Origin of the sequence: Rhizobium tibeticum (assembly GCF_900110205.1) — a bacterium.
GTDB lineage: Bacteria > Pseudomonadota > Alphaproteobacteria > Rhizobiales > Rhizobiaceae > Rhizobium > Rhizobium tibeticum.
On the sequence record NZ_FOCV01000014.1, the window covers coordinates 112,470 to 169,219 of the forward strand.

Genomic DNA, 56,750 nt, shown 5'->3' on the forward strand with positions numbered 1-56,750 from the left:
GTATTCCACACCGTCTCGAACTGGTCCGTCGTCAACTCCTGGGGAACGAGGCCGATCAAGGAGCGCGTCGCCCGGAAATCCTTGACCACATCATGACCGTCAACGGTCACTGTGCCGCCACTCGGATTGGCGATACCACAGACAATCGAGATCATCGTCGTCTTGCCCGCGCCGTTCGGTCCGAGCAAGGCCAGAATCTCGCCCCGCTCGACATCAAGGTCGATACCCTTGAGCGCTTGAAATCCGTTGGCATAAGTCTTGGTGAGATTTCGGATGGAAATGATCGGGGCCATAAAGGGCTCTTCTGACATCTGCGGCGGGAGTTGCTGGGGCGCTATATATCCGCTTTGAGTAGTTTTGACATCCCGGCACAGACGAACAGAGTATTCACTCGCGTGAAAACGCGTCTGGAAGAAAAGACCATTCGCGCCTGTGGAAAACGCCAAAGCGGCAAGATGTCATCAACCGGTGATATTTCTCAGCCATAAAGACGGCGAGGCAAGCAAGCGCTCTCCGTCCCGCCGCACCCCTTGCGGAGAACCGCCTGAGCGATCTCGTTACGCTCCCTTGGCTTCCTCGACATGCAGTGAAGTGTATCCAGTCATCACATGCCTTGACCCAGCCGGGCGGCGCCGTCCGCGCTGCGTTCGCCTTGGGCCGGCTTTCGAGCCGGCCTTTCCTTTTCAATGGCAGTAGACTCTGCCGCTCTGGCGTGCCCGGAGATCGAAGTGGAAATGGTTCCAGTGCTCCGGATTGCTGCCGGGTCCGAGCACCGTATTGAAATACTTGCAACTGTCGCTGCGCACGGCCTGCAACAGCCGGCCCTCCCGGAACGAGAACAGCCCTTTCTTGCGCACGTCGATCGCGTGACCGCTCTTCAGGACGAATTTGCCGACATCGATTGCGTTGCCGCGGGCATGCTCGGACATCGGGTTGTAGCGCTGTCGGCTGTTGTTCATGCGGCGGCAGCTATATCCGCCGAGAGGCTGAATGGTCTTGATGCCGGACCAGTAGCGAAAGCGGGCGGAAGGCGCGAGTTCGTTCTTGACCCATTTGGCGAAGGCGAGCGTCACCTGGCAATTCAGTGTCACCGCTGGCCGGACGCCGATATTGCCGGAAAGGCCCTGCAGGGAAATCGGATACGGCACCTGGCAGGCGGGCCCGTTCGAGATCGGCGGCTTCTCGGAATAGACGACGCCCATCCGCTTCAAGTCGCGACGGCAAGCAAGCTCCGAGGCCGGCATCACGCTCGGATCTGCGGGGGCGGCCGGTTCACTCATCATCGGCGCGGTCGGGTCGTTGGGTCGCAGCATGGCGACCTGCTGTTCCTCGTTCTCTTCCGGCACGCGCGCCGGCGCGACCACCGGCCTTCCATCAGTCCATACAGGCGCGTTGCCCATCTGCGCCTGCGCAGCCGGCGCGGGGATCCGCGCGCCGTTGAGCTGGGTGGGATTGTCGGTACCGATGCCATCGACAACGGGCTGATCGGACTGGCCCTCGGCGATCTGTTGCTGTTGCTCCTCGGCAAGACCGACGACGGGTTCGGCTCCAAGTTCAGCGTCCATATTGACGCCGCCGGCAGGCACGGCGAGCTGCTGCGTGCCGCCCCAGGTCGAAGGCTGGTTGCGAAGAGAGCCGGCCGCGCCCTGTGCGCCCGCCATTGCCTCGTCGCTATCGATCATCGGCAGTCGCCCGGCCTGCGCAGGCGCTTGAAGCGTTTGCGATTGGCTCTGGCCGCGGCGTTTTCCCGTTCCGGCAAGATTGGGCGTGTTGAGGTAGTCGACGGATCCGGCAGCATCACTGACCGGCGCATTTGCTGCCGGATAGGCCTGTTCACTCGGTGCCATCTGCATCCGCGCAGCAGGCGCGCGACGCTCAGGCGGAGAGATCGACCCCACCCGTGTGCCATTGTCTACGTCGCCGGGTGGAATAAGGCCATCGGTCGAACATGTTACCAGTGCCGTCGAGAGCAGCACTGGCAGCACGTATTGCCGAAGAATGGAAACAAACGCCATGCTCTCATCGCTTCCGAGGAACGGCAGGGATCTAAAACTTACGCCGAAATTTAGTGAAGAACGGTGAACGAAAGCTTACCTGGATTGCTGCCGCCCGCGTCTGAGCCCGATATCGAGCCGGAACAGCACACGCAGGCCCGAGGCAGAAACGCTTGCCCGGACGCGCAGATGTTCCGGTTTGGGCATCGTTTCGTTCGACAACGCAACTTGCTGCACAATGGACAGAACGAAATCTTAAGTCATTCCAACGATTGTAGGATTTGGATCGTCAACCGTTGGGCCGGGCATGAAGCTCCTCGCTACTCTCGCCAAGATCGCTGCTCGCCTGGCACCATCCCGGCGTGGCAGCCAGACTGTCATCGAGGCGCTTCAAAGTGCCGTCGCCGAAAAAGAACAGCAGCTCGAACAGCAGGCGATTGCCCTCGCCCACAGCCGAAAGATATTCGATCGCTCATCCGAAGCCGCACGGATCGGCGTGTGGGAATGCAGCCTGCCGGACAACCGGCTTGTTTGGACCAAGATGGTCTATGATCTCTTCGACGTGCCATACGAGGCCGATCTCGATCGCGCGGAAATCTTGAAATGCTATTCCAACGAGTCACTTGCCGAGCTCGTACGGCTGCGCAGCCGCGCGATCCAGGAGCAGAGCGGCTTTACGCTCGACGCGGAGATCGTGACACCCAAGGGCAATACGCGTTGGATCCGCATCACGGCGACCGTCGAATGTGAGGGCGATGTCCCTGTCCGCATCTTCGGCATGAAGCTCGACATCACGGCCGAAAAGATGATGTTTGACCAGATCCGCTATCTCGCCGAATTCGACATCCTGACGGGCCTGCCGAACCGGGCGCAGTTTCAGACTGCCGTGCAGCGCCTGCCACTGCGCTACATCAGTGGCAGCACCGCAGCCCTGCTGCTCATTGATCTCGACGGCTTCAAGGGCATCAACGACACCTTCGGCCACCAAGCTGGCGACGAGTGCCTCAAGGAAACGGCAGAGCGGCTGCTGGCAGCGTGCAAGGGAGCAGACCTCGTGGCCCGCATTGGCGGCGATGAATTTGCGGTCCTTGTCAGCGGCTACGACAGCGCCGCAAGCGTTGCCACGCTCGCTGAGACCGTCGTCCATTGCCTCAACCGCTCGGTCGAGCGGGACGGCGCCAGAATGCATGTCGGCGCGTCCGTGGGCGTCGCCTTCTTCGATGCATCAATGAACTCCAACATCTTTGTTTGTGCCGACTCTGCACTCTACAAGGCCAAGGCTGACGGCAAGAACCGCTTCCAGGTCCACGAGATTCCCGCGTGTATCGACAATCCAAAGATGGACGCTGCCTAGCCTCCTGCTCGCGCTTGGGGCTCAGGAGGTAAGGCTGGCGAATCCTCGTCTCTGGTCTATGATGCGAGCGCGCTGCCTGAGGTCGTTGGCAGCGCGGCATGGAGGTTCATATGGAAGACGGCAAATTCTCGGTCGGCACAGGAGCGATCGACATCGCGCTATTGATCGGCCGGCTGCTTCTCGCCTGGATCTTTCTGCACGAGGGCGTATCGCTGGCGCTCAATTTTTCGGGGGCCGTCGAGATGGCTGCCCAATTCGGTTTGAGCGTTCCACTGCTTGTAGCAACGATTGCTCTCCAGATCGGCGCCGGCCTATCCATCGCCACCGGGCTTTTGACCCGCATCGGCGCCTCCGCCTTGGGCCTATTTTGCGTCGCAACTGCCACGCTTTTCCATACCAACTTCAGCGATCAGAACGAACTGCTTCATTTCGAAAAAGATCTGGCCATCGCGGGCGGCATGTTCGTGCTCGCCGCCGCCGGAGCCGGCACTCTCTCAATCGATCACTGGCTAAGGGGTCGCGGGCAGTAGTGCCGGGCTGTACTGGACGGCGACTGGCATGCGTCCCGTCGCAACCGCGACACGACAGGTCACTATGCGGTTACACGGGCGTCGCGCCGCTCTGCCCGATAGGCTCTCAAGATCGCATCGACCGCCTTCGCCGCTTCGGCAGCGTTCGTCTGGTAATTGGTAACTGATAGGCGCATGACCTGCCTGCCGCGCCATGTCGCGGCGCCGGCAAACAGAGCGCCCTCGCGCTGCAAGGCGCCGATCGTTCGCTTGGTGAGCTCGTCGGCCTGCTCAGGCGGCAGGTCCGCTCCGAAGCGCACAATCACCTGATTGAGGAGGACATCGTTGCCAATCGCAATTCCCGGTTCCCCGGCAAGCGCCAGTGCCATGCCTGTCGCAGCGTCGCATGCGCCGTCGACCACGGCCTCGACGCCGCTGCGCCCGAGATGCCTGATCATCGCCCATGTGGCAAAGCCGCGCGCGCGCCGCGACAGCTCCGGCACATAGTGCGAGGGATCGCGCTCGCCCTCGCTGGCAAACGGCAGATAGCTCGCCGAAATGGTCATGGCCCGCCGGTGCGCGAGTTCGTCGCGCACGATCGCATAGCCGCAATCATAGGGCGTCTGCAGCCATTTGTGCCCATCGGTGGCCCAGCTGTCCGCCTGCTCCACGCCGGCGGTTAAATGACGCCGCCGCGCCGAGGCCTGCGCCCAGAGGCCGAACGCCCCATCGACATGCACCCATGCGCCCTTCGACTTGGCAATCGGGATCAAGTTGCCGAAATCGTCACAGGCGCCTGTATTGATCTGCCCTGCCTGGAGGATCGCTATGCAAGGGCCAGAGACATCGGCAACCGCCTGCTCGAACGCCACCGGCACGATGCACCCCAGATCATCCGTCGGGATCCGCACCACGCGATCGTGGCCGAGGCCGAGAAACTGCAATGCGGAGAACACCGTCGTATGCGCATCATCGCCGATCAGCACCGTGATCTGCGGCGCTCCGAACAGTCCGTTGGCATCGACATCCCAGCCTGACCGTAACAGCACCTCGCCTCGAGCGGCCGCAAGGCAGGTGAAATTCGCGACGGTCGCGCCAGTGACAAAGCCGACAGAACAGCCAGCGGGAAGTCCAAGCAGCTGAAGCAGCCAGCGCGCGCCTACTGTTTCAGCGGCGGCCGCCGAAGGCGACGCCGTATGGTTGCCGGCATTCTGTCCCCACGCGCTCGTTAGAAAATCGGCGGCAACTCCCATCGGGTGAGAGCCTCCGATGACCCAGCCGAAAAAGCGCGCGCCGGTCATCAGATGCAATCCCGGCTCCGCCGTCGTCACCAGTTCGTCGAGCACGTCGACCATCGGTGATGACTGTTCAGGCAGGGGGGCGGCAAAGGCCTCCACGGCGGTGGCATAGTCACGCAATGGACGATGGGGGCGACTGTCGGCCGTGTCACGAAAGCGCACGGCATGATCGGCGGCGATTGAGAACAATTCCTTCGTGCCCATTGCATCCGCCTCCCCACATCGCGCTGCCAAAGCATGCGATGGCGGAGAATAGCCTGAACTCTGTGGCGGTACCAGCCCGACGGCTAAACGCACCGGTGACGTGGCCTCAGAGCGTCAGCCCCCGAGGCTGCGAAATGCCGTGGGCGCATCTCGTTTCTCGCTGCCGTAGAGTTCATTCATGATTTTGGCGACCTCGACGGCGTGGCCTTCAGTCAAGCCATGCAATATCTGCCCGCCGAAGGACGCCGGCTCTTCAGTCTGGTTGTCCCACACCATCCAGAGATCGAGCGGGTCGCAAATGACGTCGTAACGTTGATCGGAACTATACATGGGTAAATTGCCTTACGAACCCAACCCGCTTAAGCCCCTACTATTAACGCGCCCTTGCTTCGGACTCCCAATTAGCGCGAGCGATTTCTTGTCCTGATGATCGGGAAGCCCAAAAAATACCAGGACAAGGCAGTTCCCAAACCCACCGGCGCGATCGCACCGATGTTGCCGCCGCGCAGCAGGCAGGCCAGAAGCCCCGCGGCCACCCCCACGATCACCAGATCGATTAGGCACGGCCGCGATTCGGATGTTGATTTCTCTCCCATGATCTCGGCTTAGGTCATCCGCCGGGGTTGAAAAAGGCCTTGCCCCCGAGATACCTAACAGAGTCTGAATATCAGTCGCAACGTCTCCCTGAGAGACGTCCGAAGTACCAATTTGATGCACCTGCCGCCGCTGGCGCAGAACAAAACTGACGCGCCCTCATTTATCGCGCCGGAACGCTGCCCGTGACGATCCGATCCGTCTTCATCACGTCCATCTGCGGCCAGTTGGACGCGGCCTCGCTCGCCGGGCGACTGCCGACCGCCAGAATTGTGATCAGACCAGCCACGATGGCGGTAAGAAGCAAGCCGCTGTAGGTCATTGTTTCGAGCCTCAATGCTGTGGTTTCCCAGCCACTGCGGCGCAAACTGATACGAGACGCTGAATGAAGGCCTAATGAACATGGTTAACGCACAGCGTTTCCCTGTTTGAAACACGATCTGTGGATAACTAGTCGCCTTCGCCCGTCTGCACGGACTGCTCCTCGAACAGCTGCTTCAAAGCGTTGACCCGCTCGCGGTCGATCTTCGCGTCCGTCACGGCGATCCAGCCATCGATATAGTGTTGCGGGGCATAGACGTGGCCGTACCCCATCGGAGAGCTCGTTGCGATCGCCATATCGACCAGCAATTGCAGCATCGTCAGCGCCGGAAACCAACGCAGGCTCGGCGAAACATCTGGCCCGCGCGGACGCCTCATCCATGCCGGCTCCCGATAGAAAGAATAGGGATCGAAGAACGTCACGGCGTCGCTGGCATACTGCAGATAGACGATGCGAATGGGTCCCCAGTCTGCGCCGGGAATATCCAACTGGTTCGTCTGGTTGGTGAATCGGATGAGGGATCCGTCGCGAAACTGCGGCAACCACGCAGGTGATTGGGGATTGCGCGCGGCCGTCACGTCTCGCCACATCTTGCTTTCAAAAGGCGGCCCGCTCCACAACGCCCCCTGGAACGGATCCGCCACGATGTCGAAGATATCCGCAGAGACTTGGGAATTCAGTGCCCCAAGGCTGAGGCCGTGCAGGTAAAGCTTCGGTCTCTCGTCCCGCGGCAACGTTGTCCAGTAGCCGTAGACCTCGCGAAACAACGCCCGGGCGGACGCCGAACCGTATTCCGGTTCGACAAGCAGCGACAACCAACTTGTCAGATAGGAATATTGAAGCCCGACGCTCGCCACATCCCCGTGACACAGATACTCGAGCGTGTCCATTGCCTCCGGGTCGATCCAGCCGGTTCCCGTCGGAACGATGATGACGAGGAACGAGCGTTCGAATGCGCCTTGGCGCTTCATCTCTTCGAGTGCGAGCTTTGCGCGCTCCTCGATCGTTTCTGCGTTGTTGAGGCCCACATAGGTTCGCAGCGGCTCGCGCGCCGGCGTCTTCCAGAAATCGCCGATTTGCGCGGCTGTCGGCCCTGACACGATGAAATTGCGGCCCTGACGCCCAAGGCCTTCCCAGGCGACAAGCGAGGCGGCGCTTCCGGTCTTTGCCGGATCGCCCGGGATAGGAACGCCGTCTTCCAGAAGCGCATCGACCCTTTGGAATGAACTGTCGGCAAGATGCAACGCCGCACGCAGGAGCACGCCGTCTACGACAGACCAGAAGAGGGCGATCGCAAGGACACCCCCGGTCAACTGCGAGACGCGGCGCGGCACGAAGCGCGACAGCCACTCCGACAGGAACAGACAGGTGAGCCGGAACAGCCGACCGATCAGAAGAGCAACGAAGAAGGCGACGGTTGCGACAAGCGCGACGCTGAAAGGCTCAGCCGTATCGACGCGCTCCATGTGCCACAAGTCACGGATCGAATTCTGCCAGCCGGCAGCGCGCCAAAGGACGACCACCGACAGCACAACACCAAGTCCGCAAACGATCAGGTTGCCGGGCAGTCTGCGTCCGCTGGCGACCGGCAGCTCCAGGTATTTCCACAGCCAGGTAAAGGTTACCCCGAAAAGATACCCTACGGCGGCGGCGATGCCGGACAGCGCGCCTTGAATGAAGAAGGAGCGCGGCATGAGGCTCGGCGTCAGCGACGCGGCAAAGAAAATGAAGCCAAGTGCCAACCCCGGGGTCGAAAGCGACACGAATAGGCGCAGCAGCAAATGTCTCATGCGTTCCCTCTCATTTGCTTCTCGCGCCTGTAACGACCGCCCATTTGCAGTTCGTGACTTTGACATCCCCCATCAGCGCGAAATCGAGATGGTTGAGATATTGGAGAACGACACGTCCCCATCGGTATCGAAGCCGGTAAGGGATCCGTTGCCCTTCAGGAAAGCCGCCCCGGCCGCGATCGACAACAAGCAGAAAACGATGCCGAACAAGCCCGTGCACGGGAAGCAAGGCGAGAATCGAAGCATTCGTGGGCGCCCCAATTGCGGATGCCATGCACGTTACTATCTGAAAGCGCAAATTCAAAGGACGCAACGGGCAGGTAGGCATCACGAAAAAGGTCCCCCGTGGCGTCGCCCGGGAGACCCTCGATCTATTCTGTTAGTCAACTAATCAGGCAGCGCGGGACATCCGTCCTGCACCATTGCCACGGGCAGCGCGCAGTCTGAAATTGGCCAGCAAGGTGCTCAACTGCCGGCTTTCTTCGGCCAGTGTGTGGCTTGCAGCCGTCGTCTCCTCCACCATCGCGGCATTCTGCTGCGTCATCTGATCCATGTGGTTGACCGAGGTGTTGATCTCGTTGAGCCCCGTGGCCTGCTCGCGCGCTGCCGTCGCGATCGAGGCGACATGGTTGTTGACACGATTGACCAGCTCCTCGATTTCGAGCAGCGCATCACCAGTAGAACGCACCAGCGTTACTCCGTTTCCGACTTCGCTTGCCGAGGTGCTGATGAGTACCTTGATCTCCTTTGCTGCGTTTGCGGAGCGTTGAGCAAGTTCACGTACTTCCTGTGCGACCACCGCAAAACCGCGACCCGCCTCGCCTGCCCGTGCCGCCTCGACGCCGGCATTCAGCGCCAGCAGGTTCGTCTGGAAGGCAATCTCATCGATGACGCCGATGATCTGGCTGATGCGGTTTGATGAGTCCTCGATCCGGTTCATCGCGGTGACCGCATTGCGGACGATCTCGCCCGACTTGCCGGCGCTGGTCTTGGTTTCGGCCACCATCTCGCGGGCTTCCGCCGCACGTTCCGAAGCAGTCCGCACGGTCGCGGTGATCTCGTCGAGTGCCGCCGCCGTCTCTTCAAGGGCGGCCGCCTGCTGCTCGGTACGCTTCGACAGATTGTTCGTGGCTGCACTGATATTGCCGGCGCTGTCGTTGACGACACTGGTCGATTCCGCGATCGCCTGGATCACGCCGTTCAGCGCGTCGACGGCTGAGTTGAAGTCGGAACGCAGCTTGGCGTAATCGTCGCCGAGATCGCCAATCGACACGGTCAGGTCACCGGCGGCAAGCTTTTCCAGGCCTGCCCCGAGCGACTGGATCGCAAAGGACTGGCGATCGGCTGCCGAGCGCCAGTTGGCATCGTTGCCGCGACGCTCCTCCTCGATCTGCAGCTGGTGCTGGCTCTCGCGATCGCGCATCAGGGCACGCTCGCGGACGGAATCACGCAGCACAAGCAGGGACTTCGCCATTGCGCCGATCTCGTCACGCCGCTCGTGATCGACGATCTCGCCGGCGTCGCGTTCATCGGCAATGGCGTTCATCGCACCCTTCAGCCGAGCGATCGGCGAGGTCACGCTGCGTACGATCCCGAAGGCGACGCCGATGATCACGATCGCGCCGATAAGGCAAGCCCCCGCGGCCCAGATCGCGTTCTGGCGATAGAGCGCCGCAAGGTCGTCGGCATAGACACCGGTGCCGACCACCCAGCCCCAGGGCTCGAAGCCGACCACATGAGAATATTTGAGCACCGGATCGGCCGCGCCCGGCTTGGGCTAGTAGTAATCGACGAAGCCTTCGCCACTCTTCTTCACGGTGTTGGCGAACTGGACGAAGATGAACTTGCCGGTCGGATCCTTGTTCTGGGACAGGTCCGTTCCGTTCAGCTCCGGCTTGATCGGATGCATGATCATCGTCGGGTGCATGTCGTTGATCCAGAAATAGCCATTGCCGCCGTAGCGCATGGCTGAAATCACCTCCTTCGACGCGGTCTGCGCCTGCTCCCGCGTCATGGCGCCGGACTGTTCCAGCTTGTAGTATTTCTGGAAGATGGCGATCGCCGTCGCATCCATCTGCGCAAGACCATGCTTGCGCTCGCTCTCCAGCTTCGCGTGCGAATAGTTGAGGAAGAAGGTGATGGCGAGCACCAGAATGGTCAGCGCCAGCCCCACGAGAGAATAGAGGCGAGTGGAAATCTTGACGTTACGCATTGAGCCCCGGCAGTTCAGAATTTGAGAATAGTCAAATACTGCAATGCGAGCGTTACCGGATCGTGAACTTTAATTAGAATTTACTGAACTGCCGCAGCGTGAGCACGTTCGCCACCACCGCATCTCTCCAACGCAAAACATTGATTTTTATTGGCAAGTCACGATCCGTGCAAACCGCGCTAGGTAAGATCTCATAGAACTATGGTAGCAGGTGCGGCGACCAACGCACCGTCTCTAGACAGCGCCGCGTTTCGCTTCAACGGCATCTGCGCTACGGTCCTTCGGAATCGCCATCTATATGCTGAAGAGGAACCTTGCATGACCGACAACGCCAAGCCGAGTGGCGCGCTGACCCTTCGCACCGTGGCGATGCCCGCCGACGCCAATCCGGCGGGTGACATTTTCGGTGGCTGGGTCATGGCACAGATGGACCTTGCCTCGGGCATCACCGCCTCCGAGCGCGCCAAGGGCCGTGTCGTCACTGCGGCCGTCAAGGAGATGGCCTTCGCCCTGCCGGTGAAGATCGGCGATACGCTGTCGGTCTATACGACGATCGAAGCCGTCGGCCGCACCTCGATCACGCTCTCGGTCGAGGCTTGGGCCACGCGCGCCCGCTACAACAACATGGAAAAGGTGACAGCGGCGACGTTCATCATGGTTGCGCTCGACGAGAGCGGAAAGCCCAAGCCAGTTCCCGCGGAGTAGGCCATGGAAACGGTCGCCTCGCCGGAGGTCTTTCTCCACATCAAGGTGGTGATGGGGATGGTGATCTCGCTGAGCCTTGCGCGGCTGCTGACCGGCATCGCCGGTATCATCCAGCATCCGGGAAAGGCCAAGCCCTATGTCGTGCATCTCGGTTGGGCGGCCTCCATGTTCCTCTTCATCATCCACATCTGGTGGTGGGAGTACCGGCTGCAGGCCGTGCCCGTGCTGCATTTCGGCATCTACCTGTTTCTCGTCTCTTTCTGCTGCCTGTTCTTCATGCTCTGCGCCTTGCTCTTTCCCGTCTCGCTCGACGAGTACGGCGGCTACGAAGAGTATTTCTACTCCCGCCGGCGCTGGTTCTTCGGCACGCTCGCCCTCACCTACGCCGTCGACATCGTCGACACTGCGATCAAGGGCGCCGACCACATGCACTCCATCGGCTGGGAGTATCCGGCGCGCAACATCGTCTATGTCATCGTCTGTGTCATCGCCGCATGGACGGCAAACCGCCGCTTCCACACGGCCTTTGTCTGGCTCAATCTGGTCTATCAGGTCAGCTTCATCTTCCGCATCTACGACATCCTCGGGTAACAATTCGCAACTTTTTGGTTGCTAATTCATCGCGAATATGCGATTTGAAAGGCAACCAGGAGGTTGCTGATATGTCTGACCGCATTGAGAAGATCATCGAACTGAATGCGCCGGTCGAGCGCGTCTGGAAAGCAATCACCGATCACCGCGAATTCGGCGAATGGTTCCGCGTCCAGCTGGACGGCCCCTTCGTGCCGGGCGAGAATTCGACCGGTCACATCACCTACCCCGGCTACGAGCACATTCGCTGGCAGGCGACCGTCAAGCGCATGGAAGAGCCCGAACTGTTTTCCTTCACCTGGCATCCCTACGCCATCGATCCGGATGTCGACTACTCCGGCGAGCCGCCGACCCTGGTCGAGTTTCGCCTGGAGCCGACGCCATCGGGCTCGCGCCTGACAGTCACGGAATCGGGTTTCGACAAGGTCCCGCGGCATCGACGCGAGGAAGCCTTCCGCATGAACGACGGCGGCTGGGCCGAACAGATGAAAAACATCAAGGAATACGTCGATCGCTAACGTCGAATTCCACCGCGGGAACGCGGCAATCCTGTTCGCCGCGCTGGGGGACCCGACGCGCCTGTCGCTGCTGACGACCCTCAGCGACGGGCGCGAACGCTCGATATCAGGGCTTTCAGTCGGTACCGCACTCACCCGGCAGGCGGTGACGAAGCATCTGCACGTGCTGGAACAGGCCGGCCTGGTCCGCTCCGCCAAAGTCGGGCGGGAAAGCCACTACGCCTTCCAACCCGATCGGATCGGCGAGATGCGCGCCTATCTCGACAGCGTCTCGCGACAATGGGACGACGCCCTCGCACGCCTTCGCGCCTTCGTGGAGCGGTAGATCTGCCTCGGCGTGCAGGAACAGCATTTGCTTGTCGAGCTGAGACCGGGACCATTCCGCCCGTTAAGTCGCCCGTAATTCCAGACCGTTAGCCGCGGAAGGATGCGCCTATCGCGATCAGGGGAAAGCCGATCACGTTGGTTCCAGGTCAGGGTTTCGCTAAGCCAGACCATCGAGAAACCGGAGAAGACGAGCAGCGTGAATCACTTCCTGGATCGTCTTCAGCTGCGCCGTCGCGCTCGGCGGCAAGCTTCTCGCGGATATGATCCGGCCCGCCTGCCATGCGTCGAGCGAACGGCCGTTCGGGGTCGACAAGGCGCCAAAAGGGGAGCGCTGTCGTCATGGCTGATGCGTACCAGATGCCGGTGCACGGTCACCGGGCAGCACGCATCCGCTCCGTACGTCGCCGCGAGTGCGCGCCTTACATCCGCGATATCCGACAGATGGCCCGGCCGGGCGGCGCGCAATTCGTCGGCGACCATCGTCTCGCTCGGGATCAGCATGCTCTGAATGGAATTTTTACCCTTGCGCCGCGTTTTGATCAGCGGAAGCTCCTCCACGACTCACCTCTTCAAACCGTTTCCAAGGAAAACGAAGAGCAGCGCCGGGATCCGCTGCTCCTCATCTGGTTCAAGACGGCATCCCACCGCCTCAGCTCAGCTTCCTGCGCCGCTCCAGCTCTGCCGCGGTGGGTTGCTCGAATTCGAACGAGCCGGTGACGATGTCGCCGCTTCGGACATATTTGTTCACCGTGACGCCGGAGCCGGAGACCTTCGAGCTGACGAGTTTCAGCGCGCCCGGAAAGGCGCCGTCGCCGAACAGTCTCTTGCCTTTGCCGAGCACAACGGGAAAGAATGAAATATGCAGTTCGTCGACCAGGTCGTTTTGGAACAAGGTCTGCAGGAAGTCGGTCGATCCCTGCGTCAGGAGATCCGGGCCATCGCTGCTCTTCAGCGCCTTGAGCACGCCGACGACGTCGTGACAGAGCACTTGGCTGTTCTGCCAGCTGAGCTTCAGGTTCGGGTTACGGGTCGCGACGTACTTGGTGATCCGGTCGAACAGCGGACCGATCGGGTCGTCGGCAGCGACATAGGGCCAATGCGCGGCGAAGATGTCATAGGTCTTGCGGCCGAGCAGCAGATCGAACGGATTGGCGAACATCTCGCTCACGGCCTCTCCCATCGCCTCGTCAAAATAAGGGGCGGCCCAGCCGCCATACTTGAAGCCGCCGATCGGGTCCTCATGCGGGCCGCCCGGCGCCTGCATGACGCCGTCGAGACTGGCGAATGCACCTGTGATGATCTTTCTCATGTCTACTCCCCTTCGTGGGCCTCTTCGCAGCCCGCCTCAGATGTCAAGGACGTCCAGCCGCGGCCTCAGCCGACAGCGGGTTAGGAGAAAATCGAACGCCACTGTTTACCAAATCCGAACGATTCATTTGTTTCCCTTTTGTACTCTTTGCCTCTTCACTTTCGCAATGACTCTCGCCATATTCCGCTCATGGCCAAAACTCCGAAGAAATCTCCCGCCCCGAATGGCTTCGAGGAAGCCCCACAGCCGTCTTTTGAAGGCGCCCCTCTTGAGGGTTCCGTCGCCGACTGGGTGAAGCAGCTGGAAGCCGATGCGGAGGCCTCCGGCGTCGAGACCCAGCGGCAGATCGCCTCAAAGGCGGGCAAGCATCGCAAGAAAGTGGAGATCGCCGCGTCGAAATCCGCACGCGGCACCTCGATGGGCGGCTCGACTGACCCGAAGACCCGCGCGGCGGCCGGCCTCAACCCGGTTGCGGGCATGGATACGACGCTGGAGGAGGCCGCCTCGCTGCAGGCCGGCACCGCCGTGACCGCCACTGTCGAGGCACTGTCGGCGCTGATTGAAAGCGGCAACCCGCTGCACAAGAACGGCAAGATCTGGACGCCGCACCGCCCTGCCCGGCCGGAGAAATCCGAGGGCGGCATCTCGATCCGAATGGACAGCGAATACCAGCCCGCCGGCGACCAGCCGACCGCCATCAGGGACCTCGTCGAGGGCCTGGAGAACGGCGACCGTTCCCAGGTGTTGCTCGGCGTCACCGGCTCCGGCAAGACCTTCACCATGGCCAAGGTGATCGAGCAAACGCAGCGCCCGGCGCTCATCCTGGCGCCGAACAAGACGCTTGCGGCCCAGCTCTATTCAGAGTTCAAGAACTTCTTCCCTGATAACGCCGTCGAGTACTTCGTCTCCTATTACGACTACTACCAGCCGGAAGCCTACGTCCCGCGCTCCGACACCTATATCGAGAAGGAATCCTCGATCAACGAGCAGATCGACCGGATGCGCCACTCGGCGACGCGCTCGCTGCTCGAACGCGACGACTGCATCATCGTCGCCTCCGTGTCCTGCATCTACGGTATTGGCTCGGTCGAGACCTATACCGCCATGACCTTCCAGATGAATGTCGGGGACCAGCTCGACCAGCGCCAGCTCCTGGCCGACCTCGTCGCCCAGCAGTACAAGCGCCGCGACATGGATTTCCAGCGCGGCTCCTTCCGTGTCCGCGGCGATACGATCGAGATCTTCCCGGCCCACCTGGAAGATGCGGCTTGGCGCATCTCCATGTTCGGCGACGAGATCGACGCCATCACCGAGTTCGACCCGTTGACCGGTCAGAAGACCGGCGACCTGAAATCGGTGAAAATCTATGCCAATTCGCACTATGTCACGCCGCGCCCGACGCTGAACGCTGCCATCAAGTCGATCAAGGAGGAGCTGAAGGGCCGCCTCGTCGAGCTTGAGAAGGCCGGTCGCCTGCTGGAGGCCCAGCGTCTCGAGCAGCGCACCCGCTACGATATTGAAATGCTCGAAGCCACCGGCTCCTGTCAGGGCATCGAGAACTATTCGCGCTACCTCACCGGCCGCGACCCAGGCGACCCGCCACCGACCTTGTTCGAATACGTCCCCGACAACGCCATCGTCTTCATCGACGAAAGCCACGTCACCGTGCCGCAGATCGGCGGCATGTACCGCGGCGACTTCCGCCGCAAGGCGACGCTGGCCGAATACGGCTTCCGCCTGCCCTCCTGCATGGACAACCGGCCGCTGCGCTTCGAGGAATGGGACGCGATGCGCCCAGACACCATCGCGGTCTCGGCCACGCCAGGCGGCTGGGAGTTGGATCAGTCCGGCGGCGTCTTCGCCGAACAGGTGATCCGCCCGACCGGCCTCATCGACCCGCCCGTCGAGGTCCGCTCCGCCCGCAGCCAGGTCGACGACGTGCTCGGCGAGATCCGCGAGACCGCGGCCAAGGGCTACCGTACCCTCTGCACCGTGCTCACCAAACGTATGGCCGAAGACCTCACCGAATACCTGCACGAGCAGGGCGTGCGCGTCCGCTACATGCACTCCGACATCGACACGCTGGAGCGCATCGAGATCATCCGCGATCTCCGCCTCGGCGCCTTCGACGTGCTCGTCGGCATCAACCTTCTGCGCGAAGGCCTCGACATTCCCGAATGCGGCTTCGTCGCCATCCTCGATGCCGACAAGGAAGGCTTCCTGCGCTCCGAAACCTCGCTGGTCCAGACCATCGGCCGCGCTGCAAGAAACGTCGACGGCAAGGTCATCCTCTACGCCGACAACATCACCGGCTCGATGAAGCGGGCGATGGAGGAAACCGGCCGCCGCCGCGAAAAGCAGATGGCCTACAATGCCGAACACGGCATCACCCCGGAATCGGTCAAGGCGAAGATCTCCGACATCCTCGACTCGGTCTACGAACGCGACCACGTCCGCGCCGACATCTCGGGTGCGTCAGGCAAGGGCTTCGCGGACGGCGGAAACCTCGTCGGCGCCAACCTGCAGACCCATCTCAACGCGCTTGAAAAACAGATGCGCGACGCCGCCGCCGACCTGGACTTCGAAAAGGCCGCGCGCCTGCGCGACGAGATCAAGCGCCTCAAGGCCGTCGAACTCGCAGCCATGGACGACCCTCTGGCCCGCGAAGAATCCAGGGCGATGGAAGGCGGCCGCCCTCGGCCTTCGAGGGGCGCTGCGCGACCGCCTCAGGATGAGGACGGAGCGGCGACTGCAGCGGGTAGCCCTCGGGCTGGGGACGCAGCAGCGAGCCGTGGCCACAGTGAGAGCCCTCATGGTGAGGAGGACCAAAGGGCCGTCTCGAAACACGAGGGCGGGCGAGGAACCTCCTACTTCGCCAAGCCCGGCCTCGACGACATGGGCCCGGGCACCGACACCGCAACGCCCCTCTTCCGCAAGCCTGACCTCGACGAAATGGGCCGCGACATCGCCGAGCCCGCGCGCAAGAGCCTCTTTCGCCGCAACAGCCTCGACGAAATGACCGTCGGCCGCACCGAAAAACCGGTCAACGGCGCGCTGCCGGAAAAGCCAGGGGAATCGATCGGTACGAAGAAGCGCGCCTCGCCGCTTCCCTCTCCGTCGTCATTCTCGGGCGAGCCCAGCGAGAACCGAGGACCCACCGACGACCCGCGCCCCCTCGTCCGCGGCAAGACGGGCATTGGCTCCTACGAGGATCCGGCCGAGCAAAAGCGCAAGGGCAGGACAAAGGGGAAGACCGGGCGACCGGGGCGCTGACCTGCCCGTCTTCCCGTCATCCCGGGCTTGATCCGGGATCCATTCACCCGAACCGAAAATGGCCTTCGCGCGATGGACATCGCGCCGCAGACTGCAAAGGGCCGGCAACCCAAAGCAAGGATCAAACCACGGGTCAAACCAGCCGCGTGAGGGCGAAGCCGCGCCCCGTCGCCATCTGGGGACCGGGCGGACAACGAGGGGGACCGACATGGCAGACGCCGGAAGCGCAGCGACCACGGGCGAAGCAACCAGGAGCGAATAGGAATGCCGGATCGGCGAGACTACACCACGCTGGCCCTGCACCCGCGCACCGGAGATGCTCGGCATGCCTGAAATCGTCTGCGGGGTGGCAACTGCAGTCCTGCCTGCTGGTCTTCACGCACAACAGGACGCCGCTTTCTACACCATGCTGAGCGATGACGAGCGCAAGTCGCATGACGAGCTGTGCCTATACCATCGACGTCTACGAGGCCGCGCATTTCGGCCGGGTCGGCATCCTCTCCCGCCTGCTGGTCGAGGACCGGACTATCACCACTCGGTGATGGAGCTCGTCCGCCATGCCCTGCCCTCGCGCGATCGCAGCCATCGCAACATCGACGCCGTCCTCCGGATCGAGGCGGAGGGTGCGAAAACGCCGAAACAGCGCCGTTCCGGCACAGAATCCGGAAAAGATACAGTGCCGGCTGTGCATCCTTACCTTTCGTCAAGTGTCTGAATCTTTGGCCATTCCCGGCGCGCGGAATCGCGTGCCACAATATTGCCGCTTGCCTTTTGCTTCGAATGCTGTCACCAAATGCAGCTCTCGGGCATTTGCATGCCGGTGACTGGACTGATGTGGTAACGCCTTCCGGCAGGAAGGCAGCGTGGGGGACACCCGCGTGCGTAGACGTTCTTTCCCCGTTCGTGAACTACTCGACTGACCCTTCGCGCACTGAATCTCGATGAGGGAGCGCGAAAGCTAAAGCCGTCCATTTCCTCTCGGGGGGATGGATACCAGACAGACTAAGGGAAAAGGACTATCCCAATGGCCACCAAAGGCGTCGTAAAATTCTTCAACCAGGACAAGGGTTTTGGTTTCATCACTCCGGATGGCGGCGCGAAGGACGTTTTCGTTCACATCTCCGCGCTCCAGGCTTCCGGCATCCAGTCGCTCCGCGAAGGCCAGCAGGTAACCTTCGACACCGAGCCGGATCGCATGGGCAAGGGCCCGAAGGCCGTCAACATCTCGGCCAACTAATCTAAGTTTCCTGTTTCGGCAGGATGGAACGGCGCTCCGCAAGGGGCGCCGTTTTCGTTTGGGGGATGGGCAGGAGGGCCGCTGAGGACAGCGATCGTCGCAGCGGGCGCCGGCTCGAAGAGGGGCCGCCTTGCCTGACCGCTCTCTAGGCGCCGACCGCTTCCCGCGCGCCTTCGAAATCCACCGCCGCGAAGGCAGCCGCGATCACCTCGGGCCCCGCCCCTATCTTCACCGCATCGGTCGAAAGGATCTGCCGATAGCGCCGCGCGCCGGGCAGCCCGGTAAACAGCCCGACCATGTGGCGCGCCACCTGCTGCATCCGCCCGCCGCTTTCGATATGGCGCTCGGCATAGGCCATCATCCGGTCGCGGATCGCGCCCCAATCAACCTCCTGGGCCGCTGCACCGTAGAATCGCCGATCGACGTCGGCGAGAACAGCGGCGTTCTGGTAAGCCGCGCGTCCGAGCATGATGCCGTCGATATGATTCAAGTGAGCCGCCGCCTCGTCCAGCGTCTGGATGCCGCCGTTGATGCCGATGAAGACATTCGGCCGCGCCTGTTTCATGCGGTAGACGATCTCGTAGTCGAGCGGCGGGATTTCGCGGTTCTCCTTTGGCGACAGGCCCTTGAGCCAGGCCTTGCGCGCGTGGATCCAGACGGCGTCGGCGCCGGCATCGAGCACCCGGTCAAGTAGATCGGGCAGAGCCGCTTCCGGATCCTGCTCGTCGACGCCGATCCGGCACTTCACCGTCACGGGCCGGTCGGCAACCGCCTTCATCGCCTTGACGCAGGCCGCCACCGTCTCCGGCGTCAGCATCAGGCAGGCACCGAAGGTGCCCGACTGCACCCGGTCCGAGGGGCAGCCGACATTCAGGTTGATCTCGTCGTAGCCATAGGGCGCGGCGATCCGGACCGCTTCCGCGAGCTTTGCCGGATCCGACCCGCCGAGCTGCAGCGCCACCGGATGCTCCACCGCGTCGAAGGACAGGAGACGTTCGCGCGGCCCATGGATGATCGCATCGGCCACGACCATTTCCGTGTAGAGCAGCGCATTGCGGCTGATCTGCCGGTGGAAATAGCGACAATGTCGATCGGTCCAGTCGATCATCGGCGCAACGGCGAAGATCGGCCGGCCGGTTTTCAGGGCGTCGGTGTAGAAATTGGATGTCGTCATGCCGCGCTCATAGCGCAAAGGCGGGCGAAACGCCAGTTTTCCCCGCGCAGGGCAGCAATGTCAGGATGCAGGACGACGGCGACGGTCACGTGTTGAACCACGCTTCCCCCCGCGGTCGCTTTCCGTCTAAGATGCGGGGACTCATGAACAGCAAGAGCTCGCGATGTCCCTCCCCGCCACCGTCATCCCCCTGCCGCAACCCGTTCTGCTTCCCGTAGAAGGCACCGCCGAACTCTTCCCGGTGCGCCGGGTCTACTGCGTCGGGCGTAACTATGCCGAGCATGCGATCGAGATGGGGCATGACCCAAGCCGCGAGCCGCCCTTTTTTTTCCAGAAGAACGCCGACAATTTGCTGCCCGCAGGCAGGGATTTTCCCTACCCGCCGCTTTCCAGCGACGTGCATTTCGAGGTCGAGTGCGTGTTGGCGATGAAGGCCGGTGGCCAGGATCTCCCTGTCGAAAGGGCGCTCGACTGCATCTACGGCTACGCCGTCGGCATCGATTTCACTCGCCGCGACCTGCAGGCCGAGGCGAAGAAGCTCGGCCGTCCCTGGGAGGTCGCAAAGGCGTTCGAATATTCGGCGCCGGTGTCGCCGATCGTCCCGGCAAGCAAACTCGGCCACCCCTTGGGCGGACGCATTTGGCTGGAGCTGAACGGCAAACGCGCGCAGGATGGCGACCTCAACCAGATGATCTGGAAGGTGCCGGAGATCATCGCTGAACTGTCGAAGCTTTTCATCCTTGCCCCGGGCGATGTCATCATGACCGGCACGCCAGCCGGCGTCGGCGCCGTGAAGAAGGGCGATGCCGTCGATTGCGGCATCGACGGCATCGCCACGCTGTCGGTCAAGGTGGCCTGAGAGGAGACGCCATGCCTGTCTACGCACTCGCCGGACTGACGCCGGACCTGCCGCCCGCCGGCACCTATTGGATCGCCCCCGACGCGCATGTAATCGGTCAAGTTACGCTTGGCGAGGATGTGGGCGTCTGGTTCGGCGCGGTATTGCGCGGCGACAACGAACCGATCACCGTCGGCAGGTCGACGAACATTCAGGAAGGCGCCATGCTGCACACCGATCCGGGCTATCCGGTGACGATCGGCGAAGGCTGCACCATCGGTCATCATGCGATCGTCCATGGCTGCGTGATCGGCGACAATTCCCTGGTGGGCATGGGAGCCACTCTGCTCAATGGCGCCAAGATCGGTCGCAACTGCCTTGTCGGCGCCAATGCGTTGATCACTGAGGGTAAGCAGTTTCCCGACAATTCGCTCATCGTCGGCTCACCGGCGCGGGTTGTCCGCACGCTCGACGATGCAGCCATAGCAGGGATGCGCCGCTCTGCCGAGAAGTATGTCGGCAACTGGCAGCGTTTCGCGCGCGACCTGCATCCGCTCTGACACCGCCGTCAGAACAGGGGGCCAACGCCGGTGACGTTTGGACGGGGATCTTCACAAGACCGAAAACCGCCGTCAGTTACTTCTGCGCGGCCCCGTAGATGAGGAATTCGCAGCGCACCGTTGCACCCTAAGCCGCACATGTCTCGCACAGACCGCGGATCTCGATCGTGGTCTTCTCCGCCTTGAACTTCTTGCCGCGGGTCCAGTTCATCAGGCGGTGATCGACCTCGTGGTCATGGAATTCCATGACATGCCCGCAGCTTTCGCAGATCGCGAAGGCGACGATGCCATGACTGTGGCAGTTCTGATCCGGATGGGCGCAGGCAACGAAGGCGTTGATGCTCTCCAACCGGTGGACGACACCATACTCAAGCAGCTTCTCCAGCGCGCGGTAGACTTGCAGCGGTGCGCGAAAGCCATGGTCGCGCAGCTTGTCGAGGATCGTGTACGCGCTGAGCGGTCCGTCTGCCTTCTCGAGTACCTCGAAGACGAGGGCCTGGTTTTTGGTCAAAGCAGGTGCGTTCATGAACGTTGTCCTTCCAGGGCCTGCCCGCGCCCGCGCTTCGGCAGCAGGCTCAGGATGAAAAGGATCAGGGCAGCCACGACGATCGACGGGCCGGAGGGCGTATCATAGGTCAGCGAGCCGAACAGCCCGCCGACGACGGCGACGGCGCCGATCAGCGAGGCGAAGACGGCCATGACCTCAGGCGTCGAGGCGAAACGGCGCGCGGCCGCCGCCGGGATGATCAGCAGCGAAGTGATCAGCATGATGCCGACGATCTTCATCGCGATGGCGATGACGACAGCCATCAGCAGCATGAAGAAGAGCCGCGCCCGCTCGGGCCGCAGTCCCTCGGCCTCGGCAAGCTCGGGATTGACCGTAGAGGCCAGTAGCGGACGCCAGAGCCAGGCAATCGCCGCCAGCACGAGAATGCCGCCGCCCCAAATCATGACAATGTCTGTCTTCGAGACCGCAAGGATATCGCCGAACAGGAAAGCGATGAGGTCGATACGCACCCAGCTCATGAAGGCGACCATGACGAGGCCGATCGCCAGCGTCGCATGCGAGAGAATCCCTAGCAACGCGTCCGCAGATAGCGCCTGCCGCTTCTGCAGGAACAGCAGAAGGATCGACACGGTCGCCGCAACAAGGAACACGGCAAGCGTCAGATTGAACTGAAGGAGCAGCGAGAGCGCTACGCCGAGCAAGGCCGAATGGGCAATCGTATCGCCGAAATAGGCCATGCGCCGCCAGATGATGAAGCAGCCGAGCGGGCCGGTCGTCAGCGCCAGCCCGACGCCGGCAAGGATCGCGCGGACGAAGAAATCGTCAAACATGGCGTTCTCCTGCAGGCTGCCTGTGATCGTGGTCGTGTTTGTGATCATCAGTATGATGATCACCGGCGGCATGGGTATGATCGTGATCGTGGCCCTCGTGGCCGTGATGGTGCCCGTCATCGGGATGGCAGTGATCGGTCACCGCGCCGTCCGAATGCAGCACTCGGCCATCCGGCAGATGCGTGTGATCGTGGTGATGGCTGTAGACCGCGAGCGCCTGCGCTGCGCGGCTGCCGAACAGGCGGACATATTCCGCACTCTGGCTCACCGCCTGTGGCGTGCCGCGGCAGCAGACGTGGCCGTTGAGGCAGATAACGGTGTCCGTCGCCGCCATGACGACATGCAGGTCGTGCGAAATCAGCAGGATACCGCAGCCGGTCGTGTTGCGGATCGACCGGATCAGATCGTAGATCGCAATCTCGCCGGAGAAATCGACACCCTGAACGGGTTCATCGAGGACGAGGAGATCGGGCTTGCGGGCGATCGCCCGCGCCATCAAAGCCCGCTGAAACTCGCCGCCGGACAAATGCTGCACTTCCGCGCCTAGCATATGCGACAGTCCGACAGCATCGAGCGCAGCGGCCATGTCGCCTTCGGAGAGCGGCCCAGTCAGCGTCATCAGCCGGCGAATGGTGAGCGGCAAAGTCCAATCGATCGCCAGCTTCTGTGGCACGTAGCCAACCTTGAGACCAGAGGCACGGTCCACCCTGCCCTCGTCCGGCTTCAGCACGCCGATCGCCGTCTTGACTGTCGTAGACTTGCCCGATCCGTTGGGGCCGATCAGCGTGACGATCTCGCCGCGAGAGACGGAGAAATCAACGCCGCGGACGAGCCAACGGCCGTCCCGTCGGACGCCGACATTGGAAAGCGACACCAGCGGCTTCGCTTCGGAATTTGCGGGAAAGGACATCATTTTTCCGAATGTGCTGTTGCGACTTGCTATCGCACACGTTATAGCATAACGCAATTGATGTAATAACATTACAATTGCAATTCAAGCGGAGCACACAGATGAAACTCGCGACGGCCCTTATCCTCGCAGTCCCCACCATCCTGTTTGCCGAGGCGGGCAGAGCGGCCGATGCGCCTGTCGTCGTGACCTCGATCAAGCCGGTGCATTCCCTCGTATCGGCTATCATGCAGGGCGTCGGCACACCCGAACTGATCGTCGACGGTGCCGCCTCGCCGCATACCTACAACATGAAGCCCTCCAACGCGCGTGCGCTTCAGAATGCCAAGGTCGTCTTCTGGGTCGGCCCTGGGCTCGAAGCGTTTCTGGAGAAGCCTCTCGAGGCGATCGGGTCCGATGCGGTCGTCGCCGAACTCGACAAGGCTCCCGGTCTAACGAAGCTCAAATTCCGCGAAGGCGGTGCGTTCGAGCCGCATGATGACGGCGACCACAATGATGGAGACCACCACGACGGCAATGGGCACGACCAGGCCCATACGGATGAGGATCACGATCACGGCGCCTTCGATACCCATCTCTGGCTCGATCCGAAAAATGCAAAAGCGATGGCAGCCGAGATCACGACTACTCTGGTCGCGGCCGATCCCGCCAATGCCCTCACCTATCAGGCGAACGCGAAGACGTTGGACGACCGGCTCGACGCACTCGACAAGGAGATCGCCGGCATCGTGTCAGCGGTAAAGGACAAGCCGTTCATCGTCTTCCACGATGCCTATCAATATTTCGAACACCGCTACAATGTGCAGGTTGCCGGCTCGATCACCGTCAGTCCCGAAACAATCCCAGGCGCCGAACGCATCGCGGAAATTCACAAGAAGGTCGGCGAGTTGGGTGCCACCTGCGTTTTCGCCGAGCCGCAATTCCAGCCGCGATTGGTCGACGTGGTCATAGAGGGCACCAAGGCGAAGGCCGGTGTGCTCGATCCCGAAGCGGCAACGCTCGATGCCGGGCCGGACCTCTATTTCGACCTCATGCACGGCATTGCCAACAGCATGAAGGACTGCCTCGCGCGAGAAAGCTGACACAGGAAAGGCGGGTCCGGAGCCCGCCTTTTCTAGCTCGTCAAATGTAATATTATAACATATCAGAGAGAATAAGATGGATAGGAGACTTCCCGTAACGGTCTTGTCTGGTTTCCTCGGAGCCGGCAAGACAACGCTGCTGAACCACATCCTCGGAAACCGGCAAGGCCTGCGCGTCGCCGTCATCGTCAACGACATGAGCGAGGTCAACATCGACGCAGCCCTCGTGCGCGACGGCGGTGCCAAACTGTCACGGACCGACGAACAGCTCGTGGAAATGACGAACGGCTGCATCTGCTGCACGCTGAGAGATGATCTCCTGAAGGAAGTCCGCAACTTGGCGGAACAGGGGCGCTTCGACTACCTCCTGATCGAATCGACTGGCATTGCCGAACCTCTGCCGGTGGCGACAACGTTCGAATTCCGCGATGAGAACGGCGCCAGCCTCTCCGATGTCGCGAGGCTTGACACGATGGTGACGGTTGTGGATGCCACCAACCTGCTCTCGGACTATGCATCCGCAGACTTTCTGGCTGATCGCGGCGAAACCGCGGGCGACGGCGACAATCGCACCATCATCGATCTGCTGGTCGAGCAGATCGAATTCACCGATGTGATCATCCTCAACAAGATCGGCACCGCGACGCCGGCACAACGCCAGGCAGTGCGTCAGATCATCGTCGGACTTAATCCCGACGCCAGGCTGATCGAAACCGACTTCGGCCAAGTGGACCTTCACGAGATCCTCGGGACGGGACGTTTCGACATCGATCGCGCCGAGACGCATCCGCGCTGGTACAAGGAACTGCACGGCTTTTCCGAGCACGTGCCTGAGACGGAGGAGTACGGCATCCGCTCCTTCGTCTATCGGGAAAGACGGCCCTTCGACCCCGCCAAGCTGCAGCGCTTCTTCGACTCTGCTTGGCCGGGCGTTGTCCGAGCGAAAGGGTTTTTCTGGCTTGCAACGCGCCCTCGTCATGTCGGCGAAGTCAGCCAGGCCGGAGCGCTCCTGCGCACAGCGAGGATGGGGCTGTGGTGGGCGTCGGTACCGCGTGAACGATGGCCGGAGGATGAGCGCTTCCTGGCCACCATAACTCCCTATCTTGACGCGGTCTGGGGCGACCGCCGACAGGAGATCGTCTTCATCGGCAGTGATCCGATGGACGAAGATTGGATACGGCAAAAGCTTGACGGCTGCCTTGTGCCGGAAGAGACCTTTACACCGGAAAAGTGGCGCGCACTGCCGGATCCGTTCGCAAGCTGGGGAGAACATGCTGCGTGACGAAACAAGCCGCAAAAGCCTATCGCTGCCGTTGTGAGGAGTGTGCGCATCTTCCCCCGATAGACGGGCTCACGGCGCCGCAGCCGGTCGAAACACAGTCTGGCGCTGCAAGCCTGCTGGCCGCTTTCGTACAGCGTCTGCTGGAGGCCCGTAAACAAGCGTCCGATTGAATGAGAAGGGCGGCACGAAAGCCGCCCTTTCCTGACGTGGCCGTTTAGCGAATGACGACGTTCGCGATCACACCGTTTACGGCACCGATGAGCAGGAAGTTGTGATCGACCTGCACCCAGCGATACCCGCGTGGCGGAGCCGATAGACGATAGCGGTGATAGTCGCGCACCTCGCGCATATGGCGGCGTTCGACGGGTGTCATGCGGTGACCGCGCGTCCAGCGATACTTCGTAACGTGAACGTCGCGCTCCACGACAACCGGCCGACGATGATCCTGAGCGCTCGCGTCGGTGGTTGCCAGCAGCGGAGCAGCAAGCACGGCAGCCGCGAGAAAGACGGTGGTAAGCTTTTTCATGGGAGGTTCCTGGTGTTGAACACGGCCCGAACCTAGGCCCCAAACGATGAACTGAAACTGAAGTTTAGATTAAACTTCTGTAATGATAACATATATTTAGAAGCATGTTCTAAATTAAGGATTGCGACATCGACCAGCATTTCCGGGCGATGTCGCATATCTATCAAAGCTCTTCGTAGTTGAACCAGTCGAAATCCGCTGTCTTCGCGCGGCCTGAGGTATCGAAGGCAAAGACCCCGGCGAATGCGCCGGTAAAGGAGCCATGCTCGCCTCGCCCGCCCTCATCGGAAACGATGCCCGCATCGAGCACCGGACCGATCGGCTGCCACGCGCCCTTCCCTTCCGTCTGCCAGAAGAACTGCAGGTCGTTGTCTCGGATCTCCATGGAAAGCTGCACTCGTCCCTCGGCCGGAATGGCAACGCCGCTGCCGGCCGGGAAGCTGAGGCGGCTGTTTGGATAATCGCCATCACACGAAAAGACCGTGACACACCGTCCAAGCTTCTCGTGCAGGGTGACGCCGATCGCATGGAACTTGTGCCTGTTGTAATAGTGGGTCAGGCCGGCAACCTGCTGGTAGGTGTCGGGATCGAACTCCACGACAGTCTCCGCCCGGAAGCTGTGGTTCTCCTGGCGACGGGCGACAAGAGACTGTTCGAACCACGAGCCGATGCTTTCGCGCGCGATCAGTCGCAGATGACCTGCGCGATCGGTGAGGTTTAAGATGCGCTCGGGCTTTGGCGTTCGAAGCCACTGGAAATCATCAGGCAGAGTGACGCCATCGAAGGAGTATTCGCTGCGCATTGGCTTCTCGACAGGCACTGCACCGGCCAGTGCCGGCACGGTGACATCCGGAACGGTCGTGCCGTTTTCGAGATAAAGCCAGCCATCCTCCTTCCACACGCACTTCTGCAGGCTCGTTTCGCGGCCGAGCGTGCAGCGACGCTTGGGCGGCAGCGGGCGGCCGCAGAGATGGGTGTGGTAGACCTGACCGTCCGGCGTCTCGACATACTGGCCGTGCCCTGCCCTTTGCAGGATGGCTTCGGGATGATCCTTTGACGTGATCAGGTGCCTGTTCGGGTGCAGCTCGTAGGGGCCGTCAATCGTCCGCGAACGAGCCATCGTGACGGCATGATCATAGCCGGTGCCGCCCTCGGCGGTCGTCAGGTAGTAATAGCCGTTGCGCTTGAAGAGATGCGGCCCCTCGACCAAGCCCAGCGGGCTGCCGGCGAAGATGTTCTTGGTCGGCCCCTTCAGCGAATTTGTCGCCGCGTCCCACTCCTGCAGCAGGATGCCGTCGAAGGCCGGCGACTTCGGCGCACCGCCGAAGCTCTCGGTGCGATGGTTCCACTGCATGTTGAGGAACCACTTGCGGCCGTCCTCGTCGTGGAACAGCGAGGGGTCGAAGCCGGAGGAGTTGACGTAGACCGGTTCGGACCACTTGCCCTCGATATCAGGCGAGGTGACGATGTAGTTGTGCGCGTCCTTGAAATTGCCGTCGAAGCGTTTGACGTCGGTGTAAACAAGCCAGAACAACCCGTCGGCATAAGAAAGACAAGGCGCCCAGACGCCGCAGCTGTCGGGATTGCCGCGCATGTCGAGTTGCGACTGGCGCTCGAGCGGACGCCGCACCATCGTCCAATTGACCAGATCGCGCGAGTGGTGAATCTGCACACCGGGATACCACTCGAAGGTCGAGGTCGCGATGTAATAATCGTCGCCGACGCGGCAGATCGACGGATCGGGGTTGAAGCCCGGCAAGATAGGATTGCGGATCATGGTGACATCTCCTCCCACACACGCTGGATTTGCAGCACGTACATCAAAATGCATATAAAAAACGCCCGGAAGATCGTTCCGGGCGCTTGGATTTATTCCCGTTCCGCAGACTTTGCCCAGAGATTGATGTCAGCCTCGCGGGCGTAGCCATCGATCTCCTTGAGTTCGTCTGCCGTGAATTCGAGATTGTCGAGCGCTTTGACGCAATCGACGATTTGCGACGAGCGGCTGGCGCCGATCAGCGCCGACGTCACGCGGTCGCCGCGCAGCACCCAGGCAATCGCCATCTGCGCCAGCGTCTGACCACGGCGTTCGGCGATCTCATTGAGCTTGCGGATATTGTCGATGATCGCGGGACGGATGAAGTCCTTCTTGAGGAAGTGGTTCTGCGCCGCGCGGCTATCCTGCGGAATACCGCCGAGATACTTGGTTGTCAGCATGCCCTGCGCCAGCGGCGAGAACACGATCGAGCCCATGCCCACGTCATCCAGCGTATCCAGCAGCTTGTCGTCCTCGACCCAGCGGTTGAGCATGGAATAGCTCGGCTGGTGAATCACGCATGGCGTGCCGAGATCCTTGAGGATCGCCGCCGCTTCACGCGTACGCTGCGAATTGTAGGAGGAGATGCCGACATAGAGCGCACGGCCGGAACGCACGATATGATCGAGCGCGCCGCAGGTCTCTTCGAGAGGCGTATCCGGGTCGAAGCGGTGCGAATAGAAGATATCGACATAGTCGAGGCCCATGCGCTTCAGGCTCTGATCGCAGGAAGCGATCAGATACTTGCGGCTGCCCCACTCGCCGTAAGGGCCCGGCCACATGTCGTAACCGGCCTTGGACGAGATGATCAGCTCGTCGCGCAGGCCGGCAAACTCGGTGCGCAGGATCTCGCCGAAGGCGGTCTCGGCGCTGCCCGGAGGCGGGCCGTAGTTGTTGGCGAGGTCGAAATGGGTGATGCCGAGGTCGAAGGCCGTGCGGCACATGTCGATCTTGCGGTCATGCGGCGTGTCGCCGCCGAAATTGTGCCAGAGGCCGAGGGAGACCGCCGGCAGCTTCAGGCCGGAACGGCCTGTGCGGTTATATTTCATCTTTGCATAGCGGTCGGAAGCCGGTTGCCAGCTCATAATTCTGATCCTTCAAGCAAAAAGGCGCGGGCTTGTCGCCCGCGCCGGACCATAGTCCTTTGGTCGCTTACTTCAAGAGCGCCTGCGCCTCTTCGATGCCGAGTGCGGCCGGCTGCGTGCAGGTCGTCGTCAGCTCTATGAAACGGCCTTCCTCGCCCGACTTCAGGATCGAAGTCATGACGTCGACGCCGTGCAGCGTGCGATCGAGCGAGCAACGCGCATCGCGGCCCTCGATGATCGCCATGGCCATGTCGGCGAGACCTGCGGTGCGGTAGTTTGCGCGCGGTCCCTGCGGGCTCTCCTGGTTGAAGATGCCGAACGGATGCTCCCAGCCGTCGAGCGCCTTGATCTCCTTGTCGCGGCCGCTGGCCTCGACGACGCCGCCGAAGAAGTTCGGATCCGGCACGTAGAGCGAACCGTCCGTGCCGTAGAGCTCCATGTTCGCATGGCGGTGAGACCACACATCCCAGCTCGCCGTCAGCGTGACGGTCGCGCCGCCGACGAATTCGAGGATCGCCTGGATCGTCGTCGGCGTCTTGACCGGAATGATTTCGCCGCTGCGCGGCGCACTGGTGATCGTGCGGGTTTCCGATGCCATGGAGGTCATGGCGCCGACACGCTTCACCGGACCGATCAGGTTGATCAGGTTGGCGATGTAGTACGGGCCGAGATCGAGGATCGGGCCACCGCCGGGCAGGAAGAAGAAGTCCGGGTTCGGATGCCACATCTCCATGCCCGGGCTCATGACGTAGCAGGCACCCGAGGTGACGCGACCGATGCCGCCTTCGTCGATGTACTTGCGGGCAAGCTGATGCGCGCCGCCGAGGAAGGTATCCGGCGCGCAACCGACGGAAAGGTTCTTCCCCTTGGCAATGCGTCGCAGCTCCTCACCCTGTTCGAGGGTGAGGACAAGCGGCTTTTCCGAATAGACGTGCTTGCCGGCTTCGAGGATCGCTTTCGAAACCGGAAAATGCGCGTCGGGGATGGTCAGGTTGACGATGACGTCGATCTCGTCATTGGCCAGAAGCTCGTCGATCGTCTGCGCCTGGACGCCGTATTCCTCGGCGCGGGCCTGGGCAGCCTGCACGTTGATATCGGCGCAAGCCAGAACCTTCAGCCCCTTGAACAGGGGCGAAAGCGAGAAGTAGGTGGTGGAGATGTTGCCGCATCCGATGATGCCGACGCCAAGTTCCTTGGTCATGGTGTGCCTCAGTAGGTCTTGAAGGATGCAATCGAGCGGGTGATCAGGCGATCGACATCGGCCGGATTGTCATGCTCGACGACGTAGTGCTTGGTCGCGGTATCCTTGAGTGCTGCAATGAGCTTTGCCCAAGGCAGTGTGCCGTAGCCGACATCGGCCCAGCCATCCTCGTTCTTGTTTTCACCTGATGGAGCGATGTCCTTGACGTGGGCCGAGGTGATGCGCGAGCCGAGCTTTTCGATCCATGCGAAGGGATCGGCACCGCCGCGGACGACCCAGGCGATATCGGCTTCCCAGGAAATGTCAGGGGCGCCTTCGAAGATGCGCTCGATTGGCAGCGAGCCGTCGGCGAGCTTCACAAACTCGAAGTCGTGGTTGTGCCAGCCGAATTCATAACCGGCGTCCTTGTAGGGCTTGCTCATCTCATGCAGTCGCTTGCCGAATGCGAGCCAGCCGGCACCGTCGGTCGGTCGTTGATCGGCCGCCAGATGCGGGGCATAGATCGAGTCCATGCCGAGTATCTTTGCAATGTTCAGCGACGTCTGAACTTCGCCATCCAGGAAATCCGGGCTGAAATGGCCGCTTGCCATCGTCAGGCCGTTCTTGTCGAGTTCCGCGCGCAGGCTCTTCAAGCCGGCATTGTCGAGATCCGCGTAGATGCCGCCAAAGCCTTCGACTTCCTGATAGCCGGCCTTGCCGAGCTTTTCGAAGATCGCAGAATAGGGCTGGAAGTTACGGGCGCTGTAAAGCTGGAAACTCAGTTTCGTCATCATTCCTCCTCGGGCCTCGTGCCCATTGCATTTCAGTCAGGGTTAATCCACGGACTGACAAGATTGCAGGTCGTAGAAACGGAATTCCGGCAGTTGGCCGCCCTCGAGCGGCCTGTCCGGGGCGAAGGTGATGCGGCGCGTCTCGCCCGCCGCCAGGTCGAAGGCGTTGTCGGAATACTTGCCCTCGGTGTCGGTCTCGATCATCACGAAGAGCGCAAGTCCCTTGGCGGTGACGTTGAGGCAGACGGAGCCGGCCTCCTCGACATATTCGTGCGTGACCATCAGGCCGGCAGGCTCGAGTTCCAGCGCCTTATAGGTGCAATGGACATAGTGCCCCTCGCCGCCCATGCCGTTCGACGCCGTGAAGCGCCACGCAAGCAGCGTGCCCGCAGGCAGATCTGCCACATCGATGGATGCGGCGGTAACCGCGCCGTCCGGCGTGCAGACGGCCTGGAGGTCCTTCAGGTGCTTGCGCTCGCCCTTCATGTCGAGGATCGAGATCGACAGATCGACGCTGACTTCGCCGAGCGTATCGTTGACCAGCGAGAAGCGGATCTGCTTGCCATCCTCGGACGGGATTGCCGCGACCGCGACCGGCTGGAAGAAGCGCTTCACCAGATAGTGCATCGCCTTCCAACGCCCGCCGTAGTCGAGGCTCGACCAAGAGGCGACGGGCCATGTGTCGTTCAACTGCCAGTAGATCGTGCCCATGCAATGCGGCTTCAGCGACCGCCAGTATTCCACCGCCGTCTTGATCGCCAGACCCTGCTGGATCTGTGAGAGATAGACGAAATTCGGAAAATCCTTCGGGAAGCGGAAGTAGCGGAACATCGTGCCTGCTATGCGCTCGTTGCCGCCGGCATTCTTCTGGTGCAGCTCCATCACAGGCGAAGCGATGTTCATGTCCTTCGCGTCGGCATACGTCTTGATGACGGGCAGCGACGTATAGGACTGGAAGCCGAATTCCGAGCAGAAGCGCGGGCGCACGGTGCGGTAATTGTCGAAGGACTTGTTCTCGTGCCAGACCGACCAATAGTGCATATCGCCGGAACCGTCGGCATGCCAGGCATCGCCGAAATCGAGATAGCCCGACGCCGGGCTCGACGGCCACCAGATGGCATCGGGTGCCGCCTTCTTCATCGCCTGCTCGATCGTCCGGTTGAGGCGATCGTAGGAAACAAGATAGCGGTCGCGGTCTTTTCTCGATTCCTCGAACCAGGTCAGTGCGCCAACCAGCTCGTTGTCGCCGCACCAGAGTGCGATCGACGGATGCGAGGACAGCCGACGGATCTGATAATCGACTTCGAGCGTGACGTTATCGAGGAAGTCCTCGGTCGAGGGATAAAGGTTGCAGGCGAACATGAAGTCCTGCCACACCAGGAGGCCGAGTCGATCGCAGAGATCGTAGAAATGGTCGTGCTCGTAAAACCCGCCGCCCCAGACGCGGATCATGTTCATGTTGGCGGCCTTGGCCGACCGTAAGAGATCCTCGGTCTTCTCAGCGCTCGACAGCGAGAACAGCGCATCGGCCGGGATCCAGTTGGCGCCGCGGCAGAAAATCTCGCGGCCATTGACCTTCAGCGCAAAGCGGCTGCCAGCAGCATCGGGCGTCGTGATGAGTTCGACCGTGCGAAGGCCGATCTGCTTGATCACCGCATCCGTTGGGAGATCGACCGTCAGTGAATAAAGCGCCTGCTCGCCGCTGCCGGCAGGCCACCAGATCCGCGGCTTGTCGATCTCGAAGACATGATTGACCACCGTTTCGCCGATACCGACGCCGACGTCGAGGCGAACGCGCTCGCCATCAAGCGAGAAATGTACCGGTACGATCCCGGGGTTCTTGGCAAACAACGTCGCGCTGACCTGCAGATCCACGGAACCGTCGAGATTGTGAACCTGCCGCGTCGTGACGTGCTCGATGCGAGCCGTCTCGAGCTTGCGCAGCCTGATCGTGCCGTAAAGCCCTAGCGGGGCAATCGCGATGTTCCAGTCCCAGCCGAAATGGCACTGCGGCTTGCGCAGCATGTTACCGTTGGGGATCGGCGAATTGCCCGTCGAATAGGGAATGTAGAAAGGCTGCCTGGCCTGTCGGTCGGCACCGGCCGCAATGCCTGAATGCAGGACGACGCGAATAACGTTGTCGCCGGCCTTCAACTGGCTGCCGACGTCAGGTCGATAGCGCCGAAAGGTGTTATCTGCGAGCAGCACTGGCGAGCCGTTGATGAAGACGGCAGCCACGGTATCGAGATAGTCGATATCGAGAAACCAGTCGCCGTTCGGCTCCGACAGTGTGAAGCTACCCTCAAGCACCCAGTCGCGGTGCGCCACCCACTGAACGACCTCCTCGTTGCGGCCGAAATATGGATCGGGAATAAACTCGGCGGCATGCAGTGCCGTGTGCACATCGCCCGGCAGCGTGATGGATGTCGTGACGTCGCCATCGGCTGAGGTGAGCGTCCACGATCCGGATAGGTCGAGGTTAAACCCATTTGTCGGCAAGGAGGTCATAGCATTATCCCGATCGGGCCGCGCTTGGGAATGCCCGCACCCGCAGGCCGCAGCCGAACTTGGTGGCCGGATGGCCGATTGGACGAATGGGCGGAACCGGTTGCTCCGCCCACATTTCGGTTTCTAGAGGCGAAGCTCGGTCTCGGCATCGAAGATCGACGCCAGCGACATATCAAAGCCGAGCTTGACGGCAGAGCCCGGGTTGAAGCGGCGTGCGCCGTTGATGCGCACCGACATCGTGTGGCCGGCGTGCTTCAACCAGAGCAGGTTGTCGGCGCCCATGGGTTCCTCGATGTCGACGGTCGCATCATGAACCTCGGCGCCGAGATTCTCGTTGACCTTCACATGCTCGGGACGAACGCCGAGGATGACCTTGCGGCCGGCCTGCAGCACTTCGGGCGTGTCATAGTCTGCGACAGAGAAGTTCACGCCATTGGCACTAAAGAACGTCTGCTCGCCCTGCTTGGTGATCTCACCGCGCAGGAAATTCATCGACGGCGAACCGATGAAGCCGGCAACGAAGAGATTGCGCGGCCTGTTGTAGATCGTCGTCGGATCGGCGAGCTGCTGGATGATGCCGCTCTTCATGATCGCGATACGATCGGCGAGCGTCAGCGCCTCGATCTGGTCGTGGGTAACGTAGATCATCGTATTCTTCAGCGACTGGTGCAGGCGCTTGATCTCGACGCGCAGTTCCGACCTAAGCTTGGCATCGAGGTTGGAAAGCGGCTCATCGAAGAGAAACACGTCGACGTCGCGCACCAGCGCACGACCGATCGCCACGCGCTGACGCTGACCGCCCGAAAGCTCGGCCGGCTTGCGCTTCAGAAGCGGCTGGATCTGCAGGATTTCCGAAGCGCGTGCCACGCGCTTGTCGATCTCGGGCTGCGGGATCTTGGCCACCCGCAGGCCAAAGGACAGGTTCTTCTCGACCGTCATCTGCGGATAGAGCGCGTAGGACTGAAACACCATGCCGATGCCACGATCCTTGGGTTCCTCCCAAGTGACGTTCTTGCCCTTGATGAAGATCTGACCGTCGGACGCGTCCAGCAGACCGGCAATGCAGTTCAGCAAGGTCGACTTGCCGCAACCGGACGATCCGAGCAGCACGAGGAATTCGCCGTCATTGATCTCGAGATTGAGATCCTTGAGAACGCTGACCGCGCCGAAGTTCAACGACAGATCTTTGATGGAAACGCTCGAATTCATGGATCAGCCTTTCACTGCGCCAGCGGCAATGCCGCGGACGAAAAGTCGCCCTGACACGAAATACACAACCAGCGGCACCAGACCCGTGAGGATCGTTGCGGCCATGTTGACGTTGTATTCCTTCACGCCCTGGACAGAATTGACGATGTTGTTGAGCTGGACGGTCATCGGATAATATTCCGGCCGGGTGAAGACGACGCCGAAGAGGAAGTCGTTCCAGATGCCGGTGACCTGCAGGATCATTGCGACGACGAAGATCGGCAGCGACATGGGCACCATGATCTTCAGGAAGATCTGCCAGAAGCCCGCGCCGTCGATGCGCGCCGCCTTGAACAGCTCCTGCGGCAACGATGCGAAATAGTTGCGGAAGAGCAGTGTCAGAATCGGCATGCCGAAGATGCTGTGGACGATAATCAGGCCGGTCAGCGTGCCGTAGATCCCCAGTTCACGCAGTACGATGACGATCGGATAGATCATGACCTGGTAGGGAATGAATGCACCGATCACGAGGATGGAGAAGAACAGCTCCGATCCCTTGAAGCGCCAGTTGGCAAGCGCGTAGCCATTCACCGAAGCGATTGCGATTGAGAAGACCACGGAAGGAACTGTGATCCGCACCGAGTTCCAGAAGCCACGCGAAAGACCGTCGCAGTTGAGGCCGGTGCAGGCTGTCGCCCATGCTTTGACCCAAGGCTCGAAGGTGATTTCGACCGGCGGTGAGAAGATGTTGCCAAGACGGATCTCGGGCATCCCTTTCAGCGACGTGACGATCATCACGTAGAGCGGCAGCAGGTAATAGGCCGCAGCGACGAAAAGGGTGCCGTAGAGCATGATATTGCGCGGAGAAATCACCCGCTTCGGCTTCGGACCACGCGGTCCGGAAAGTGTCTTGTCCGTCACGATACCGGTATCCGTGTTCTTGAGAGCAATGGTGTCAGGCACGTTTACGCCCTCCCCCGAATTCCAGATAAGCCCAGGGAACGATGATAATTGCGACGGTCACAAGCATCATGGTCGATGCCGCGAAGCCTTGACCCAGGTTCTGCGCCTGGAACATGTAGTCGTAGACGTACTTGGCGGGCACTTCCGACGAAATGCCGGGACCGCCGCTGGTTTGCGCCACCACGAGGTCGTAGACCTTGACAATGCCGCTGGCGATGATGACGAGCGTGGTAATGAACACCGGCCGCATCATCGGAATGACAATGAAAAGATAGGTCTTCCACATCGGGATACCGTCGACGCGCGAGGCCTTCCAGATATCCTCGTCGATGCCGCGCAGACCGGCGAGCATCAGGCACATGACGAGCCCGGTTCCCTGCCAGAGTGCTGCAATCAGAACACCGTAAATGACGATGCTCGGCGTATAGAGCGGATCGAAGGTAAAGCTCGTCCAGCCGAGCGAACGCACCACCGACTGGATGCCAAACTCCGGATTGAGAACCCACTGCCAAACGAGACCTGTCACGATGAAGGACAGGGCAAAGGGGTAAAGGAAGATCGTGCGGAACGTATTCTCGAACCGGATCTTCTGGTCCATCAGCGCCGCCAGCACGAAGCCGATGACAAGGCTGAAAATGAGCGAGAGAATGCCGTAGACGGCAAGGTTCTCGATCGAGACGATCCAGCGCGGAGCAGCCCAAAGGCGCTTGTATTGATCGAAACCGACAAAGCTCAACCGCGGAAGGAGCTTCGAGTTGGTGAATGAATAGAATACCGTCCAGACCGTGCCGCCAAGAAAGATAACGAGGGCGGTGAGGATCATGGGGATGGATGCAATCTTCGAATTCAGATTGCGCAGTAACTGATTTGGCCGGCCTGCTTTCGCTTGACCCGTCATTGTAATTCCTCCTGAATCGCAATTCCTGTGAGATCCAGAGCGGCGAACCTCCTGCCGGTCGCCTCCTCTTCTCCCTCCCGTACCGAAACCGGACCACCGTGCACCAGCACGCGCCGGCATCGAGCGCTGCCGCCACCCGGATCACGATGGAAGTTCCGGGCAAACCCGGCTCCGTTGACGGGAGCCGGGTCGCAACAGCGTCGGAATGCGACGATCAGTCGGCAGAAGCGATGATCTCAGCGAAGCGCTTCTGAGCGGCTTCCGGCGTCATCGACGGATTTGCGAAGAACTCGGAGAAGAGGTCTTCCTTCTGCTTCTGGCTGTCAGCCGACAGAAGTTGGTCCGTACCTTCGATCACGTTACCCTTAGCCAGGATATCGAGACCCTTTTTCATGCAGTCGTTGGCGGCCGCGAGGTCGACGTCGCCGCGCACCGGCAGCGAGCCCTTCTTCAGGTTGAAGGCAACCTGCGTCTTAGGATCGAGAAGCGTCTTGGCGAGAACGTCCTGCGCCTTCGACTTGGCTTCGTCCTTGAGCAGCGGGAAGTAGAAGGCATCACCACCCGTGGAGATGATCTCGTTCACGCCGAGGCCCGGAAGGCAGGTGTAGTCGGAACCGGCTTTTTGACCGGCCAGCTGGAATTCGCCCTGCGCCCAGTCACCCATGATCTGGCCACCGGCCTTGCCTGTTATGACGAGGTTGGTTGCCTGGTTCCAGTCCTGAACGTTGCTGCCCTTCGACATCTTGCGAGCGTCGTCTGCAGCCTTGAAGACCTTGGCGATCTCCGGACCGGCAGCCGCTTCAGCGTCCTTGTCCTTGAAGACCTTATAGAAGGTATCCTTGCCGGCGATGGCAACCATCAACACGTCGAACGCGCCGGCAGCCTGCCACGGCTGACCACCGACGGCGAGCGGGACGATGCCGGCCTTCTCAAGCGCCGGAGCAGCAGCGACGAATTCGTCCCAGTTCTTCGGCACTTCGACGCCGGCCTTCTTGAAGGCTGCATTCGAGAGCCACAGCCACTGCCAGGAGTGGATGTTGACCGGGGCGCAATAGATCTTGCCGTCGATCGTGCAAGAATCGAGCAAGCTCGACGGACGGATGATGTCCTTCCAGTGCTCGGCAGTGGCGACATCGGTCAGATCGCGCATCAGCCCAGCCTGAACCAGTTCTTCCGCCTGGCGGCCGTGGTTGAACTGTGTCGCGCCCATCGGGTCGCCGCCGGTGATGCGGCTGATCATGATCGGACGCGCGGTGCCGCCGGAACCGGCGATTGCGCCGTCGACCCACTTGTTGCCGGTCGCATCGAAGGCCTTTGCGAGTTCCGCTACGGCAGCAGCTTCGCCGCCAGATGTCCACCAATGGGTGACTTCAAGATCGGTCGCGTCCGCCGCACCGAGCGGCAGCACGACGGAAGCGGCAAGTGCAGCCGCCATCAAACGAAAATTCATGAGTTCTCCTCCCTCACTGAAACGTTGCCGGAAAAACTTAATTCAATCGATATTTCGGCGCAACAGCCCGCCTAGAAAATTTTCCTCCTGGCCACCATTTACTACCAATGCCTGTCGGAACGCGCTGATTTTTCGATGGGTCGCCGCAAAGATGAGCAACCGAACGAGCACTTGCACAATTTCGCTATATATCTGATATAACTGCCTTTATGTCAACTGTTTGACAATATTTCGCTGGGCTTGCGTTCGCACATGCACAAATTTCGGGAAAAACTCGAGATTTCAACCATTACGGGTAGCCGCGATCTGCCCTCAATAAAAAGTCCTCGACATTTCTACTGTATCGTTACAGATTTTGCTCCTTGAGGAGGAGCGGCTTTTGCGTTCTTCAATGCTTACAGCGCTCCGAAAAGACACTATAAGCGGGACCAAATCGCGCGGGACGGCCTAGAGGGATGGAAAACAAAGCGAATTTTGCAGGAGTGGTCTCCGAGGCAACTCGAGAGCGGCCGACACTGAAAACGATTGCCTTCATGACCGGGCTCGGCGTGACGACGGTATCGCGCGCGCTCAAGGATGCTCCTGACATCGGTGCGGAAACCAAGGAACGCGTGCGCATGGTCGCCCGTCAGCTTGGCTACCAGCCGAACAGGGCCGGCGTGCGCCTGCGAACCGGCAAGACCAACGTCATTGCGCTGGTGCTGAGCATCGATGAAGAAATCATGGGCTTCAGCAGCCAGATGGTATTCGGCATCTCGGAGGTGTTGACCGGCACACCCTACCATATCGTCGTCACGCCGCACTCCCACAGCAAGGATCCGATGCTGCCTGTACGCTACATCCTGGAAACAGGGTCCGCCGACGGCGTCATCATCTCGCGCATCGAGCCCGACGATCCACGTGTTCGCCTGCTGACAGAGCACAGCATGCCCTTTGCCACGCACGGACGCACGGATGCCGGCCTCACCCATCCCTTTCACGACTTCGACAACGAGGCTTTCGCCCATCAGGCCGTCGAAAAGCTGGTCGGCAGGGGCCGCAAGCGCATTGCGCTGCTCCAGCCTCCAAGCAAGTTGACGTACTACACGCACACGCGCATCGGATTTCAGACCGGACTGCATGACTACGGAGCCGAGGAAGTGCCGCTACGCGTCACGATCGACAACCCGCTAGAGGAAATCCGCAATGCCGTCGAGGTGATGATGCGCGCCCAGAATGCGCCTGACGGCATCGTCTGCTCAGCCGGAAGCGCCGCCATCGCCGTCAACGCCGGTATCGAGGCCGCCGGCAAGCGACTTGGCCACGACGTCGACATGGTTTCCAAGGAATCGGCGCCGATCCTCAACTGGATCCGTCCCGAGATCATCACCGCCTATGAGGATGTCCGCCATGCCGGGCGGGAAATGGCGAAGGCGGTCATCGCGCGCATCGACGGAATCGAGCCGGAGCTGCTGCAAAGCATCAGCCAGCCCGTCTGGTCGCGGAGGAGCATTTAGACCATCGGCGCGCCAACCCCTGATCTGGTGGCGGTATAGAGAGACAAGCAATCACAGCGGAGACGCACTGGAAATGACGACGGCACTTCTGATCATCGACGTACAAAATGCCATCCTTGCGGGAAAAGGCACTCCCGAGCGTCAACCCATCATCGATGCTGCGCTGAATGAAACGGTTTCACGGCTGCAGTCGCTTCGTGCCGAGGCTCATCGCGTCAAGGCACCGGTCGTGCTCGTCCAGCACGACGGCGATCCCGGTCATCGCCTGGCGGTCGGCACTGCCGGCTGGGCCATCCGGTCGGAACTATCGCCCGCCGAGGGCGACACCGTTGTTCACAAGAAGAGCTCAGACTCGTTCTTCGAAACGGATCTTGCCGACCGATTGGCGGAGCGAAATGTCACGCATCTGATCGTTGGCGGCTGCATGACGCAGTTTTGCGTCGACACGACAGTCAGGCGTGCAGTGTCGCTGGGCTATGATGTTACACTCGTTGGCGATGGCCATACGACGGCCGACTCCGATACGCTGAACTTCGCCGATATCGTCGCGCATCACAACGAAACGCTCGACGATTTCGATGCCGGCAGCGCCCGCATCTTGGTCCGCCCGATGGCGGATATTCGCTTCTGACACGGCATTCCCGGCGTATAAAGCCTAGAAACGCGAGGCCAGCCGGGCAAACCCGGCTGGCCTTTTAGCATACTTAGAACGTCGCCGCACCGCTGCCCCACGGGCCATGGTGGAAGTCCTTGCCGTCGAGGCGATCGAAGCCGTGTGCGCCGAAGAAGTCGCGCTGCGCCTGGATCAGGTTGGCAGTGCCGCGGCCCTGGCGATAGGCATCGAAGTAGGTCAGAGCCGAGGTGAGCGCCGGAACCGGCAGACCGGCCTGCAGTGCGGCACCAACAACGCGGCGCAGGGCAGGCAGAGATTCCTCGACCATCTCGGAGAAAGCCGGCGTCACGATCAGGTTTGCAGCGTCCGGAGCCTTAGTAAAGGCCGAGGTTATCTCATCGAGGAACTGCGAACGAATGATGCAGCCGGCACGCCAGATCTTGGCGATAACAGGCATTGGCAGCGACCAGTTGAACTCGCGCGACGCTTCCGCCATGACCGCGAAGCCCTGCGCATAGGCACCTATCTTGGCGGCAAACAGCGCCAGTTCCAAATCCTTGTTGAGCTCCGGTCCGTAGGCGATCGGGAACTTGTATTCCTGCTTGCCGAAGATCTTCTCGGCGGCTTCGCGCTCGGTCTTCATCGACGACAGGCTGCGAGCGGCGACGGCGGCCTCGATCGCGGTTGCCGGAATGCCCATGTTCTGGGCTTCGATCGCCGACCACTTGCCTGTGCCCTTCTGGCCAGCCTTGTCGAGAATCATGTCGACCATCGAACCGCCGGAAACCGGATCGGTCGCGGCCAGCACCTTCTCGGAGATTTCGATAAGATAGGAGTTCAGGCGGCCCTTGTTCCATTCGCCGAAGATGCCGCTGATGTCGTTGGCGCTCTTGCCGAGGCCGTCGCGCAGGATTCCGTAGATTTCGGCGATCATCTGCATGTCGGCATATTCGATGCCGTTGTGGATCGTCTTGACGAAATGGCCGGCGCCGTCATTGCCGAGCCAGGCAACGCAAGGGTCGTCGTTGTACTTTGCTGCGATCGAGGTGAGAACCTTCTCGACGCGCTTCCAGGAGTCTTCGGTGCCGCCCACCATGATCGAAGGACCATGGCGTGCCCCTTCCTCGCCACCCGACACGCCCATGCCGATGAACGTCAGGTCGGTGTTCTTCAGACGGTCGAAACGTGCGATAGTGTCGCGGAAGTTCGCATTACCGGCATCGATCATGATGTCGCCCTTGGAGAGATGCGGGCGCAGTGCTTCCATCTGCTGATCGACGGCCTCGCCGGCTTTGATCATGATGATGATCGGGCGTGGCGGGCGGATCGCGTCGACGAATTCTTCGATCGTCTTGCAGGGAATGATCTGCTTTTTGAGTTCGCCGGCGCTTTCGTAGAATTCATCCGTTTTCTCAGGCGTGCGGTTGAAGACGGCAATCTTGTTGCCTTTTTCCGCAATGTTGAGCGCCAGGTTGGAACCCATAACGGCAAGGCCGATCAGCCCGATTTCTGCCTTTTCCACGATACACCTCCGATGAGTCATTTTGGACCGGTGTTGTGGCACTCTCTGGCTCAAACGGCAAGTTCGATTCGGCTTCGAATCGGCCTCGTATTGCCGGGACTGCAAACTAAGCCATATTCCCTCTTGGTCTCACAGGAAGAGAACCGATGACCAGCGCAGCACCACAAGACGATGCCGTTTTGGCCACACGCGCTGGCCGATACAGGGAGCATGCGCCCTCGCCTGTGCTTGGGGCTCATTTTTGCTGCCTTTGGTCACATGATATCCATGACGGAGCCAATCAGAGGATCGCGATCGTGCCGGACGGCTATTGCGACATCGTCTGGATGGGAGGCAGGCTTGTGGTCGCCGGGCCGGATCGCAGCAGTGCTTTCCCGTTCCTTGCCGGTAGCGAGAGAATAGTGGGCGCGCGCTTCGCCCCGGGCGCAGCGGCCGAGTGGCTCAAGGTGCCGCTCTGCGACATCGTCGGCCAGTCAATTCCTCTGGAGGATTTCTGGGGCGCTCCGGCGCTGAGATTGAATGAATTGCTGGGCGGCTGTGCCGAACCGCATGAACGGCTGCTGCAGTTGAAGGCGGCGCTCGAGCAGAAAGCCGCCAAACGCGAGCCACCGGCAAGCGATATGGGCTCAGTATTTGCGCGGGCGAGCGATATTTCGAAGTCCGAGAACGTGGCCGATGTGTTGCTCGACGAACTCTCCATCGGCGCGCGCCAGCTTCGCCGACGTTGCCACACGCATTTCGGCTACGGGCCGAAGACGCTCGCCCGAATTCGCCGGTTTCAGGGCATGCTCGGCCTCTGCCGGAGCAGCAAGGTCCTTGCGCTCGCGGAGTTGGCCGTAGCGGCCGGCTATGCCGATCAGGCTCATATGACCCGCGACGTACGGGAAATCTCCACGCTGACACCTATGCAGCTTCAGCAACAGATAGCCGGCTGAATGTCCGTTTTCTTCAATACGAAACGGTCTGTTCTGCTATCTCCATTTAGAGCAATACAGGAAAGCGCCATGTCTACGATGCCCGCAAGGATCATTCACCGTTCCATCGACAGGAATTGGCGTGACGTATATGCATTTGCCGCCGCCCCGGAGAATATGCCGCTCTGGGCGTCAGGATTGGCCTCAGGGCTGGAGCGCAACGGCGATGACTGGATTGCCACAGGCGCGCTCGGCACGGTGAAGGTCAGTTTCGTCCCGCACAATGAGTTCGGCGTCATCGACCATACGGTGACGATCGAGAGCGGATTGCGCGTCTACAACGCACTCCGGATCGTGCCGAACGGCGACGGCTGCGAAGTCATGTTCACGCTGTTGCGTATCCCGGGCATGACGGATGAGCAGTTCGAGGCCGATGCCGCCCATATCGCGAAAGATCTCGCGGCATTGAAGGCATTGATGGAAGGATAGGAGACAATCATGACGGCAGCAACGGACGACCGACGCATCGACTATGTCGAATTCAACGTCGGCAATATAGAAGCCTCCAAGGCATTCTACGGCAAGGCTTTCGGCTGGTCTTTTACCGACTACGGCCCCGAGTACTGCGAATTCGATGACGGACGACTAAAAGGTGGCTTTACGACGCTGGGAACTCCGAGGCCAGGCGGACCGCTCGTGGTCCTTTATGCGCACGATCTGGAAGCCGCCCTTTCAAGCGTGGAAAGTGCCGGCGGAAAAATAGTTCGCCCGATCACCGGTTTTCCCGGCGGTCGCCGGTTTCACTTCAGCGACCCGAATGGGTATGAGCTTGCCGTGTGGACGAAGCGTTGATCAGGCAGCGACGCTCGAGGCAGTCGCCCCCGCATGCTGGAGAATGATCAGCGCCCCGATCACGCCCCCCGAGGAATCGTGCAGTGGCGACATGCGGCAGCGAACCGTGTCCACGGCGTCGCTGTCGCGGCGCTCGTAAGCGTAATCGCTCCCGCACCCGGCAAAACAGGCGTCGAGCTTCGCCTTCGCGCCCTCGTAAAAGCGCTTCTCGCCAATGAACTCGATCAGGTGACGGCCGATCATATCGATCGGCTTCCTGCCGAGATATGCCGAGTTGACCGTGTTGGAATAGAGATAGCGATAATCCCGCGTCAGCACCGCGACGCGGTCCGGTATCGCCTCCAGGATCGCAGAGTTCAGGAAGTTGCCATTGTCGACGTTCGGCGTAAACGCAAGGGGGGCAGCCACAGGCAGCCGCTCGAGGGGCGGCGACATGCGCCAAGGCGGTGTCGCTCCGCCGAAATACCTTTCCATGAGTTCGGAAAGAAGTGCGACATAGGCGCGGACAGATTCGCTGTCCTCAGCATACTGGTCGATCAGGCAGCCGACGAACGCGAGCTGCGTATGAACTTCGAGAATATTTGCGGCTGGGTATCCAAGGATAGCATCGACAAGAGGCTCGATTGAGCAATCGAGCGTGTTCACGCGCGCATCGTCGCCCGCAGCGATTGCTGCATCGATCTGCGCACAACACAATGAGAACGCCCGAAAAAGCCCCAGCAAGACACCTCCAATGCATTCCCTAAGGGAATGCGACCGAGAGATCGGCTGAGCTTGCGTTACGGAAGTTGAAACCGCCGACGCCTAGCCACTCGCCTTGATGGTAATCGGTAACATGACGCACGTTCATATTCAATGAACGCACGCGCCTGTTTTTCAATGATAAGATGTAGGGATCGACGCCGGCCTACAGCACGTCGTGCTTTATCTTCCAACGATCGTGATACCAGAGCCACTGTTCGGGATATTCCCGCACCCAGCTTTCCACCTTGTCGTTGAGGAGTTGCGCCGTCGCGACCATGTCGAGATTGCCGTTGGCATCCCGAGGCGTCTCAATCATCGGTTCGATTTCCAGCCGATAGCGGTTGCCCGGCAGCCGGATGCAGCGCGCCGGATAAACCTCGCAATTAAACTGGCGCACGAGCTTGCCGAGCAACGGGTTGGTCTTCACATCGAGCCCGAAGAACTTGGTGTTCAGACCTTTGCGGAACTTCTGATCGACCAGCACGCCCACGCCCTGCCCGGCCTCCAACTGCCGCGCCAACGCAAAAGACGAGCCGGCGTGAGACGGCACCAGCTTACCCATTCGCGCGCTCCGAAAATCAAAAACTTTCTGCGCGACATACGGATTGTTCGGCGGACGGAAGAGAACGGACACATAGAGACCGAACGCCGCGCCGGCCACCGGCAGCAGTTCGAAATTGCCTGTATGCCCTGTGAAAACGATAAACGGTCGCGGATTGTCGCGTAGATCGAGGAAGATCGGTATGCCCGAGACTTCCACCCTGCCCGGTTCATTGCGTTCAGGATCGAAATCGAACAGCCTGTCGAGGAATACATACTCGGCAGCAAGCCGCCCCATGTTCCCCCAACTCGCCAACGCAATCTCCTGGAGCTCCGCCTCGCTCTTCTCAGGAAAGGCATTGCGGAGATTGGCGAGCATCAGGCGGTGGCGCTTCATGCGTGGCCCGAGCTTGCGCGTCAGCCAATCCGCAAAGTTGATCGCACCGTCGGCCGGAAACAGCTTCAGGAAGTTCAGGAAGCCGAACATGGTCTGCGCAATCAACCACTGGCGAAAGTGGTCGAGCGCAAGGACGATCCGCGTGATGAAGAGCTTCAAGAACTCAATCCATCTTGAGGATGATTTTGCCGAAGATCTGACGCGATTCCATCCGCTCCAGTGCGCGGTCGATGTCAGCGAAGCTTACTTCGGTGTCGATGACGGGATGGACCAGTCCGCGCCCCATCTTCTGCATGGCATTCGCCATGTTCTCCATGCGGCAACCAAAGGAGCCGAGCAGCTTCAGCTGTTGCTGGAAGAGCATCATAAGGTTCATGTCGGTGGAAACGCCGGAGGTCGAACCGCAGGTGACAAGACGGCCCCCGCGCTTCATCGAGAGCATCGAACCGGCCCACGTATCCTTGCCGACGTGCTCGAAAACGACGTCGACGCCCTTCTTCTTGGTCAGCTTGCGGACGACGCCTTCAAAGCGGTCTGTGCGGTAGTTGATGACGTGATCGGCGCCGAGCGCCTTGGCCTTCTCGATCTTGTCGTCGGAGCCGACAGTCGTGATGACGGTGCAGCCAATCTTTTTGGCCAGCTGGATCGCCGCCGTGCCGATGCCGGAGCCGCCCGCGTGCACCAGGATGGTTTCACCCGGCTCCAGCTTTGCGTTGTCAAACAGCATGTGCTCGACCGTTCCAAAGGTTACGGGAGCAAGTGCCGCGCCAATGGCGTCGACGCCGGGAGGGGCCGGAACGAGCAGGCGTGCCGGCAGATTCACCTTCTCCTGCGCGAAACCATCGAGATGGAAACCATGAACGCCGGAAACATGTTCGCAGAGATTGTCGCGTCCCTCGCGGCACGGACGGCAGAGGCCGCATGTGCGCGCGCCATAGATCGAGACCAACTGGCCAGGCAGGACATTGGCAACGCCTGGTCCGATCGATTCGACAACGCCCGCCGCTTCCGCACCGATAACGAGCGGCATCTTGCGCTTCGCAAACGCCATGCCGCGCCAGCCCCAGACGTCGATGTGATTGAGAGCCACTGCCTTTACGCGCAGTGTAACCTCACCTGCGCCCGGAGCCGCGGGTTCCGGCAGGTCGGTGATCTCAAGCTTGCGATCGTCAATCAGTTGCAAAGCGCGCATGGCAAAGTCCTTCGCCGCGAGGGCGTTCTATCTCGATGTTTTGTTGGGAACCGATTAAGCCGGTTCGAGCGCCATGACAAGGCTGGCGTTCTGCCCGCCGAAGCCGAAGGAGTTGGACAGTACGGCGCTGACCTGGCTCTCCCGCTTCTTGTTGGGCACCACGTCGATAACGATCGATGGATCGGGGTTGGTGTAGTTGATCGTCGGCGGCAACGTGCCGGTCAGCATCGTCTGCAACGAGAATACCGCTTCCACCGCACCTGCGGCCGTCAGTGTGTGGCCGATCATCGACTTGTTGGACGACAGCGGAATGGACGCCATCCGCTCACCGAATACCGCCAGCATGGAGGCATATTCCATCTTGTCGTTTTCAGGCGTCGAGGTGCCATGCGCATTGATGTAGCCGATATCGCCCTCACCCATTCCGGCATCGGCCAGCGCTGCGCGGATCGTCGCGATCGCCGGGCCGCCATCCGGAGAGGAACGGGTGCGGTGGAAGGAGTCGGCCTTTTCGCCGGCGCCCTTCATGATGCCGAGAATCTTCGCGCCGCGCGCGACGGCCGCTTCGAGCGATTCCAGCACCAAGGTGGCGGCGCCTTCGGCGATGACGAAGCCGTCGCGATCCTTGCTGAACGGCTTGGAGGCCTTGGTCGGCGGATCGTTTTGCGTGGAGAGAGCCGAAAGCAGCGAAAAGCGGATGAGTGCCTCTGCGCTTACCGAGCCATCGGTCGCGACAGCGAGTGCGCGCAAGGTGCGGCCCTGGCGGATCGCCTCGATGCCGAGCTGGATTGCCGTCGCGCCAGACGCACAGGCCGTCGACAGCGTTACCGGCAGGCCGCGCGTGCCGAAACGATCAGCAAGGCGTTCGGAAATTGCACCGAACAGCGATGCCTCATGGAAAGCAGCATCAGGACGCTGACGCATGGCAGCCAGGAACCGGTCATAGGCGTCTCCTGCGTGATCGGCCGGCGGCGAACGGTCGGCGAGTTCGAAACGAGCACTCCATTCCGGTTCGATCGGCGGCGCAGCCAGGAACAGCGGTCCGTCAAAATCACCGCTGATGCCAGCATCGGCGAGCGCTTCGATCGTGGTTTCCCGGGCGAACGCATAGGAGCGTTCGACGGCGTTTGCGACCGGAATGTCGATGAAATCGACGGTGCCAGCGATGCGGGTCGAAAGCCCCTCCGTCGGAAAGCGATTGATCGCATGAATGCCTGAGGTACCGGCCGTCAGTGCCGACCAGTTGTCCTTCAGGCCCTGCCCCAGCGAGGTAATGATACCGACACCCGTCACTGCGACGATCGGGCGGCCCAGGTGATCCTTGTAAGCCGAATCTTTCATTTGCACACTCCTCACGCTTCGGCGGAAAGAACCGCGACGCCTTCGCCGCGCTGATGACCGACTGTCGTAACGATGGCTGCCTTGGTCGCGGCGCCCATCGGTTTTTCGTGGGTCGGGTCGAAGACCGGGACCCTCGCCTTGCTGTCGATGGCCAATGCCGCCAGCGCCAGACCGAGCGTGAAATGCGCCTCAAGTCCATGGCCGGTAACGCCACCGAAACCGCGGATGGCCGCGCCTGGCAGATGACGTTCGAGAACGGCCTTTTCGCGCCCCGCCAAGTCCGGAATGCCTGTCGAGCCGGAGAAGATCGCCGTGCTTTCCAGAGGAACGTCGATCGCGGCTTCCAACAATCGCTCGAGGCGCTTCTCAAGATTGCCGGGGTCGCGATTGCCGCGATCGCCTTCGATGGAGGACATCGACGCGTAGATATGCGCGCCCCGCGCCTCAGCATGGGCGCGCGATTCCAGAACGAGGAATGCGCCGAGCGAGCCGGAAATGACACCGCCTTGGTCGCGCGACCAGAGCGGCTGCCATTCGTTGCGGCTGTGGGAGTTGATGGCTTCGAACAAGAGCACCATGTCCAGACGCTCCGCCGAGAAAGCTCCGCCAACCAGGGCGTGCGTCGATTCACCCGACTTGATACGATAGAAGGCCGTTTCGACTGCCGAGATGCCGGCAGATTCTTCGCCCATGAAGGTCCGCGAAGAGCCCGTTACCTTGTGGACGATGGAAATGTTGCCGGCGAGCAGATTGGACAGCTGCGCCAGAAAGAGTGTCGGGCGCAGCTCCGTCGTCAGCTTCTCGTTCAGAAGAACCTCACGGTCGTTGCGCTTCAAGCCCTCGTCAACGATCAACGTATCGACGTTGATGTCGCGCTCGCCGCCGCCAGCCGCGACGATCATATCCATGCTGCCGCAGGCCTCCGCATCATCCTTGAAGCCGGCGTCATCGAGGGCGAGCCCGGCTGCAAACACACCGATGCGCTGCCAGTTTTCCATCTGCCGCTGATCGCCGCGCTTGGCAATCTGCTGCGACCAATCGATTTCCGGCAGCGGGTGGACCGGATACGGCTTGAACTTCTCAAGCTCGACGATCGTTTGAGGCGCGCCCTCGGCGTTGAGCAACGCAACATGCGGCTCCTTGCCGACGCCCTGGCACGTTACAATGCCGACGCCCGTGATCACGACATCATTCTGAGCCTTGCTCATCCATTCACTCCCTGCGCGGCGATCGCATCCATCAGGCCGACTTCACCGGCACGTTTCTTGACGATATCCCCGAGCGGCACTTCGCTGAAAGGCATGGTCCGCAGCTTCAGCTGCGCGTCGCAAACCTTCTTGCCGCCGCTTGTGATCTTCGCCTTGGTTACCGCAAATCCCGAGCCGTCATGCTCCAGAAATGCCTCGATATCCAGTACCGCCTCCGGTTCAACGAAGGTACGCATCTTGGCGCCGTCGACGGACATCAGGAACGGCATGGCCGCAAAATTAGTGGCCGCCAGCACGAGCATGCCGCATGCCTGCGCCATCGTTTCGATCAGCAGCACGCCCGGAACCAGGGGCATGCCGGGAAAATGACCTTCGAAGACGGGGCTTTTCGCCGGCACGACGGAGCGCGCCTTGAGTGTCCCTTTCTGAAGGTCGACCGCCTCGATGCGGTCTATCATCTGGAAGTATTCCAGTAGCATCGGATCCTCCGGCCACAAGGACACCTTGCCCCGCGGCTAGGCCTACTTAGGAACGAAACCGCCCGGCCGCCATGGTTAACAGCGGCAGGGCGGAGAAAAAGATGACGGTGCCGATCAGGCCTTGGCGGCGCGCAGCTCGTCGATCTTGGCACAGAGGTTCTTCAGCACGAAATATTCTTCCGTGGAAACCTTGCCTTCGTTGACTTCCTGTGTCCACTTCTCGAGCGGGATCTTGATGCCGAATTCCTTGTCGATCGCAAAGACGATATCGAGGAAATCGAGGCTGTCGATACCGAGGTCGTCGATCGTATGGCTCTCCGGCTTGATCGTATCGCGATCGATCTCGCTGGTTTCTGCAATGATGTCGGCAACTTTATCGAATGTAGCGGTCACGCCTTTACCTCTTGAAATGACGATTTAACCCTCCTCATAGGCAAATCCATTTCAAAAAGCCAATGCTTTCATCCGTCTCGGCACGCAATTTGCAAGACCAGTGTTGCTTAAACAGCAACGCATAACGCGCCGCTTGTCGCGCAATGCGTTGGCAAAACACCCCTGTTTTGCGCTTAGAGCAGCACGAGGAAAAGAACCAAGGCGGCCGCGGTAAGGATTGAACAGCTCGCATAGAAGACCGAGACGCCATCTTCGATATCGGCCACCGTTGCCGAATCGCGCCCGCCCCCATTGATCATCGGCTCCATGACGACAACCCCGGAATAAACGCGTGGTCCTGCGAGCTGCACATTCAGTGCCCCCGCCATTGCCGCCTCCGGTCGCCCGGAATTCGGCGAGCGATGCAGGCCGCCGTCGCGCGCGGCAATGCGCAGCGCCTCCCGACAGGCTGTGCTTCCTCGCCGCAGCCAGGCTCCGGCCGCGATCAGGAGAATCGAAAAGCGCGCCGCCGGCCAGTTGGCGAAGTCGTCCAGGCGCGCGGCCGCCCAGCCGAAATCGGCATATCTCTCTGATTTGTGGCCGATCATCGAATCCGCCGTATTCAGCATCTTGTAGGCGAAGAGGCCGGGCAAGCCAAAAACGGCGTACCATAGAGCTGGAGCAACCACGCCATCTGAAAAATTCTCAGCAAGGCTCTCGATCGCGGCACGGCAGACGGCGGGCTCGTCCAGTGTTTCCGGATCACGCCCGACGATTCGCGAAACAGCCAGTCGGCCACCGCTGAGGCCTCCGGTCTTCAGCCCAGCGGCAACAGCTTCCACGTGATCGGCGAGGCTCTTCTGCGCCATGAAGACGGCAACGCACATGACTTCCAGGAGGATTCCGGCAAGACCGAACAGCGAGAAAAACCAATGCAGCACAAGACCAGCCACACCGCTTAGGAACAAGAGACCGGCGATCGACCAGACGCCGTTGCGCCGGCGATCGCGTTTGTGGAGCTCGGCTCGATTGAACATCCGGTCGACGCGGGAGATCGCGTTTCCGAACAGCACGACGGGGTGCGGTAGCCGCATCCATAGCCTATCCGGATCCCCGACAATCCTGTCGAGCAAAAGGGCCAGAACCAGCACGAGAAGGTTATGGTCGAGTGTCATGACGTATAACTCTGCAATGCATCCGAAAGCCGTTGGTCGCCAGCCGCATCGGCGGTGAGACCAAAACGTAACCAACGCGGCTGATAGTCGAACTTGCGGACCAGAATATGATGTTGGCAGAGATGCCGATGTAACTGGGCCGCCTGCTTGTGGTCGACAAGCGCAAAGAGATCGGTTCCGCCAATAATGCGCAGACCGCCTTGATCGAGAACCTTGCGTAGCGCACCGGACCTCTCTGTGATCCGAAGCTGTATCGGCGCGATGTCCGATCGGAGGAGGTCTACTGCGATCGAGAGAGCAGGACCGGAGACAGCCCACGGGCCAAGCAAGCCTTCGATGCGCTCCACGATCGACAGAGCGGCCACGACAAACCCCAGGCGCAACCCTGCCAGCCCGAAGAACTTGCCGAAAGAACGGGAGATGAGAACGTTCGGCATTCGCGAGGCAAGAGGGACCAGGCTCATCTCCGGGTATGTATCCCCGAAGGCTTCGTCCACAATGACAACAGCTCCCCTAGCCTTCATCTCTTCGCTGAGTGCGACGAGCCTCTCGGGAGCATAGAGGCGACCATCAGGGTTGTTCGGATTGACGACGACGACAACTGCGTGATCGGCTCTGACGTCATCCAGATCGGCGATAAGATCAACGCAACAGCCTGCCATCAGGAACGCGCGCTCATATTCGCCGTAGGTCGGAGCGAGAATCGCAACCCGCTTGCCGCCCCCGTCGAAAAGCCGCGGTAATAGCTGGATGAGGGATTGCGTGCCGGGAACCGGCAGCGGGAGAATGTCGCCGCTGCGATAATAGCTCTGCGCCGCCGCGCGCGCCTGATCAATCAGATGCCTGTCGGGCAGCCGGTGCCAGGCGCACATCGGGATCTCGGGCACAGGCACCGGGCACGGATTGATGCCCGTCGAAAGATCAAGCCAGTATTCAGCCTCGCCGCCGTAGATTGCAGCGGCAGCCGTGATGCCGCCTCCATGAACGATCGCAGCGTTCATCTTGCCCCCTCGGCAAGGTCGATCAGATGCATGTAGGATCCCGCAATCTGTCCACGCTGAAGGCCAGCTTGCCCGAGGTCGTTGCCCAACGCATCGCTCACCTGAAACAGACGATCGGCCCCGCCCTCGGAAACCACGGCCGAATAGTGGAACTCGTGCGCGGTCATCGGCTGTTCGAAGTAGGCAGCGTTCAACGGCTTCACCCGCCGATAGCCGAGATGCCGTTTGCGCTCCTCGTAGCTGGTGACTACGGGCAAGAGACCGAGCATCTGATGCCGCTCGCCGGCGCCGTCAACCAGCCCTTCGCCGAGAACCATGTATCCGCCGCACTCCCCATAGATTCGCACGCCCTTGCCCGCGGCGTCGATAACCTTTGACCTGAAGTTGCTGGCAGACGCGATCCGCCCGGGATGAAGCTCGGGATAGCCGCCTGGCAGATAGATCGCGTCTGCAGCGGGATCCGGCGCCTCATCGGCAAGCGGCGAGAAGAACGAGATTTCGGCACCACGCCGACGCCAGCCGAGAAGCATGTGCTCGTAGGAGAAAGCAAAGGCGACGTCGCGCGCCACGGCGACCCTGCTACCGAGCGGTGGCAACCGGGCGATGTTGGCAGTAGATGGACGATTGAGCCCTTGGCGCGCGATGCGCAGCAGGAATTCGAAATTGCATTCATCGGACACGGCATCGGCTGCATGCTCTATGAAGCTCTCGAGCGTCTGATGTTCTCCCGCCTGGACGAGACCGAGATGCCTTTCGGGAAGGGCGATGTCATTGTCGCGGCGGACGACGGCAACGATCGGCATACGGACCGCGTCAAGCGCCTTGCGAAGCATCATCTCATGGCGTTCGCCCCCAACCTTGTTGAGAATCACGCCGGCGATGCGAACATCGGCCCGGAAGCCAGCAAATCCAGTCACCAGTGCCGCTACCGACTGCGACATATGCGAGGCATCGACGACGAAAACCACGGAAAGACCAAGCATGGCGGCAAGATCGGCTGCGGTCCCCTTCCCGTCGGTCGCACCATCGAAGAGCCCCATCATCGCCTCGATGACGAGAATGCGGTCGCCGGAGCGATGCAGCGTCGCATTTGCGGCAATCAGTTCCGGGCGCATCGCCCATGGATCGAAGTTGAGACAGGCAACGCCGCTCGCCGCCGCATGAAAGGCCGGATCGATATAGTCGGGGCCAGCCTTGCCGGGTGCTATCGCAACACCGCGCCTTCGAAGCGCCCGCAGAAGCCCCAGCGTCACCGTCGTCTTGCCCGATCCGGAGGACGGGGCCGCAATCAACAAACCGCTCATGCCGTCCCCCTGCTGTTCGAGTCCCGGAAGGGATCAGAGCGCAACTTGCGTCCCGCAAGAGCACCCAGCCAATCAAGCGATTGCCTCAGCCGCACCACCTCCCCGACCACGACAATCGCCGGCGGCTCGAGCCCCGAGGCCGCCGAAGGTGCCTCGCCAAGTGTCGTTTCGAGCACTTGCTGATCGCCCGTCGATGCGTTGCAGACGAAGGCGACCGGTTCTTCCGGGGACCGCCCCGCTGCAATGAGATTTCTGCTGATCTGGGCGATATGCTTCATCGCCATATACATGACGATCACAGGCGAGGCCTTGCCGATGGCCTCCCAATTGATGGCATCCGGCACAATGCCTGAGGAGTCATGCCCCGTGAGGAATGTCACCGCATGGTTGAGATCCCTGTGCGTTACCGGAATGCCGGCATAGGCCAATCCGCCGATGCCGGCAGTGATGCCCGGAACGATGCGAAACGGAACATTGTGCTCGACCAGCGTCAACGCTTCCTCGCCGCCACGCCCGAAGACGAAGGGATCGCCGCCCTTGAGACGCAAGACGCGCTTTCCGGCACGGGCAAGTTCAACCAACCGCAACGAAATGTCGCGCTGCTTGGCGGACGGCTTTCCACCTCGCTTTCCGGCATATTCCAGCAAGGCGTCCGACCGCGCGAGCTTCAGGCAATCGGCGTTCACAAGCGCATCGTGAACCACCACGTCCGCCTCCGCCAGCCCCTTGGCGGCAAGAAGCGTCAGCAATCCGGGCTCGCCCGGACCCGCACCAACAAGCCAGACGCTGCCCGGCTCAAGAGCCGGCAGATGTGAAAACGCAGCTTCGATCATTGGCATGATCTATGCTCCGCAGGTGTCGAGGTCAACGCCGCTGGGCAAGAGAAAGATGTGAAAGGTAGGCTCTCTCAAACCCCTGTGTCGGTCCAACGGACGCACAGAGATCCGCGCCCGACCGGGCGCAAATTCTCACGCGCGCAAAACCGCATCGCGTATGAGATTGATCACCCTTTCGGAGTCGATGCCAGTGCAGACAACCTGGCTCGGTAGACCGTCCCAATTGCCCGGCGGGAAGTGGCGGCCGTCCGGCTTCACGATCGTCTGCCCGTCGGCAATACCGCCGCAAACGACGCGAACCGGACCAAGGATGGTCGAGAACAGCTCGGGAGCGACGACGTAGACACATGCACAACTGTCGTGAACCATCATGCCGTCTTCGACGGCGTGCTTGTAGAAATCGATATAGTCCTGCGAAAGATCGTTCAGCAGCTTCGCGGCGCTGTCGCCCCTGGCCGCAACGTCGGCGAGGTAGCTGCGGCTCATCGTCGTGATCGCGGTCACGTCAAGACCAATGACGGCGACCCTCCAGGGCGCGGTCAGGACGATGTCGGCCGCTTCCGGATCGCCATGGATGTTGGCTTCCGCGACCGGCGACACGTTGCCCGGAACGTAGAAGTTGCCGCCCATGATAACAACGTCCTTCACGAGACCGGCAATCTCCGGGTCCTGTTTGAGCGCCATGGCCAGGTTGGTCATGCGACCGACGGCAACCAGCCTGACCTCGCCCGGATTGGCGCGAACCGTATCGATGATGAAGCGGTGCGCAGGACGCGGATCGAGCGGCAGATCGATCGTTTCAGGCACCTTGATATTGCCGAGGCCGTTCTCGCCATGCACGAAGGTCGGCCACGCCCCCTCCCGACGCTCCGGATCGATCGTCACGCTCGCGCCCTTGGCGACGGGAGCAGGAATGTTCCATTCACGCTTCAAGAACAGCGCGTTGCGCGTCGTCGTCTCGACCGACGCGTTGCCGAAGACCGTCGTGATGCCGATCAGATCGATCTCGGGATGGCGATGCAGGAAGAGCAGGGCCATTGCATCATCGACGCCCGGATCCGTGTCATAAATGACCTTGTGCATGAGTATGCCTCTTTTCGTTATTGGCGTAGGGCAGCCGGACGGCGCCGCGAAATCGGCGGCCACCATAGCGCCCACTAATCTTTCTGCAACAGGGCACACGCAATCGCTGCAGTGGCACGGCGCGACTTGATCTTCGGGACGATGAGCTCCGCATGCGATCCAACCACGGCCAGCGCAGCCGATTCGGCGACGCCGTGACATCCCACGCGGGCAAACACGATCGCCGACGGATTTTTCAGCCGCGGCGTCTCCTCTTCGAGCCGCGCGGCAGCGAAGAATAAAAGCGGCGCACCGAGGTCACGTGTTACTGCAACGATCGCGGCTTCATTGATGCGAGTGTCGATGGTGGCGATAGCCGCTAGCTCGGCTCGGTCAATGCCCGCTGCCGCCAATGCCGTACGGGCAAGCTCGTTTACCTCGCCCTCCGACGTTCCGCGCTCGCAGCCCAGGCCGAGCACGTACCGGTGCGTCCTATCGAATACAATTCCAGTCACGTGCGACAATGAAACCGGCCCCTAGTGTCCCTCAAGCCATTGCAGCAAGGGACCGGAAATGCAACATGCGTGCGCCGCCTGTTGCATTCCAGAGTTTCCTCCCTTGTCCGACCTTGCCCCTCATCTGCTCTTCATGCTGGCCGCAGCCGGCTTTTTCGCTGGATTCGTCGATTCCATCGCTGGCGGCGGAGGCCTCATCACGGTCCCGGCGATGTTGATTGCGGGTATTCCACCGCTGCAAACACTTGGCACCAACAAGGTGCAGTCGGTGTTCGGCGCAGCCTCCGCCACGATCGCCTATGCCCGCAACGGACATGTTCATCTGCGTACGCAGCTGCCGATGGCGCTGATGGCAATCTTCGGCGGCTCCCTTGGAGCCGCTTTGGCAACGATCGTGCCTGGTGACGTACTGCGGGCAATCATGCCGGTCCTTCTTGTGGCGATCGCGCTCTATTTTGCGTTGAAGCCAAACCTGAACGACGTCGACAAGCATCGCCGCATGAGGCCCTTTGTCTTCGGCCTGACGCTGGTTCCGGCAATCGGATTCTACGACGGCGTCTTCGGTCCGGGCACCGGCTCCTTCTTCATGCTCTCCTTCGTGTCGCTGGCCGGCTTCGGTATGCTAAAGGCCACGGCGCATACCAAGCTCCTGAATTTCGGCTCGAACATCGGCGCGCTCGTCGTCTTCGTCTCCTTCGGTGCGATCCTCTGGAAGATCGGGCTAATGATGGGCGTCTGCCAGTTCCTCGGGGCGCAGCTCGGCTCGCGGCTTGCGATGCGCACCGGCGCGCGCCTGATCAAGCCGCTGCTCGTCGTCGTCTGCGTCGCCTTCACGATCAAGCTTCTGGCCGATCCAGCCAATCCGATCCGCGTCTGGCTGGAGATTTGACGCTGGCGCCCGGTGTGTCGGTTGGCTCCTAGAAGAGCGTGAGCAACAGCGTCCCGACGGACGACCGGCGGCAGCCCGAGGCAGTTCCTGTCAGAACTCCACGCCCGGCTGCCCCTTGATGCCCGAGCGGAACGGATGCTTGATCAGCTCCATCTCGGTGACGAGATCGGCAATATCGATCAGCTCGTCCTTCGCGTTGCGCCCGGTCAGAACGACGTGAGTCATATACGGCTTTTCGGTCTTCAGAAACTCCACCACCTCGTTGATGTCGAGGTAGTCGTAGCGAAGCGCGATGTTGATCTCGTCGAGCAGCACCATCGAATTGCGCTCGTCCCGGATCAGCTCTTTGGCCTTATCCCAGGCCGCGGATGCGGCGGCGACATCACGGGCACGATCCTGTGTCTCCCAGGTGAAGCCCTCGCCCATGGTGTGGAACTGGCAGATGTCGGAGAAGTGCTTTTCGATCAAATCG

56 protein-coding genes and 2 pseudogenes (2 of these 58 cut by a window edge) are annotated in these 56,750 nt (G+C 61.0%); 19 read left to right on the forward strand and 39 right to left on the reverse strand.

Annotated features, from left to right (window positions below):
- Both BSG20_RS17090 and BSG20_RS17095 read right to left on the reverse strand, forming a co-directional pair.
- Positions 1–293, reverse strand: the 5' portion of a protein-coding gene (locus BSG20_RS17090; RefSeq protein ID WP_024312857.1) for an ABC transporter ATP-binding protein. It extends 634 nt beyond the left edge of the window; 293 of the gene's 927 nt are visible here — the first part of the coding sequence; the start codon lies at positions 291–293; the stop codon falls past the left edge of the window.
- Between the two features lie 390 nt (positions 294–683).
- Positions 684–2,015, reverse strand: a complete 1,332-nt coding sequence (locus BSG20_RS17095; RefSeq protein WP_072376819.1) for an extensin-like domain-containing protein — start codon at positions 2,013–2,015, stop codon at positions 684–686.
- 286 nt (positions 2,016–2,301) lie between these two features.
- On the opposite strand from BSG20_RS17095, the gene BSG20_RS17100 reads away from it, so the two are divergent.
- Positions 2,302–3,348 carry a GGDEF domain-containing protein gene (locus BSG20_RS17100; protein WP_072376817.1) on the forward strand — a complete coding sequence of 349 codons (1,047 nt, stop codon included), beginning with the start codon at positions 2,302–2,304 and terminating at the stop codon, positions 3,346–3,348.
- 110 nt (positions 3,349–3,458) lie between these two features.
- Entirely contained in the window at positions 3,459–3,878 is a 420-nt protein-coding gene (locus BSG20_RS17105; RefSeq protein ID WP_072376815.1) for a DoxX family protein, read from the forward strand.
- 62 nt (positions 3,879–3,940) lie between these two features.
- On the opposite strand, the gene BSG20_RS17110 is transcribed toward BSG20_RS17105, so the two are convergent.
- From BSG20_RS17110 to BSG20_RS17130, 6 genes and pseudogenes are all read right to left on the reverse strand, one after another.
- Entirely contained in the window at positions 3,941–5,359 is a 1,419-nt protein-coding gene (locus BSG20_RS17110; protein WP_072376813.1) for a pyridoxal phosphate-dependent decarboxylase family protein, read from the reverse strand.
- A 114-nt stretch (positions 5,360–5,473) separates the two neighbouring features.
- Positions 5,474–5,689, reverse strand: coding sequence for a hypothetical protein (locus tag BSG20_RS17115; protein WP_072376811.1), 216 nt, complete (start codon positions 5,687–5,689; stop codon positions 5,474–5,476).
- Between the two features lie 71 nt (positions 5,690–5,760).
- Complete coding sequence (locus BSG20_RS17120) at positions 5,761–5,955, reverse strand: hypothetical protein (RefSeq protein ID WP_072376809.1); 195 nt, start codon at positions 5,953–5,955, stop codon at positions 5,761–5,763.
- A gap of 161 nt (positions 5,956–6,116) precedes the next feature.
- Complete coding sequence (locus tag BSG20_RS36500; protein WP_156139889.1) at positions 6,117–6,290, reverse strand: hypothetical protein; 174 nt, start codon at positions 6,288–6,290, stop codon at positions 6,117–6,119.
- Between the two features lie 113 nt (positions 6,291–6,403).
- Positions 6,404–8,065, reverse strand: coding sequence for an alpha/beta hydrolase (locus BSG20_RS17125; RefSeq protein WP_072376807.1), 1,662 nt, complete (start codon positions 8,063–8,065; stop codon positions 6,404–6,406).
- Between the two features lie 391 nt (positions 8,066–8,456).
- Positions 8,457–10,277, reverse strand: a pseudogene (locus BSG20_RS17130) (methyl-accepting chemotaxis protein).
- Positions 10,278–10,595: 318 nt separating this feature from the next.
- On the opposite strand from BSG20_RS17130, the gene BSG20_RS17135 reads away from it, so the two are divergent.
- The 4 genes from BSG20_RS17135 (at position 10,596) to BSG20_RS17150 (ending at position 12,416) form a co-directional block, all read left to right on the forward strand.
- Positions 10,596–10,982: an acyl-CoA thioesterase gene (locus tag BSG20_RS17135; protein ID WP_072376805.1), complete on the forward strand. Its 387-nt coding sequence runs from the start codon at positions 10,596–10,598 to the stop codon at positions 10,980–10,982.
- A gap of 3 nt (positions 10,983–10,985) precedes the next feature.
- Positions 10,986–11,573 carry a hypothetical protein gene (locus BSG20_RS17140; protein WP_072376802.1) on the forward strand — a complete coding sequence of 196 codons (588 nt, stop codon included), beginning with the start codon at positions 10,986–10,988 and terminating at the stop codon, positions 11,571–11,573.
- 71 nt (positions 11,574–11,644) lie between these two features.
- Entirely contained in the window at positions 11,645–12,091 is a 447-nt protein-coding gene (locus BSG20_RS17145; protein ID WP_072376800.1) for an SRPBCC family protein, read from the forward strand.
- Complete coding sequence (locus BSG20_RS17150; protein ID WP_280142195.1) at positions 12,084–12,416, forward strand: ArsR/SmtB family transcription factor; 333 nt, start codon at positions 12,084–12,086, stop codon at positions 12,414–12,416. The genes BSG20_RS17145 and BSG20_RS17150 overlap by 8 nt, the downstream gene beginning before the upstream one ends.
- Positions 12,417–12,504: 88 nt before the next feature.
- On the opposite strand, the pseudogene BSG20_RS38645 reads toward BSG20_RS17150, so the two are convergent.
- A pseudogene (locus BSG20_RS38645) lies at positions 12,505–12,650 on the reverse strand (DMT family protein); the annotation flags it as partial.
- A 417-nt stretch (positions 12,651–13,067) separates the two neighbouring features.
- The gene (locus tag BSG20_RS17160) at positions 13,068–13,727 is read right to left on the reverse strand and encodes a dihydrofolate reductase family protein (protein ID WP_072376796.1); all 660 of its coding nucleotides are present in this window, start codon (positions 13,725–13,727) and stop codon (positions 13,068–13,070) included.
- Positions 13,728–13,916: 189 nt separating this feature from the next.
- Between BSG20_RS17160 and uvrB the strand changes: the two genes are divergently transcribed.
- The 3 genes from uvrB (at position 13,917) to BSG20_RS17170 (ending at position 18,237) form a co-directional block, all read left to right on the forward strand.
- Positions 13,917–17,000, forward strand: a complete 3,084-nt coding sequence (uvrB, locus tag BSG20_RS17165; RefSeq protein WP_072376794.1) for an excinuclease ABC subunit UvrB — start codon at positions 13,917–13,919, stop codon at positions 16,998–17,000.
- Positions 17,001–17,416: 416 nt separating this feature from the next.
- Positions 17,417–17,542, forward strand: a complete 126-nt coding sequence (locus BSG20_RS38410) for a hypothetical protein (protein ID WP_280142194.1) — start codon at positions 17,417–17,419, stop codon at positions 17,540–17,542.
- 482 nt (positions 17,543–18,024) lie between these two features.
- Positions 18,025–18,237, forward strand: coding sequence for a cold-shock protein (locus BSG20_RS17170; protein WP_018900054.1), 213 nt, complete (start codon positions 18,025–18,027; stop codon positions 18,235–18,237).
- A 145-nt stretch (positions 18,238–18,382) separates the two neighbouring features.
- Here BSG20_RS17170 and dusA read toward each other — a convergent pair whose 3' ends face one another.
- Complete coding sequence (gene dusA / locus BSG20_RS17175) at positions 18,383–19,381, reverse strand: tRNA dihydrouridine(20/20a) synthase DusA (protein WP_177309851.1); 999 nt, start codon at positions 19,379–19,381, stop codon at positions 18,383–18,385.
- Positions 19,382–19,574: 193 nt separating this feature from the next.
- Here dusA and BSG20_RS17180 point away from each other — a divergent pair, with 193 nt between their 5' ends.
- Positions 19,575–20,270 (forward strand): fumarylacetoacetate hydrolase family protein, encoded by a 696-nt coding sequence (locus BSG20_RS17180; RefSeq protein WP_072376792.1) that lies wholly within the window; start codon positions 19,575–19,577, stop codon positions 20,268–20,270.
- Positions 20,271–20,281: 11 nt separating this feature from the next.
- Positions 20,282–20,809, forward strand: coding sequence for a gamma carbonic anhydrase family protein (locus BSG20_RS17185; protein WP_072376790.1), 528 nt, complete (start codon positions 20,282–20,284; stop codon positions 20,807–20,809).
- 127 nt (positions 20,810–20,936) lie between these two features.
- Here the strand turns inward: BSG20_RS17185 and BSG20_RS17190 are convergent, their stop codons facing one another.
- From BSG20_RS17190 to BSG20_RS17200, 3 genes are read right to left on the reverse strand one after another with little or no spacing between them, the layout of a single operon-like run.
- Positions 20,937–21,335, reverse strand: coding sequence for a Fur family transcriptional regulator (locus BSG20_RS17190; protein ID WP_024312884.1), 399 nt, complete (start codon positions 21,333–21,335; stop codon positions 20,937–20,939).
- Positions 21,332–22,147, reverse strand: a complete 816-nt coding sequence (znuB, locus tag BSG20_RS17195) for a zinc ABC transporter permease subunit ZnuB (RefSeq protein ID WP_072376788.1) — start codon at positions 22,145–22,147, stop codon at positions 21,332–21,334. The genes BSG20_RS17190 and znuB overlap by 4 nt, the downstream gene beginning before the upstream one ends.
- The gene (locus BSG20_RS17200) at positions 22,140–23,057 is read right to left on the reverse strand and encodes an ATP-binding cassette domain-containing protein (RefSeq protein ID WP_072376786.1); all 918 of its coding nucleotides are present in this window, start codon (positions 23,055–23,057) and stop codon (positions 22,140–22,142) included. The genes znuB and BSG20_RS17200 overlap by 8 nt, the downstream gene beginning before the upstream one ends.
- A gap of 101 nt (positions 23,058–23,158) precedes the next feature.
- Between BSG20_RS17200 and znuA the strand changes: the two genes are divergently transcribed.
- Together znuA and zigA are read left to right on the forward strand one after the other, a co-directional pair.
- Positions 23,159–24,139: a zinc ABC transporter substrate-binding protein ZnuA gene (gene znuA / locus BSG20_RS17205; protein WP_072376784.1), complete on the forward strand. Its 981-nt coding sequence runs from the start codon at positions 23,159–23,161 to the stop codon at positions 24,137–24,139.
- A 76-nt stretch (positions 24,140–24,215) separates the two neighbouring features.
- Positions 24,216–25,421: a zinc metallochaperone GTPase ZigA gene (gene zigA / locus BSG20_RS17210; RefSeq protein ID WP_072376782.1), complete on the forward strand. Its 1,206-nt coding sequence runs from the start codon at positions 24,216–24,218 to the stop codon at positions 25,419–25,421.
- Between the two features lie 214 nt (positions 25,422–25,635).
- Here zigA and BSG20_RS17215 read toward each other — a convergent pair whose 3' ends face one another.
- The 10 genes from BSG20_RS17215 to BSG20_RS17260 form a co-directional block, all read right to left on the reverse strand.
- Entirely contained in the window at positions 25,636–25,947 is a 312-nt protein-coding gene (locus BSG20_RS17215; RefSeq protein WP_072376780.1) for an RcnB family protein, read from the reverse strand.
- A gap of 163 nt (positions 25,948–26,110) precedes the next feature.
- The gene (locus BSG20_RS17220) at positions 26,111–27,724 is read right to left on the reverse strand and encodes a glycoside hydrolase family 43 protein (RefSeq protein WP_072376779.1); all 1,614 of its coding nucleotides are present in this window, start codon (positions 27,722–27,724) and stop codon (positions 26,111–26,113) included.
- A gap of 92 nt (positions 27,725–27,816) precedes the next feature.
- Positions 27,817–28,848, reverse strand: coding sequence for an L-glyceraldehyde 3-phosphate reductase (gene mgrA, locus BSG20_RS17225; RefSeq protein ID WP_072376777.1), 1,032 nt, complete (start codon positions 28,846–28,848; stop codon positions 27,817–27,819).
- Between the two features lie 67 nt (positions 28,849–28,915).
- Positions 28,916–30,049, reverse strand: a complete 1,134-nt coding sequence (locus tag BSG20_RS17230; RefSeq protein WP_072376775.1) for a Gfo/Idh/MocA family protein — start codon at positions 30,047–30,049, stop codon at positions 28,916–28,918.
- A gap of 8 nt (positions 30,050–30,057) precedes the next feature.
- Complete coding sequence (locus tag BSG20_RS17235; protein ID WP_072376981.1) at positions 30,058–30,819, reverse strand: sugar phosphate isomerase/epimerase family protein; 762 nt, start codon at positions 30,817–30,819, stop codon at positions 30,058–30,060.
- Positions 30,820–30,861: 42 nt separating this feature from the next.
- Complete coding sequence (locus tag BSG20_RS17240) at positions 30,862–33,327, reverse strand: beta-mannosidase (protein WP_072376773.1); 2,466 nt, start codon at positions 33,325–33,327, stop codon at positions 30,862–30,864.
- A 123-nt stretch (positions 33,328–33,450) separates the two neighbouring features.
- On the reverse strand, positions 33,451–34,536 hold the full coding sequence (locus BSG20_RS17245; RefSeq protein ID WP_072376771.1) for an ABC transporter ATP-binding protein: 1,086 nt from the start codon (positions 34,534–34,536) through the stop codon (positions 33,451–33,453).
- Positions 34,537–34,539: 3 nt separating this feature from the next.
- On the reverse strand, positions 34,540–35,478 hold the full coding sequence (locus tag BSG20_RS17250) for a carbohydrate ABC transporter permease (protein ID WP_093041233.1): 939 nt from the start codon (positions 35,476–35,478) through the stop codon (positions 34,540–34,542).
- Complete coding sequence (locus tag BSG20_RS17255; RefSeq protein ID WP_072376769.1) at positions 35,471–36,376, reverse strand: carbohydrate ABC transporter permease; 906 nt, start codon at positions 36,374–36,376, stop codon at positions 35,471–35,473. Before BSG20_RS17255 ends, BSG20_RS17250 begins: the two co-directional genes overlap by 8 nt.
- A 214-nt stretch (positions 36,377–36,590) precedes the next feature.
- Positions 36,591–37,826 carry an ABC transporter substrate-binding protein gene (locus BSG20_RS17260; protein WP_072376767.1) on the reverse strand — a complete coding sequence of 412 codons (1,236 nt, stop codon included), beginning with the start codon at positions 37,824–37,826 and terminating at the stop codon, positions 36,591–36,593.
- A gap of 455 nt (positions 37,827–38,281) precedes the next feature.
- On the opposite strand from BSG20_RS17260, the gene BSG20_RS17265 reads away from it, so the two are divergent.
- On the forward strand, positions 38,282–39,322 hold the full coding sequence (locus tag BSG20_RS17265) for a LacI family transcriptional regulator (protein WP_072376765.1): 1,041 nt from the start codon (positions 38,282–38,284) through the stop codon (positions 39,320–39,322).
- Positions 39,323–39,395: 73 nt separating this feature from the next.
- Positions 39,396–39,953 carry a cysteine hydrolase family protein gene (locus tag BSG20_RS17270; protein ID WP_072376763.1) on the forward strand — a complete coding sequence of 186 codons (558 nt, stop codon included), beginning with the start codon at positions 39,396–39,398 and terminating at the stop codon, positions 39,951–39,953.
- A 73-nt stretch (positions 39,954–40,026) separates the two neighbouring features.
- Here the strand turns inward: BSG20_RS17270 and gndA are convergent, their stop codons facing one another.
- Positions 40,027–41,478, reverse strand: coding sequence for an NADP-dependent phosphogluconate dehydrogenase (gene gndA / locus BSG20_RS17275; RefSeq protein WP_029709870.1), 1,452 nt, complete (start codon positions 41,476–41,478; stop codon positions 40,027–40,029).
- A gap of 125 nt (positions 41,479–41,603) precedes the next feature.
- Between gndA and BSG20_RS17280 the strand changes: the two genes are divergently transcribed.
- From BSG20_RS17280 to BSG20_RS17290, 3 genes are all read left to right on the forward strand, one after another.
- Positions 41,604–42,392, forward strand: a complete 789-nt coding sequence (locus tag BSG20_RS17280) for a DUF6597 domain-containing transcriptional factor (protein ID WP_072376761.1) — start codon at positions 41,604–41,606, stop codon at positions 42,390–42,392.
- 69 nt (positions 42,393–42,461) lie between these two features.
- The gene (locus tag BSG20_RS17285; protein WP_072376759.1) at positions 42,462–42,860 is read left to right on the forward strand and encodes a polyketide cyclase; all 399 of its coding nucleotides are present in this window, start codon (positions 42,462–42,464) and stop codon (positions 42,858–42,860) included.
- A 9-nt stretch (positions 42,861–42,869) separates the two neighbouring features.
- Positions 42,870–43,223, forward strand: coding sequence for a VOC family protein (locus BSG20_RS17290; protein WP_072376757.1), 354 nt, complete (start codon positions 42,870–42,872; stop codon positions 43,221–43,223).
- Here BSG20_RS17290 and BSG20_RS17295 read toward each other — a convergent pair whose 3' ends face one another.
- The 13 genes from BSG20_RS17295 to BSG20_RS17355 form a co-directional block, all read right to left on the reverse strand.
- Positions 43,224–43,946 carry a PAS domain-containing protein gene (locus BSG20_RS17295; RefSeq protein WP_072376755.1) on the reverse strand — a complete coding sequence of 241 codons (723 nt, stop codon included), beginning with the start codon at positions 43,944–43,946 and terminating at the stop codon, positions 43,224–43,226.
- 184 nt (positions 43,947–44,130) lie between these two features.
- Positions 44,131–45,063, reverse strand: coding sequence for a lipid A biosynthesis lauroyl acyltransferase (locus tag BSG20_RS17300; protein ID WP_072376753.1), 933 nt, complete (start codon positions 45,061–45,063; stop codon positions 44,131–44,133).
- A 4-nt stretch (positions 45,064–45,067) separates the two neighbouring features.
- The gene (locus tag BSG20_RS17305; RefSeq protein ID WP_072376751.1) at positions 45,068–46,096 is read right to left on the reverse strand and encodes a zinc-binding dehydrogenase; all 1,029 of its coding nucleotides are present in this window, start codon (positions 46,094–46,096) and stop codon (positions 45,068–45,070) included.
- 54 nt (positions 46,097–46,150) lie between these two features.
- Complete coding sequence (locus tag BSG20_RS17310) at positions 46,151–47,437, reverse strand: beta-ketoacyl-ACP synthase (RefSeq protein ID WP_072376749.1); 1,287 nt, start codon at positions 47,435–47,437, stop codon at positions 46,151–46,153.
- 11 nt (positions 47,438–47,448) lie between these two features.
- Positions 47,449–48,645 (reverse strand): beta-ketoacyl-ACP synthase, encoded by a 1,197-nt coding sequence (locus tag BSG20_RS17315; protein WP_072376747.1) that lies wholly within the window; start codon positions 48,643–48,645, stop codon positions 47,449–47,451.
- The gene (locus tag BSG20_RS17320; RefSeq protein WP_072376745.1) at positions 48,642–49,124 is read right to left on the reverse strand and encodes a 3-hydroxyacyl-ACP dehydratase FabZ family protein; all 483 of its coding nucleotides are present in this window, start codon (positions 49,122–49,124) and stop codon (positions 48,642–48,644) included. The genes BSG20_RS17315 and BSG20_RS17320 overlap by 4 nt, the downstream gene beginning before the upstream one ends.
- A 114-nt stretch (positions 49,125–49,238) precedes the next feature.
- Positions 49,239–49,517: an acyl carrier protein gene (locus tag BSG20_RS17325; RefSeq protein ID WP_007533215.1), complete on the reverse strand. Its 279-nt coding sequence runs from the start codon at positions 49,515–49,517 to the stop codon at positions 49,239–49,241.
- A gap of 173 nt (positions 49,518–49,690) precedes the next feature.
- Positions 49,691–50,671 carry an adenosylcobinamide-phosphate synthase CbiB gene (gene cbiB, locus BSG20_RS17330; RefSeq protein WP_072376743.1) on the reverse strand — a complete coding sequence of 327 codons (981 nt, stop codon included), beginning with the start codon at positions 50,669–50,671 and terminating at the stop codon, positions 49,691–49,693.
- The gene (gene cobD / locus BSG20_RS17335; protein ID WP_072376741.1) at positions 50,668–51,672 is read right to left on the reverse strand and encodes a threonine-phosphate decarboxylase CobD; all 1,005 of its coding nucleotides are present in this window, start codon (positions 51,670–51,672) and stop codon (positions 50,668–50,670) included. Before cobD ends, cbiB begins: the two co-directional genes overlap by 4 nt.
- Entirely contained in the window at positions 51,669–52,976 is a 1,308-nt protein-coding gene (locus BSG20_RS17340; RefSeq protein ID WP_072376739.1) for a cobyrinic acid a,c-diamide synthase CobB, read from the reverse strand. The genes cobD and BSG20_RS17340 overlap by 4 nt, the downstream gene beginning before the upstream one ends.
- A complete protein-coding gene (gene cobA / locus BSG20_RS17345; protein WP_177309852.1) occupies positions 52,973–53,809 on the reverse strand; it encodes a uroporphyrinogen-III C-methyltransferase in 837 nt (278 codons plus the stop codon). Before cobA ends, BSG20_RS17340 begins: the two co-directional genes overlap by 4 nt.
- A gap of 135 nt (positions 53,810–53,944) precedes the next feature.
- Complete coding sequence (locus BSG20_RS17350; RefSeq protein ID WP_072376735.1) at positions 53,945–54,895, reverse strand: nucleoside hydrolase; 951 nt, start codon at positions 54,893–54,895, stop codon at positions 53,945–53,947.
- A 74-nt stretch (positions 54,896–54,969) separates the two neighbouring features.
- The gene (locus BSG20_RS17355; RefSeq protein ID WP_072376733.1) at positions 54,970–55,389 is read right to left on the reverse strand and encodes a cobalamin biosynthesis protein; all 420 of its coding nucleotides are present in this window, start codon (positions 55,387–55,389) and stop codon (positions 54,970–54,972) included.
- A gap of 103 nt (positions 55,390–55,492) precedes the next feature.
- Between BSG20_RS17355 and BSG20_RS17360 the strand changes: the two genes are divergently transcribed.
- Positions 55,493–56,278, forward strand: coding sequence for a TSUP family transporter (locus tag BSG20_RS17360; RefSeq protein ID WP_072376731.1), 786 nt, complete (start codon positions 55,493–55,495; stop codon positions 56,276–56,278).
- Between the two features lie 90 nt (positions 56,279–56,368).
- Here the strand turns inward: BSG20_RS17360 and cobO are convergent, their stop codons facing one another.
- Positions 56,369–56,750, reverse strand: partial view of a cob(I)yrinic acid a,c-diamide adenosyltransferase gene (cobO, locus tag BSG20_RS17365; protein ID WP_072376729.1) — the 3' portion only. It continues 251 nt past the right edge of the window; the window shows 382 of its 633 coding nt (coding positions 252–633); its start codon lies off the right edge, out of view — the gene reads right to left on this strand; the stop codon is at positions 56,369–56,371.

Bases quoted from the DNA above. Each gene is read 5' to 3' on its own strand.
- BSG20_RS17260 (WP_072376767.1), bottom strand. From the start codon at position 37,826: ATGAATTTTCGTTTGATGGCGGCTGCACTTGCCGCTTCCGTCGTGCTG.
- BSG20_RS17105 (WP_072376815.1), top strand. From the start codon at position 3,459: ATGGAAGACGGCAAATTCTCGGTCGGCACAGGAGCGATCGACATCGCG.
- cbiB (WP_072376743.1), bottom strand. From the start codon at position 50,671: ATGACACTCGACCATAACCTTCTCGTGCTGGTTCTGGCCCTTTTGCTC.
- BSG20_RS17245 (WP_072376771.1), bottom strand. From the start codon at position 34,536: ATGAATTCGAGCGTTTCCATCAAAGATCTGTCGTTGAACTTCGGCGCG.
- BSG20_RS17280 (WP_072376761.1), top strand. From the start codon at position 41,604: ATGACCAGCGCAGCACCACAAGACGATGCCGTTTTGGCCACACGCGCT.
- BSG20_RS17135 (WP_072376805.1), top strand. From the start codon at position 10,596: ATGACCGACAACGCCAAGCCGAGTGGCGCGCTGACCCTTCGCACCGTG.
- BSG20_RS17290 (WP_072376757.1), top strand. From the start codon at position 42,870: ATGACGGCAGCAACGGACGACCGACGCATCGACTATGTCGAATTCAAC.
- gndA (WP_029709870.1), bottom strand. From the start codon at position 41,478: ATGACTCATCGGAGGTGTATCGTGGAAAAGGCAGAAATCGGGCTGATC.
- BSG20_RS17160 (WP_072376796.1), bottom strand. From the start codon at position 13,727: ATGAGAAAGATCATCACAGGTGCATTCGCCAGTCTCGACGGCGTCATG.
- BSG20_RS17285 (WP_072376759.1), top strand. From the start codon at position 42,462: ATGTCTACGATGCCCGCAAGGATCATTCACCGTTCCATCGACAGGAAT.
- BSG20_RS17140 (WP_072376802.1), top strand. From the start codon at position 10,986: ATGGAAACGGTCGCCTCGCCGGAGGTCTTTCTCCACATCAAGGTGGTG.
- BSG20_RS17320 (WP_072376745.1), bottom strand. From the start codon at position 49,124: ATGCTACTGGAATACTTCCAGATGATAGACCGCATCGAGGCGGTCGAC.
- BSG20_RS17270 (WP_072376763.1), top strand. From the start codon at position 39,396: ATGACGACGGCACTTCTGATCATCGACGTACAAAATGCCATCCTTGCG.
- BSG20_RS17190 (WP_024312884.1), bottom strand. From the start codon at position 21,335: ATGAACGCACCTGCTTTGACCAAAAACCAGGCCCTCGTCTTCGAGGTA.
- BSG20_RS17120 (WP_072376809.1), bottom strand. From the start codon at position 5,955: ATGGGAGAGAAATCAACATCCGAATCGCGGCCGTGCCTAATCGATCTG.
- BSG20_RS17180 (WP_072376792.1), top strand. From the start codon at position 19,575: ATGTCCCTCCCCGCCACCGTCATCCCCCTGCCGCAACCCGTTCTGCTT.
- BSG20_RS17200 (WP_072376786.1), bottom strand. From the start codon at position 23,057: ATGTCCTTTCCCGCAAATTCCGAAGCGAAGCCGCTGGTGTCGCTTTCC.
- BSG20_RS17315 (WP_072376747.1), bottom strand. From the start codon at position 48,645: ATGAGCAAGGCTCAGAATGATGTCGTGATCACGGGCGTCGGCATTGTA.
- BSG20_RS17350 (WP_072376735.1), bottom strand. From the start codon at position 54,895: ATGCACAAGGTCATTTATGACACGGATCCGGGCGTCGATGATGCAATG.
- BSG20_RS17145 (WP_072376800.1), top strand. From the start codon at position 11,645: ATGTCTGACCGCATTGAGAAGATCATCGAACTGAATGCGCCGGTCGAG.
- BSG20_RS17220 (WP_072376779.1), bottom strand. From the start codon at position 27,724: ATGATCCGCAATCCTATCTTGCCGGGCTTCAACCCCGATCCGTCGATC.
- BSG20_RS17340 (WP_072376739.1), bottom strand. From the start codon at position 52,976: ATGAGCGGTTTGTTGATTGCGGCCCCGTCCTCCGGATCGGGCAAGACG.
- BSG20_RS17115 (WP_072376811.1), bottom strand. From the start codon at position 5,689: ATGTATAGTTCCGATCAACGTTACGACGTCATTTGCGACCCGCTCGAT.
- BSG20_RS17215 (WP_072376780.1), bottom strand. From the start codon at position 25,947: ATGAAAAAGCTTACCACCGTCTTTCTCGCGGCTGCCGTGCTTGCTGCT.
- znuB (WP_072376788.1), bottom strand. From the start codon at position 22,147: ATGTTTGACGATTTCTTCGTCCGCGCGATCCTTGCCGGCGTCGGGCTG.
- BSG20_RS17185 (WP_072376790.1), top strand. From the start codon at position 20,282: ATGCCTGTCTACGCACTCGCCGGACTGACGCCGGACCTGCCGCCCGCC.
- BSG20_RS38410 (WP_280142194.1), top strand. From the start codon at position 17,417: ATGACGAGCGCAAGTCGCATGACGAGCTGTGCCTATACCATCGACGTC.
- BSG20_RS17305 (WP_072376751.1), bottom strand. From the start codon at position 46,096: ATGCGCGCTTTGCAACTGATTGACGATCGCAAGCTTGAGATCACCGAC.
- BSG20_RS17240 (WP_072376773.1), bottom strand. From the start codon at position 33,327: ATGACCTCCTTGCCGACAAATGGGTTTAACCTCGACCTATCCGGATCG.
- BSG20_RS17125 (WP_072376807.1), bottom strand. From the start codon at position 8,065: ATGAGACATTTGCTGCTGCGCCTATTCGTGTCGCTTTCGACCCCGGGG.
- cobD (WP_072376741.1), bottom strand. From the start codon at position 51,672: ATGAACGCTGCGATCGTTCATGGAGGCGGCATCACGGCTGCCGCTGCA.
- cobA (WP_177309852.1), bottom strand. From the start codon at position 53,809: ATGATCGAAGCTGCGTTTTCACATCTGCCGGCTCTTGAGCCGGGCAGC.
- BSG20_RS17100 (WP_072376817.1), top strand. From the start codon at position 2,302: ATGAAGCTCCTCGCTACTCTCGCCAAGATCGCTGCTCGCCTGGCACCA.
- znuA (WP_072376784.1), top strand. From the start codon at position 23,159: ATGAAACTCGCGACGGCCCTTATCCTCGCAGTCCCCACCATCCTGTTT.
- BSG20_RS17235 (WP_072376981.1), bottom strand. From the start codon at position 30,819: ATGACGAAACTGAGTTTCCAGCTTTACAGCGCCCGTAACTTCCAGCCC.
- BSG20_RS17255 (WP_072376769.1), bottom strand. From the start codon at position 36,376: ATGACGGGTCAAGCGAAAGCAGGCCGGCCAAATCAGTTACTGCGCAAT.
- BSG20_RS17230 (WP_072376775.1), bottom strand. From the start codon at position 30,049: ATGACCAAGGAACTTGGCGTCGGCATCATCGGATGCGGCAACATCTCC.
- BSG20_RS17265 (WP_072376765.1), top strand. From the start codon at position 38,282: ATGGAAAACAAAGCGAATTTTGCAGGAGTGGTCTCCGAGGCAACTCGA.
- BSG20_RS17310 (WP_072376749.1), bottom strand. From the start codon at position 47,437: ATGAAAGATTCGGCTTACAAGGATCACCTGGGCCGCCCGATCGTCGCA.
- BSG20_RS17110 (WP_072376813.1), bottom strand. From the start codon at position 5,359: ATGGGCACGAAGGAATTGTTCTCAATCGCCGCCGATCATGCCGTGCGC.
- uvrB (WP_072376794.1), top strand. From the start codon at position 13,917: ATGGCCAAAACTCCGAAGAAATCTCCCGCCCCGAATGGCTTCGAGGAA.
- zigA (WP_072376782.1), top strand. From the start codon at position 24,216: ATGGATAGGAGACTTCCCGTAACGGTCTTGTCTGGTTTCCTCGGAGCC.
- mgrA (WP_072376777.1), bottom strand. From the start codon at position 28,848: ATGAGCTGGCAACCGGCTTCCGACCGCTATGCAAAGATGAAATATAAC.
- BSG20_RS17170 (WP_018900054.1), top strand. From the start codon at position 18,025: ATGGCCACCAAAGGCGTCGTAAAATTCTTCAACCAGGACAAGGGTTTT.
- BSG20_RS17095 (WP_072376819.1), bottom strand. From the start codon at position 2,015: ATGGCGTTTGTTTCCATTCTTCGGCAATACGTGCTGCCAGTGCTGCTC.